A 57,671-nucleotide genomic window follows, 5' to 3' on the forward strand; every position below is an offset into this window, starting at 1 on the left:
AAAGATAAAGCTTAATAAGTATACAAACATATTATTTTTTTTGTGGACAAGGAATAGAAAAAGTATATTGGCTAATATATATAATAATAATTACTGAAAGTGTCGCATTTATATTAGTGTGGATATCATACTTCTTAAATGTAGTATTTTTATATAAAATATTAATTAATTTGTACATACGAATATATTTATCCGGAATGGTTATTCTTGGTATAATAATTTTAAAAAAAAGAATAAAAGATTTTATAAGTGGTAAGAGCAGATAAAGCTAAGGAGAATGTAGTAAAATACAGTATATCTCCATAAGGTATGTAATATCTATTGATATAATAAAAGAGTATTATTAATCGGACTTTGCAATTTAAAGGAAGGTGTAAAGCTTGAGAAGTATGCCTATGGTATTTTGGAAAATTGGGCATATGAATACGATAAAAGAGTAAATCTTATCGGAATAACAGATATAAGAATAGATAAATATATTTTAATTCCATATGATTAGGAAATCCATAATAGCAAAAACTGTACAACCGTAGATTAAGAGGTATAGTAATATGAAGAAAATAGCAATAACAATACTTATATGTTTGATATCCCTTGGTAGTATATGGTTTCTGTATAAAAGATATATTGATTATCATATGATACAAACAGTAGAAAAACAACCTGATATAGTATTTTCTGCAGAATTTCACAGTGGAGATAAGGGAACATATAAATATAGTATTGGAAGGAAAGACCTTGAAAAAATTTCAGAGGATATTTTGCAAGAACTGTCATATAGTGAGAACTATGAAACTATTATTGCTGTAAAATGGGAGGATGACTTTCAAGGCTTGGTAGAACTTAATATGAAAGATTATACATATAATCCTATTATAGATTTGGAAACTTTAAATAACTGTGCCAAGGATATAGGTTTAGAAGAGATTAAATATAGCTCCTTTGATACATCTAATCTGCATATGCCAAAATACTTTAAGGACGGGTATACTTTCTTTTGGGGAGATTGGAGAGATGAACTCTGTTATATTGTCAAAGAAGATGGTGTTTGGAATATGTATATATTATATAGTTCTGACGGTAGGAATTATTGTTATTTTATTGAAGGTAGAGATTCGGAAGATTTATTGTTTGTGGAATCAGAAAAAAGTATGTCAAAATATAAAATTGAAAGCACTGATTATAAAAAATGTAAAGTGGTTGATGTAGAGAATATATTGCCTACCGAGAATGTGGGAGTACTTGATTTTGATGGGAATATAGATATGACATCTAATAGGAAGAAAATAGTCTATTATGATGCTCCGGAAATATGCATATATGATTGGAATATGAAGGAAAGGATGCGTGTTGTTAATCAAAATCTGTTGGAGAAGGAACTTTTAGATATTAAGTTTTCGCAGGATGAGAAGTATGTATTATATACAGTAGGAGATATTCCATTTTTTTGGTCAAGCGGATATAGAATGAGTTTTTTTATAGTTGATTTAAATACAGGAAATAAGATAAGAACGGTAAAATGGGAAAATGAAGACAGATTTTATGGAATTGATTGGTAGGTATGGCTGATACAATAGTTAAAATATCATTATTAGCTAATCTGCCTTATGCAAATTTAATGGAAAACAGAGATATAATAAGACAAATTCAGAATGCTTAGAATTATATTGTTTTAGAGGAAAGAGCAAAAATATTAGTATATGAAATGCTACAAGGGTTACAAGATACAAAATAAATCTTATGGGAAATATAGTGTCTGTTATAAATGCACTTGGATATGAAGAAATATTTTCATATGATCTTTTAGGAAGAGTGACAGGAAAGAAAGATAGAGAAGGTTATAATACAGCCTATTCCTACACAGAAGCCGGAGATATCAAAAATATTATATATAATGACGGGAAAAGTGTGGAGTACACCTACAACAGCTTAAGACAGTTAAGTCAGGTAAAGGAGGCACTTCGTACTATAAATAGAGAGAGTGATAAGTTTGGTAGATCCACAAAGGTTGTAGATTATCAGGGTAAGGAAGTAAATTATACTTATGGAAAGAATGGAGAAAGATTAAAAATCGCATATCCTAACGGGAAAAGTGTATCATATGAATATGACAAATATTTAAGGCTTACAAGCCTCACATCAGGTAATAAAAAGGTAAATTACTACCATGATAAAGAGGGAAGACTCATCAGAAAAGATATGCCGGATGATGTAAGCAGTATATATGAATATAATGAAAGAGAACCCTTAAGCAAACTTTATCATTTAAAGAAGAATGTAAAGCTTGAAGAGTACGCCTATGATTATGATCTTTTATGGAATAAAACGAGGAGATATTTTTATTATCCATGGATAACCACAGGCACTACTTGTGAACGAAGCTACTAATTCCTTTTTGACGATATTTGATAATGAAAAAGTTTTAAGTGGGAATGAAGGTATATCTATAAATGATTTGAAAAGGCTGGAAATGAAAAATCTAAATATTATGAGCTGTAATACGGGACATTTGAATCACAAGGATAATGTAACAACTAAATTTTTAAAAACACAAAATGCTATGGAAGTATATAGTTGGTATGGAAGTGTTGTTTACAATAAAATGTTTGGTTTTAGAGACATAGGATTTGGTGGATATGTGCCGGGGTTGGCAGGTAGTCAGAGATATTTTGAAGCTTGGGAAAAGCCGTATGAAAAACGTAAACTGTTTGGAAGAATAGTATATACATGGAATAAAGATAAGACGGATATAGTTGTCTCAACAGCATATGTAGGAGATAGAATACAATTAAAATATCCTATGTGCGACGGAATAGATTAGGAATAGTTTATAGGGAGGTACAAGATTTTGATGAAATGGTATATAGGGTTAGGTGTTATATGTATTTTATTAGTTATATGTGCTTATAATATGTATAAGGGATATGAGCAGAAAGATATAGAAATAGAAACCAGACTAATCAAGGTTTTCAATGAAAGTAAGTTAGGAAGAGAAAAGCATGGTTATGACTACATAGAAATACTAATGAGAACCGAGGAGGAACTTATGAAATATAAGAACTCATTTGGTTTTCTGCAAGATTTAGGCTATATAGACTGGGAAAAGGAATGTATTATTTTAACTTCATACCCTATTGAAAGATGTACATATAAAAGAAAAAATAGACATAATAAATACTATTTATTAGATATATTATATAAAAACAAAAATAGGGATATATATGTGTATATAATTACCGGGAAAAAATACATTAGATATGAAACAGCCGGGATGTATAAAGAAATGGAATTTAAGTGATTCCCATAAAAACTCATTGGTGAGCTTGAGTAAATGAAAAGTTTACTGAATCAAATGTAGAATTGTTTAGATTTTAGTTATAAGTTGATAGAATGTTACTTTAGGGATTAAAACATTATGATAATTAAAATTCAAATTATATGATTACCAATATTGATATACAAGGTAATAAAACAGGTTTTCTTATAATGAGGGAAAATTATTTACAGATGTAAAGGCTGCGATGGGAAATGAAAAGGAGTACATATATGATAAGGTAGGAGGACATTACTACAGAGGAAATCAGAGAAGATAATTATAATAGAGCAATATATTTCCCTATAAATAACGAATCCGGCAAGGCAATGGCTCAGTCAGCAAAGGATACTATTTTAGATATTAATGGAATAGGACGTGATGAAAAGGACTATCATGTGTTATTAAATAATTGTGATATGAATGCAAGGACATGGATGCAAGCAGGAGGTACCAATAGAAACAGGGGGACATATAGCACCAAATAATATATACAAGCACATGATAGGTGAAATAGATAAATGGGGAGATTGCTATGCAAATGTAAAATATGGAGATTTAAAAGAAATTTGGGATGAGATTCATAAGAGCAAAAACTGTACTACAGTAGATTAAGATGGGGTATTTATGAAGAAAAGAACAATAAAATTATTTCTTTTTATTATGTTCATAATATGTGTAGTTTGTCTATACAAGGTATATATCAACTATAAGATGATAAAAGAAATAATAAAACAGCCACCTATAGTGTTTTCAGCACGATTTAAAGATGGAGATAAAGGCACTTTTAAATATGATATACAGACCGGAAAAGCTGAAAAAATTTCGGATTATGCTTTTCAAGAATTATCCTATAGTAATGATTATGAAAAGATTGTTGGAGTGGTATGGGAAGACAGATTTCAGGGGTTGGCGGAGTTGGATATGAAACACTATACATTCAAGCCAATTATGGATTTAGAAGAATTAAATAAATGTGCTAAAGAAATAGGATTAGATGAGATTAAATACAATATGCCGGGAATTTCCAATATACATATGCCGCAGTTTTATAAAGACGGATATACGTTTTTTTGGAAAAATACAAATGATATAATTTGTTATGCTAACAAACAAAATGATATTTGTAAAATGAATGTATTATATAAATCTGAGCATGGAAATTATAGTTATCATATTAAAGAAAAAGACGATAAAGATATACTATTTTTAGAATCACGATATGAAGTTTATAGCCAAAAGATTGATAGACTATACATTAATAAAAATAATTTAGAAACATTTGGAAAAGAAGAATTATTAATTACTCCAAGAAAGAGTTTCAGCAGTTCAACCGGTAATATGGATATATCTAATGATATAAATAGGATTTCCTATTATGAGGAACCCAATATATATATTTACGATTTTGATACAAAGAATAGGAACTATGTTAACAGTCAGCATTTATTATGGCAGGATGTTGTATATATTAAGTTTTCACCGAATGAGAGATATATATTTTATGCAGTCGGAGATATCCCCTTTTTTTGGACAGATGGATATAGATTGATTTTTTACATAGTAGATATCAAGACAGGAAATAAAATACGATTGGATAAGTGGAAAAAGGGTGATATGTTTTACGGGATTGATTGGTAGTTAGCTTTAAATAAAAATCTTATTTATATTGCAAATAAAAAATACAAGCACTATATATTCTTGTTTTTTATTTATTTTATAAGTAAAAGTTTGCAAGAGAATATAATTGACGGGGCAATCTCAAGTGTTGTTTGGGGTATTTCAGCTGTAGCAGGTGGAACAATGCAAAAAGAGGTAAAAGAAAAACTCTATAAAAAACAAGAAGACAAAATAACTGAAAAATTAAGAGAAAAATTTGATAGATATATAACCGGACCAACAAAGTTAGGAAGTTGTTTTGTAGAATAGAAAGGGGAGACAAGAATGCCAAGTTTAACTATTGTAATTTTGACTACATTTTTATGTTATACAATGCAGTATATTTTTTGCTTTGTAGTAGATAAGACGGATATAGAAAAACATGAAAAAAAGATAAAACTTAATAAATATACTGAAAAATTGTTTTTTCTGTGGAATAGGAATGAAAAATTATATTGGTTGGTGTATATTATAATTATAAGTGAAAGTATACTTTTTATTGTGGTTTGGGTTCTTTATTTCCTAGGTGATATAAATATTTTTAGAAAATTTTTAAATATGTATGTAGGAATATGTTCAATATGTGATACGATACTTGTAATAAAGATTTTGATAAAAAGAGTAAAAGATTATATTATAAGTAAGAATAGATAAATATATTTTAGTGCCATATGAAGTCAAAACCCATAAGATTAAAGATTGTACTACTAAGGGGGAGTGTTATGAAGAAAAAAGCAATAAAAGCACTTGTATTTTTGATAATAATTGGGAGTATATATTGCCTTTATAATAAATATAACAATTATCAGATGTTGAAAGGAATAGATGTTAGTACGCCAATAGTATTTGCAGCAGAATTTGAAGACGGGAATAAAGGAACTTTTAAGTACAATATAAAAACCGGAGAATATAAAAAAATTTCAGACTATATATTTCAGGAATTATCTTATAGTGATAATTATGAAAAGATTATAGGCGTGATATGGGAGGACAGATTTCAGGGGATTGCAGAATTAGATATGAGAGATTATACATTTAAACCTGTTATATCACTTGACGAACTGAATAAATGTGTCAAAGAACTGGGCTTGACTGAAATTAATTATAATTATCCCGGAGTGACACAACTGCGTATGCCAAGATACTATAAAGATGGATATACATTTTTTTGGGGATATTATTCAACAGTTATTTGTTATATACAAAGGGAAAATAATAGTTGGGATATAGAAGCAATTAGTAACAGTAGATTTCGTGGCTATACATATTTCATAAAAAAGGAAGCAGGATTAGATTTACTGCTTTTAGAAACAGAGGAGAAATTGATGAGTCAAGAGAGTGGAAGAGGTACAATTATTGAAAAAACAATAGGGATGAATAATGAAAAAGGGATATTAGATATATATTTAACAGATGCTATAGATGCAAGTGGACTTATGGATGTAACTGATGATATGAGTAAGATTGCATATTATGAGGAGCCGGAAATATATATTTATGATTTAAACACAAAGAAAAAAAAGCATGTTGCAAATCAATATTTATTTTATAAATATATTCTTGACCTTAAGTTTTCACCTAATGGGAGATACATGTTGTACACAGTAGGTGATATTCCATTTTTTTGGGACGGGTGGTATAGAACAAAATTTTTTATAGTAGATATGAAAACCGGAAATAAAATAGGATTAACTAAATGGAAAAACGGAGACACATTTTATGGAATTGATTGGTAGTTGTAAGGTAAATAAAAATTAAGAGCCTACGAATATGACACCATATGTAGACTTGACTTAAGTTACTCAAAAATAGGAAAAGCAAGAAGCTACAATTATGACGAGCTTGGAAACAGGATAGGAATAAAAGAGTATGAAGATGAGCTTGGAAGTACAATTCGTCTTCTTGGGCAGGGAGGAGAAAGTCAAACTATATATGGATATGACGAATTCGGAGAAGATACCTATTGCACGCAGGGACAGATATGATAATGTAGCCGATACATATTTTGACCAGGAAAGAGAGTATGTGGCAGGGGGATTGAGCAAATTTTATTTACCCCTAATTGTGCCGAATAAAAAAAGAAAGTATTAAATTATGAAAGAAAATTTATTAATAAAAGGATTAATTAAAATGCTTAAAGGTTTTATTATACTGTTGTTAATAGTAGTTTTAATTATAATAATTTACCTCATTCCGGCTTGGATACCCGTTAAATATGCTATAAAAGAATATAATTTTAATGAATATAAAAATTATATTTTGGTTAAGGAGAATATCTATACCGGAGCCCCTTGGTTGAAATTAGGGGATGATAAGGGATTTTATAATAAAAATAACATTTATGAAGTTTGGCTGGAGGGAGAAAAGATTCCAATAATAACTTCTCCTACAGAGTCTGATAATATTTATTTATGTGAAGTGGATGAAAAAGTTGGTGAAGTTATTATTTATAATATGTCTTATGAAAAATTTAAAGTAATAAATTGGTATCCTGTGTATCCAATAAAACGAGAAACAGTTATTTTGCCGGGATGGCTTTACCCGGCCGGATTTCTTAATAAATATGATTTTGAAGCAGGAATACCTTGGTAAATGTATGATGAAAGAAAACTACTCAAAAAAAGCACATAAGGATTTTACTATCTTTTTAACAAAGAAGAAAGACTTGTTTGTACGGAAAGAAAAGACAAAGTAAAAGTAGTATTTTCTTATGATACACAAGGAAGGCTTTTGACTGTATTGATATATACCCTTAGAAATAAAAAGAGGAGACAGACTTGTAAGCAAGTATACCTATGATGCCTATGGAAACAGGGAATCACTAAAAAGGTCTAATGATTTAGAGATAGGTTATACTTATGATGCTCTGGACAGACTTATAAAAGAGGGAGGATTACTATGAAGGAAAGGATGTGTGTTGTTAATCAAAATCTGTTGGAGAAGGAACTTTTAGATATTAAGTTTTCGCAGGATGAGAAGCATGTATTATATACGGTAGGAGATATTCCATTTTTTTGGTCAAACGGATATAGAATGAGTTTTTTATAGTTGATTTAAATACAGGAAATAAGATAAGAACAGTAAAATGGGAAAATGGAGACAGATTTTACGGAATTGATTGGTAGGTATGGATGATACAACAGTTAAAATATCATTATTAGTGAATCTGTCCTATGCAAATTTAATAGAAAACAGAGAAATAATAAGACAAATTCAGAATGTTTAGAATTATAGTGTTAGAGGGAAGAGCAAAACATTGTATATGTACGGATTTAATCTTTTAAAGGAGGACAGGCAAAATTCTAATCTTAATAAGATTTGAATATATTTTTTGCAAAATAAAACCATAAAAAGAGGCAGTCAGGCAATACAAAGCTATGTATGGGACTTTAATGTTGCATATATGGAAGTAGGGATAGCATCGGGTAATCAGAAGAATATTAACTGAAAGAATGTATTAGTAGATACAGCATCAGGACTTGCAGTAGGAGCAATAGCAGGTAAAAAAAACAAAACAGTAATCTTTCAGATGAAGAACTGAAAGATAAGTTTAAAAAACATATAAATTCAGCTACTAAAAAGAGCAAATGCTTTACAGAATGGGAGAAATTTATGCCGGATATATTGACTTTATTATTAGGGACTTTTGCATTGTATATATTACTTTATGGGGGTTGTTGGAGTATAGATAAAACAGATATAGAAAAACATAATAGAAAGATAAAGCTTAATAAGTATACAAATATATTATTTTTTTTGTGGTCAAGGAATGAGAAAGTATATTGGTTAGTATATATACTTATAATTAGTGAAAGTATAGTATTTATATTATTGTGGATATTATATATAACTAATATAGAGCATATTTTTAAAATATTATTCAAAATGTATATATATATTTTTTTAGTAGGAGGACTTATTCTTTTAATAAAGGTTTTAAAAAAAAGAGTGAAAGATTTTATAAGTGGTAAGAACAGATAAACCTAAGGATAATGTAGTAAAATGATGGAGTACTTATGAAGAAAAGAACAATGAAATTATTTTTTTTATTATTTTCATAATGTGCGTAGTTTGTCTGTACAAGGTATATATCAACTATAAGATGATAAAAGAAATAATAAAGCAGCCGCCTATAGTGTTTTCAGCACGATTTAAAGATGGAGATAAAGGCACTTTTAAATATGATATACAGACAAAAAAGCTGAAAAAATTTCGGATTATGCTTTTCAAGAATTATAATATAGTAATGATCATGAAAAGTAGGGATAAAAATATAAAACATTTATACATCACCGCTGTGATTATAATAATATATTTGACAAATAAAAAAAATGTGGTAGAGTAAAGATAATAACCTGCATGGAGAAAGTATGGACTTATTTGATTATATGAAAGAAGTTAATGAAAAGGACAGTGCCCCGTTAGCTTCAAGGTTAAGACCTGATTCTTTGGATATGGTAGTAGGGCAGGAACATATTTTAGGCAAAGATAAATTCTTATATAGAGCGATAAAGGCTGATAAACTGAGTTCAATTATATTCTTTGGTCCTCCGGGATGTGGAAAAACAACGATAGCAAAGGTCATTGCAAATACCACCAAGTCAAATTTTAAGCAAATCAATGCTACCACAGCCGGGAAAAAAGAGATGGAAGAGGCGATTTCAGAAGCCAAAATATCAATTTCAATGTATAAGAAAAAAACGATTTTGTTTATTGATGAAATTCATAGATTTAATAAATCTCAACAAGACTACTTGTTACCCTTTGTAGAAGACGGTACAATAATACTCATCGGTGCAACTACAGAAAATCCGTTTTTTGAAGTAAATAAGGCTCTGATTTCAAGGTCGAGAGTATTGGAACTAAAGCCGATTTCATATAATGACATAGAATCCATTTTAAATAAGGCAATAAAAGATAAAGAGAGAGGAATGGGAAAGTATGAGTTAGATATTTCCGAAGAAGCTATAGAATTTATTTCTAAAAATGCAGACGGTGATGCAAGAAATGCATTGAATGCTTTAGAATTAGCAATTCTTACGACTGATATTTCAGCAGACGGTAAAATTCATATAGATATAAATATTATCAGTGAATGTATTCAAAAAAAAGTATTAAAATATGATAAGGACGGAAACGGTCATTATGATATTGTTTCCGCTTTTATAAAGAGTATGAGAGGCTCGGATCCGGATGCGACAATGTACTATTTAGCAAAAATGCTCTATGCGGGGGAAGATATAAAGTTTATTGCCAGAAGAATAGTCATATGTGCTGCTGAGGATGTGGGATTGGCGGATGCAAATGCATTATGCGTTGCGACCAATGCTTTCTTGGCAGTAGAAAGAGTTGGAATGCCTGAGGCAAGAATTATTTTGGCAGAGGCGGCAAACTATATTGCCGGCGCACCGAAGTCAAATGCCTCCTACTTAGCTATAAATTCGGCACTAAAATTTGTAAAAGAAAATGTTGATTATGAGGTGCCGAAACATATAAGAAATGTAAACTATGAAGGTGAAAGAGATATAGGGATAGGAGTGGGGTACAAGTATGCCCATGACTATCAAAATCATTATGTAAAACAGCAATATTTACCGGATGAAATAAAAGATACTGTCTTTTTAAATCTGACAGATATAGGATTTGAAAAAAACATCAAAGAATATTTAGAAAAAATAAAAAAAGAAAGTTGACAATTATGAAGGAGAAGTTACAAACTTTATCATTAGTACAGTTAAAGGAAATTGCAAGAGAACAGGGATTTAAGGGTGTTAGCAATTTAAACAAGGCAAATATAATAGATTTATTAGTAGAGTTTTCTGAAAACCAGAATAAACCTGCAGCAAAAAACGAAGGAGGTTCATCTGAAGTGGTAAACAGGGAGAATTCTTATCAGAGAGATAATTATCAGAACCAGAACAATTACTCAAACCAAAACAACTATTCCGGCCAAAATAATTATTTAAATCAAAATAGTTATTCAAACCAGAACAGGAATACATACCACAGTATACAGAGAAATAATGTTATGAATCAGAACAGAGCAACAGGATATAACAATTCGTATCAGCAAAGATACAATAATCAGCCCGGTAATAATCAGGGAAATACACCTAATTATTACAACAATCAGAATCAGTATGGTAATCAGTATTCAAATCAATACCAAAATCAGTATAACGGCAATCAGTATCAGAATCAGTACTCAAACCAGCAGGGCTATAGAAATGATTACTATGATTCACAGTATGGCAGATATCAAAGAGACAGGGACTACAGTACAGACTTAAGAGATCTTGACTCAGGTGAGGTGGCAGAGGGAATACTTGAAATTATGCCTGACGGTTTCGGCTTTATCAGATGTGAAAACTTTTTACCGGGTGACAATGACGTATATGTTGCACCTACACAGATAAAGAAATTCGGGCTGAGAACCGGAGATGTCGTATCGGGAGTGAAGAAGATAAGAACCGCTACAGAGAAGTTTGCGGCATTGTTATATATCAATACAGTAAACTCGGTATCACCTGAGGAACTGGAAAACAGACCGAATTTTGAGGATTTCACACCTGTATTTCCTGATGAAAGAATACATCTTGCAACTAATGAAACGACCTCTAAGGCTATGAGAATAGTGGACTTACTCTCACCGATAGGTAAGGGACAAAGAGGTATGATAGTTGCACAGCCAAAGGCAGGAAAGACCACTCTTTTGAAGGAGATAGCAAAGTCTGTTATAGTCAATGAGAAGGATATGCATCTTATTATTCTGCTTATTGATGAGAGACCTGAAGAGGTTACAGATATTAAGGAAGCGATAGTAGGTGATAATGTGGAGGTTATATATTCTACATTTGATGAGGTACCTGAAAGACATAAGAGGGTATCTGAGATGGTTATAGAAAGAGCAAAGAGACTTGTAGAGCAGGGTAAAGATGTAATGATACTTCTTGATTCTATTACAAGACTTGCAAGAGCCTATAATCTTACGGTTGCACCGAGCGGAAGGACACTTTCAGGCGGTCTTGATCCTGCCGCGCTTCATATGCCGAAACGATTCTTTGGAGCTGCCAGAAATATCAGAGAGGGCGGAAGCCTTACAATACTTGCTACAGCGCTGGTTGATACAGGCAGCAGAATGGATGATGTAGTCTTTGAAGAGTTTAAGGGTACAGGAAATATGGAAATTGTACTTAACAGGAAGCTTTCTGAAAAGAGAATATTCCCGGCAATAGATGTACTTAAGAGTTCTACAAGAAGAGATGATTTACTTCTTAGTGAGAGAGAGGCTTTGGCTGTAAACGCAATGAGAAAAGCTACCGAAAATATGAAACCGGAAGACAGTACGGAGCGTATTATACAAAAGTTTGATTCCACAGAAAATAATGAAGAACTTGTTGAAGATGTTATTGCACATATGGAAGATTACGAAGGTTAAGATATAGATTTTATGTAACAGTTTAGCATTGCTAGACTGTTACATTTTTGTAAAAGAGAGGTTTTATGCAGGACTATAATGCAGGCAGTATTACAGTGCTTGAAGGGCTTGAAGCGGTTAGAGTAAGACCGGGAATGTATATTGGAGGTGTAGGTGTCAAGGGACTAAATCACCTTATATATGAAATCATGGACAACTCTATTGATGAACATTTGGCAGGATATTGCAAAAATATATGGGTGACTTTGAATGCGGACGGTTCTTGTACTGTAAGGGATGACGGTAGAGGAATACCTGTAGAAATGCATCAAAAGGGTGTTTCTGCGGAGAGAGTAGTGCTGTCTACACTACATGCGGGAGGAAAATTTGATAATGAATCATATAAGACCAGTGGCGGGCTACATGGGGTAGGCTCATCAGTGGTCAATGCATTGTCAAGCTTTTTGGATATAAAAATATATCGCGGCAGATATATACATCATGACAGATATGAAAGGGGTGTACCTGTAATTGAGTTGAAAAAGGGGCTTTTGCCTACTGTAGGAAAGACAAAAGAAAGCGGTACAGAGATAACATTTTTGCCGGATGATACTATATTTGAGGTAACTAAATTTAGAGCCGACTGGCTAAAGTCAAGAATGCATGAGAGTGCATATCTGAATCCGGGGTTGATACTGCATTTTATAAACAAAAGGGAAAATGAGTATGAAGAAAAGATATACCATGAGCCTGAGGGTATAGTGGCATATGTAAAGGAGTTAAACAAGGGAAAAGAGGTGATGCATGCGCCAATATCATACAAGGGCGTATGTGATAATATTGAGGTCGAGGCGGCTATACAGTTTGTGGATGCTTTTGAAGAAAACATACTTGGGTTTTGTAACAATATATTTACACAGGAGGGCGGAACACATATAGTCGGTTTTAAGACAAAGTTTACAGGGCTTATAAATACCTATGCCAGAGAACTTGGAATATTAAAGGATAAGGACAGTAATTTTACGGGAGCGGATACCAGAAACGGTATGACTGCAATAGTAAGTATAAAGCATCCGGATCCGATGTTTGAAGGCCAGACAAAAACCAAGCTGGCTTCGGCGGATGCTACAAGAGCCGTGCTTACTGTGACCGGAGATGAACTTACAAGATACTTTGACAGAAATGTGGATGTGGTAAAGTCCATTATTTCCTGTGCGGAAAAGTCTGCAAAGATAAGAAAGGCTGAAGAGAGAGCAAAGACAAATATGCTCACAAAATCAAAGTTTTCTTTTGAGTCAAACGGTAAGCTTGCAAACTGTGAATCAAAAGATCCGAGCAAATGTGAGATATTCATTGTGGAGGGTGATTCGGCAGGAGGTTCGGCAAAGACTGCAAGAAACAGAAACTTTCAAGCTATCTTACCTATAAGAGGTAAGATTTTAAATGTAGAGAAGGCATCTATTGATAAGGTGCTTGCAAATGCCGAAATTAAGACCATGATAAATACCTTCGGTTGTGGATTTTCTGAAGGCTATGGCAATGATTTTGATATATCAAAGCTTCGCTATGACAAGATAATACTGATGACTGATGCAGATGTGGACGGAAGTCATATTGATACACTGCTTTTGACCTTCTTATACAGGTTTATGCCCGAGCTTATATATGACGGTCATGTATATATTGCTATGCCGCCACTGTTTAAGGTAGTGCCGAAAAGAGGAGAGGGAGTGTATCTCTATGATGAAAAGGCACTTGAGGATTATAGAAAAAAGCATAAGGACAATTTTACTCTGCAAAGATATAAGGGTCTGGGCGAGATGGATGCGGAGCAACTCTGGGAGACTACACTTGACCCTGAAAGAAGAGTGCTGAAAAAAGTGGAGATAGAAGATGCAAGACTTGCAAGTGAGATAACCGAACTTCTGATGGGTTCTGATGTGACCCCAAGAAGGAATTTTATACATGAACATGCAAGAGAAGCTGTGATTGACGCATAGGAGGAGATATGGCTGAGAAAATATTGCGAACGGAATATTCGGAAGAGATGCAAAAGTCTTATTTGGATTATTCTATGAGTGTTATCACTGCAAGGGCAATACCTGATGCCAGAGACGGACTGAAGCCTGTACAAAGAAGAGTTCTATATGATATGAGTGAACTTAAGATATTTAGTGACAGGCCGCATCGTAAGTCCGCCAGAATAGTCGGAGATACAATGGGTAAATATCACCCACATGGGGACAGCTCTATATATGAAACATTGGTAGTACTTAGTCAGGATTTCAAAAAAAGTATGGCTTTAATTGACGGACATGGAAACTTCGGCTCTATTGAGGGAGACGGTGCGGCGGCTATGAGATATACTGAGGCAAAGCTTGCAAGGTTTGCTGAAGAAGTATACTTAAAGGATCTTGATAAGACTGTAGAGTTTGTTTCAAACTATGATGAGACTGAAAAAGAGCCGGAGGTATTGCCTGTTAGAGTGCCGAATCTTTTAATAAACGGTGCGGAGGGTATTGCTGTCGGAATGTCCACATCCATACCTACTCACAATCTGTCTGAAGTATGTGACACATGTATTGCCTATATAAAAAACAGGGATATTGACACCGAAAAGTTGCTTGAGATCTTGCATGGGCCTGATTTTCCTACAGGAGGTATCATTGCCAATAAAAGGGATTTATTAGATATTTACAGTACCGGCAACGGTAAGCTAAAACTTAGAGGTAAAATAGAAGTAGAACTTGGAAGAAGAAAGAGTGACAAGGATAAGCTCATAATTTCCGAGATTCCATATACAATGATTGGCACAGGAATAAATAAACTTTTGGTAGATGTAGCAAATCTTGTGGAGACTAAGAAGCTTAGTGATGTGGTGGATATCAGCAATCAATCGGATAAGAACGGTACCAGAATAGTTCTGGAGTTGAAAAAGGATGCCGATATTGAAAAAATAAAAAATATTCTTTATAAAAAGACTAAACTTGAAGATACATTCGGTGTAAATATGCTGGCTATAGTTGAGGGCAGACCTGAGATACTCTCGTTGAGAGATATTTTAAAGAATTATATTGAATTCCAGTATAAGATTACTACAAAGAAGTACAATATACTTCTTAATAAGGAGCTTGAAAAAAAGGAAATTCAAGAAGGACTTATCCGGGCGGTAGATGTAATAGATCTGATAATTGCGATACTGCGCGGTTCAAAGAATCTTGCTCAGGCAAAAAAATGTCTTACATCAGGTGATACTACAGGAATCACTTTTAAAGTAAAGTCACTTGAAAAAGATGCAAAGAAGCTCTCATTTACTGACAAACAGGCACAGGCCGTCCTTGATATGAGACTTTATAAGCTTATAGGTCTGGAGATAGAAGCACTGTTAAAAGATAATGAGATTACTCTAAAGAATATAGCGGAATATAAGAATATCCTAAAAAATCACAAAAACATGGACAAACTCTTTATAAAGGATCTTGAAAAAATCAAAAAAGAGTTTGCCGTTCCAAGAAAGACTTATATAGAGGACGCAAAGGAAGCGGTATATGAGGAAGAAGTACTACCAAGTGAAGAAGTAATATTTGTGATGGACAGGTTCGGATACTGTAAGATTTTAGACAGGAATACTTTTGATAAGAATGCGGAGAATATAGAGACTGAGAATAAGTATGTATTTCCGGTAATGAATACCGACAGAATATGTATTTTTTCAAACAAGGGTATTTTATACAAACTTAAAGTAACAGACCTTCAGATTTCAAAACTTAAGGATAAAGGAACGCCTGTTGACAATCTGACAAAGTTTGACAGCAGTAACGAGAATATACTTTTGGCTGTGAGTGAGGACAATATACAAGGCTCATATATTTTGATGATTACAAAAAAAGGGTATGTAAAGAAAGTATCATTTGAGGAGTTTAAGACAAATAATAAACAGGTTGTATCAACGAAGTTGACAAATGATGATGTACTTGTCGGTGTAAATCTTTTGAGTGCAGGAATCAATACAGATATATTTGTTGTAAGTGATGCAAACTATATACTTAGATTCGATATTTCAGAGGTGAATGAGTTTAAAAAGAACACCAGAGGTGAGAAGGCAATGACTCTTGGTTACAATGAGTTTGTAGAAAATATGTATCTCTTATCTGATACAGGTATTGCAGAGGTTAACGGAAAAGAAGTAAATCTTTTGAAAGTAAGGCAAAGTCACAAAGGATATAAAGGACAAAAAATCAAGTAGACAATACATTATATGGCATATGTCTTTGAGAGGAGTACAAATGTGCGTGTATTGCGAAAAAGTGCTTGAAATATTATTCATGTTGTAATATGATTGCTTGCAGTTAAAAAAGTTGTTCAAAAGCCTTGAATTACTGTTATACAAAATAGATATGGAGAATTTTTATGGATAGAAAATTAAAAGTAGGAGTCCTTGGTGCTACAGGTATGGTAGGACAGAGATTTTTATCATTGCTTGAAAATCACCCATGGTATGAGGTGGTTGTAGTTGCAGCCAGCCCAAACAGTGCCGGCAAGAGGTATGAGGATGCTGTAGGCGGTCGCTGGAAAATGACTACACCGATGCCGAATGCATACAAGGATCTTATTGTAATGAATGTAAATGAGGTAGAGGCGGTGGCCGAGAAGGTGGATTTTGTATTTTCAGCAGTGGATATGACTAAGGATGAGATAAAGGCTATTGAGGAGGCATATGCCAAGACTGAGACTCCTGTAGTTTCAAACAACTCAGCACATCGCTGGACAAAGGATGTACCTATGGTAGTGCCTGAGATTAATCCGCAGCATTTTGCCGTAATTGAATCACAGAAGAAGAGACTTGGAACAAAGAGAGGCTTTATTGCTGTTAAGCCGAACTGTTCTATACAAAGCTATGCTCCTGTACTTAATGCATGGAAGGAGTTTGAACCGGAGGAGGTTGTTGTTACAACATATCAGGCTATTTCAGGTGCCGGAAAGACTTTTAAAGACTGGCCGGAGATGGAGGGAAATATCATTCCTTTTATCGGAGGTGAAGAAGAAAAAAGTGAGAAAGAGCCGCTTAGAATCTGGGGACATATTGAAGGTGACGAGATTGTGCCTGCAACTTCACCGAAGATTACTTGCCAATGTGTCAGAGTACCTGTACTTAACGGACATACGGCAGCAGTATTTGTAAGATTTAAAAATAAACCGTCTAAGGAAGAACTTATAAAGAAGCTTGTTGAGTACAAAGGTGAGCCTCAAGAACTTAATCTTCCGTCTGCACCGAAGCAGTTTATTCAGTATCTTACTGAGGATAACAGACCTCAGGTTTTGCTTGATGTGGATTTTGAGAACGGTATGGGAATTTCTGTAGGTAGACTTAGAGAGGATACGGTCTATGATTACAAGTTTATCGGACTTTCACACAATACTCTAAGAGGTGCGGCAGGCGGTGCTCTTCTATGTGCAGAGTATTTGACGGCAAAGAACTTTATAACAGCAAAATAAATTTTAAAATAATTTTATCAAAGGCATTTGCATGGCAGATGCCTTTTTTAGTGGACATAGTAATATTTACACTAAGTATTGCAAGAGATTAGAAAAATTTGTATAATATATTATAATGGCTGTCATCTAAGGCTGTGATGGCTTTTTCTTTGTAAAGAGAGGAAAATTATGGGTATTAAGACAACTGAATTTGGAAAAACAAAAGATGGTAAGATAGTGAATCTGTATACTCTTACAAATAAAAACGGGGTAAGTGCATCATTTAGCGATTTAGGAGGTACATGGGTTAGTATGTCGGTGCCTGATAAGGATGGAAACTTTAAGGATGTCTGCCTTGGATTTGACAGTGTTGCAGGCTATGAAAATAATAAACCGCATTTCGGTGCGATAATAGGCAGATATGCCAATCGCATAGAAAAAGGCAGGTTTGTCCTTGACGGTAAAGAATTCCGATTATCTCTAAATAACGGCACAAATTCATTACACTCGGGACCGAATTATTGGCATGACAGGATATGGGAAGCCGGGACATTTGAAGATGAAGACAGAGATATGGTTACGTTTATGATGATAAGTCCGGACGGGGATCAAGGCTTTGACGGAGAAGCAAGAATAAGTGTAAGTTATGTGCTTTCAGATGACAATGCACTTACAATAGGTTACAGCTTTGTATGTGATAAAAAGACTGCCGTAAATTTGACTAACCATAACTACTTTAATCTGGCAGGTGAAGACAGTGGGAATATTTACGACCAGGAGGTGGAGATATATGCAGACAGTTTTCTGCCATGTGATAAGAACTCCATACCTACCGGTGAGATAAGGAAAGTGGAAAATACTCCTATGGACTTTAGAAAGTATAGAAGGATAGGTGACGGTATAGACTCCGACTATGAGGCGACAGTTCAAGGCGGCGGCTATGACCATAACTGGATTGTCAATAATTATGACGGCAATTTGCGATTGATAGCAAAGGCAAGGGATAATATAAGTAAGAGAGTGATGGAAGTGTATACAGACCTGCCGGGAGTGCAGTTCTATACCGGAAATTTTTTGAACGGTGATTTGACGGGGAAAAACGGTGTACATTATAAAAAGAGAAACGGGTACTGCTTTGAGACACAGTTTTTTCCAAATGCTGTAAATATGCCTGAGTTTGTGCAACCGGTAGTAGACGAACTTGAGGAGTTTATCAGTGAAACCGTATACAAATTTAGTGTAGAAAAAAATTAGTAGAAAAATATTGGAAAACACCGGAAAATATTGGAAAAATATTAATGAAGAAACTTTTTATTACAGAAAAACCAAGTGTTGCAGCCGAGTTTGCAAAGGCACTTAAGGTACCTACAGGCAGGAAAAACGGATATTTGGAGGGGGACAGTGTAATAGTTACATGGTGTGTGGGGCATCTTATTACTATGAGCTATCCTGAAAAGTATGATGAGAAGTTTAGACGCTGGTCACTTGATACCCTGCCTTTTTTACCTAAAGAGTTTAAGTATGAAGTGATTGACGGGGTGAAAAAACAGTTTGAAACGGTATCAAGTCTTTTAAATAGAGAAGATATAGACACAATATATATCTGTACCGACTCGGGAAGAGAGGGTGAGTATATATACAGACTTGTAGATATGATGGCAAATGTCAAAGGTAAGGTGAGAAAGAGAGTTTGGATTGATTCTCAGACTGAAGAGGAGATACGCAGAGGTATAAAAGAGGCTAAGGATTGGTCATACTATGACAATCTTTCGGCAGCAGCCTTTCTTAGAGCTAAGGAAGACTATTTGATGGGTATCAATTTTTCAAGAATTCTTACACTCAAGTACAGTAGAAATGTGGCAAACTTTCTAAAGCTTGACAGAGCGGTCTTAAGTGTGGGAAGAGTGATGACCTGTGTTGTAGGAATGGTAGTCAACAGGGAAAGAGAGATAAGAAACTTTGTAAAGACACCTTTTTACAAGGTATCGGCAAGATGTAAAAATCAGGGTACGTTCATAGACGGCGAGTGGAAAGTGAATGAAAGGTCCAAGTACTTCAATTCCCCCATGCTTTATAAGGACAATGGTTTTAGGGAAAGAATATATGCACAAAAGCTGACAGAACATGTGGAGGAAGTTGCAAATACAAACGGCAGAGAGGCCATAGTGCTGTCAAATGATAAAAAGAAGGAAGTGAAGAATCCGCCGCTTTTATTTAATCTGGCTGAAGTGCAGAATGAATGTTCAAAGAGATTTAAGATAAGTCCTGATGAGACCTTGAAGATTATACAGGAGCTGTATGAAAAAAAGCTTGTTACTTATCCGAGAACCGATGCCAGAGTATTATCCGGTGCTGTAGCAAAGGAAATAGATAAAAATATCAAAGGACTTTGTAAATTTCCTTTGCTTGTAGATTTTGCAAATGATATACTTAACAAAGGTACATATAAGAATATATCTAAAACAAAGTATGTTAATGATAGTCAAATCACTGACCATTATGCTATAATACCTACCGGGTTTGGAAATATAAACTCATTAGGCAGATTACAGGCTTTGATATATGAGTTGATATGTAGAAGATTTCTTGCTATATTTTATCCGCCTGCCGTTTATCAAAAATTTGCAATCAAGTTTGGTATAGGGGATGAGATATTTATCACTAATATAAAGTTTTGTATTGAAAGAGGTTTTTTGGATGTAGTGAATCAGTTAAAGGAAGATGATGACGGCGTTGAAAATCAAAACTTTGAATATGTAAATATGGTTTCATCATTACGAAAGGGTTCAAAACTGATACTTGATTCTCTCAGTATAAAAGAAGGAGAGACGGTACCGCCAAAGAGATATTCTTCCGGATCCATTATACTTGCAATGGAAAATGCAGGTCAGCTTATAGAAGATGAAGACCTTAGAAGTCAGATAAAAGGAAACGGTATAGGTACTTCCGCTACAAGAGCGGATATTTTAAAAAAATTATTTGCAATAAAATATCTTGCTCTCAATAAAAAAACACAGATAATCACACCTACACTTTTCGGTGAAATCGTATATGAGGTAGTGAACTGCTCTATTTCACAGTTGCTAAACCCGGAACTTACAGCCAGCTGGGAAAAGGGACTGACGATGGTGTCAAACGGAGATATATCATCTGAGGAATATATGGTTAAGCTTGAAAGATTTGTAGGGATTAGATGTCTCAATGTGAAGCAGCTTAATAATCAATATAGTTTAAATGCCTTGTTTGAAAAGATTTCAAAAGAATATAAGGGCATGAAAGGATAGAAAATGAAGAAAATCGATGTAAAGACAAAAAAACTTTTGGATCTTGAGGAAACTGTTGCAAAGGAACTCTTTGAGAGATATACATATCCTTGGGAAGTCTTTAAGGATCTTGGAAGCTTCATAGAGGAAGTCGGTGCCACATTGCCTGATACGGAGTACTTAAAGATTGGAAAGAACATATGGGTACATCGTTCTGTAAAGATAATGCCGACTATAGCACTTGGAGGTCCTCTTATAATCTGCAAAGATGCAAGTATTCGTTCATGTGCATTTTTTAGAGGTAATGTAATTATCGGTGAGGGGGCTGTAGCAGGAAACTCATGTGAGTTTAAGAATGCTATACTTTTCAACAAGGCACAGGTTCCGCATTTCAGCTATGTTGGTGATTCTATAATCGGATACAAGGCACATCTGGGTGCTTCCGCCGTCACATCAAATCTTAAGAGTGATAAGTCGGATGTAGTGCTTCACTTGGAGGATGCCGAGTTTGAGACCGGGCTTAGAAAGCTTGGAGCAATAGTGGGCGATGAGGCTGAAGTAGGTTGCGGTTCTATCTTAAACCCTGGAACCGTTATCGGTAAGAATACTACAATCTATCCACTTTCAAGTGTAAGAGGTTGTGTGAACAAGGCATCTATCTATAAGAGTGCGGATGATATAGTTGCAAAGGCAAAGAAAAAACCTGTTGTAAATAAACTATAACAGAATTAATTATAAGATGTCTGAAATCTGCTACAGTATATTTGCAGCAGGTTTCAGACTTTTGGTATTTAGTATTTGTTTTGAGATAAAATATCTTCAAGTATTGTATAAGGAACTTTCAAATCACCATATCCGGTGCCTATATTCAGTCCGGGTTTGTGTGCACCATGAAAGTCACTTCCACCGGTTGGAAACAGATTATATTTTTTTGCAAGAAAGTTAAGCTTTTTCTTATCTTCATCTGAATGTGTGGAGTGATAAACCTCTATACCGTTTAGACCTGAATTTATTAAATGTGACAGCAGACTTTCCAGTTGTGTATCTGAAAATTTGTACTGAAACGGATGTGCCAGTGAAATAAAGAAATGATGTTTAGTCAAAAACTCCATACATCTTTTGGTTGTAATCTTTTTTACAGGAATATACTTTCCGCCATATTCAAGGTATTTTAAAAAGGCCTCCGAGGTATCGGCTACAATTCCCATCTTTATAAGAGCATCGGCAAAATGAGCTCTTGTTATCTGAGTATGCGGATTGCTGCCAATCAAATCATCCATAGAGATTATGATACCGTCTTTTTTGAATCTGTTTATTATTTCAGCATTTCTGTCAGCCCTTTCTCTTGCAAAAAATTCCAAGTCGGCCAATACCTCATCCTTAATATGAAGATTTTTTGCCGGAAAATTGTCAGGCAGCAGATAGCCCAAAATATGTATTTCTTTTGAGTTGTAGACACAACTCATCTCCACACCTGCAATTACAGGTAAATCAAGTTGAAGCCCCATTTTGAAACATTCCTCCACTCCGGCCATAGTGTCATGGTCGGTAAGTGCTATAGCTTTCATGTCGGCTGACTTTGCCAGCATTGCCACCTTTGAGGGAGAAAAGCTGCCGTCAGAAGCAGTTGAGTGTGTATGTAAATCAATATATTTCATAATTATCCTTTAAAATTTATTGTGGTTTAACATTTGTTACTGAAAGACCACAATCAGTCTAGCATAATAAAGCGTTTAAAGCAAATCTTGATTATTGTACCGGAATCGGTTTCTTGGTATAATTTAACTCAAGAACATAGCTTTTATTATAAAATAAAATATTATTGAGTGTAATTTTAACATTACATTCATAAGGAAATGAAATGTTTGAAAGACGAAAAAAAGAAAAAATGTCCGGTTCGGAGAGAGTGAGGGCGGCAAGGAAACGCTCACAGAGCGGCAGATATATAGCAGACATAAATATAAAAGGATTGGTTTTACTGATAGCGGTATTTATTATTTTGCTTGCAATTATACTGTTTTGCCTTCAAAAGGCGGTAAAAATAGTAAGTACATTCAGTGAAACAGGTACAGAAACGGTTACAGATATTGGAAGTGAGAAATTAAAAAAACAGATAAGCATTGATGAAGTAGATATAACGGGAATGAAGATTGCAGAGGCAAAAGGTGCTATAGAGAGATTCTATCCATGGAAAATGAAGTTGCATATAGATGAGAGTGACAGCCTGGAATTAAGTAATATACTGGATAAGAAGCTTGATAAGCTTTTGAATGAGATATATTCGGATATTGACAGTGCAAATACACATTATGATATAAGCTTTGATGAAAGTGACATAGAAGAGATGGTAAACGAGGCAAAGAAAAAGTGGGATATTCCTCCAATAAACGGATCTATATCAGGATTTAACAAGGATACAAAGAACTTTACCTATGCCGATGAAAGTGACGGCTTTTTAATAGATGAAAACAGGTTGAAAGAGGATTTGAAATCATTTGTAGACAGAAAGAATTTTCAGGCAGATATTACTGTTATAAGAAATAAAGTAAAACCGACTATAAGCGTTGATATGGCTAAGGAGAAATATAAGGTAATCGGTACATTTACAACAAAGACTACAGACAATAAGGACAGAAATATAAATATTTCACTTGCAGGTGAAGCATTGGACGGACTTATAATAAAGCCGGGCGAGGAGTTTTCATTCAATAATACTACAGGAAACAGAACGGAGGAGAGGGGATATAGACCTGCCGGTGCTTATGTGAACGGTGTTTTGGTGGAAGAACCCGGAGGCGGAGTATGTCAGGTCTCATCTACACTTTATAATGCAGTGATCTTTGCAGGACTTACAACCACAGAAAGACATGCACATTCCTATGAACCTACATATGTAACTCCGGGAGAAGATGCAATGGTCAGCTATGACGGATATGCGGGACCTGATATGAAATTTGTAAACACTTCCGATACTGCTATAGCAATACGTGCAGTACTTACAGGACAGACACTGACTTGCTCAATTATCGGAATTCCCATCTTAGAGGACGGTGTGAGTATAGAGATGAGATCAAAAAAAATTGCAGATCTTGACCCGCCTATGCCTGAATATATTGAGGACAAGAATTTAAAAGAAGGTAAAGAAGTGGTAATAAGTGAAGCAAAAAAAGGATCCAAGTGGGCTACTACTTATATTGTGAAAAAGAATGGAGCTGTAGTAAAGGAGGAGCCTTTTCATAATTCTACATATAAGGGCAAGCCGGCAAAAATAAAAGTAAATTCCGGAAGTGGTGAGACTGCAAAGAGTGATAAAGAGAGTGTTAAAACTGAAGAGAGTATTGAAACAAATTCAGGTGGAAGTTCTGTAACGGAGAGCTCAAGCCAAAAAGATGCTGAAAGTTCCAATAAGAAAAATACAGATACTGCAATAGAGAGTACAGTAGAGAAGGTACCTACAGAGGAAGAATCAAAATCTGAAAAAAGTATAAGGTCAAAAGAAAGTACTGAAGGAACTGTTGAGAAACTGACAACTGAGGCGGCTACTTATGAAGAGACAGTGCCTAAGTTGGAAAATTAAATATTATTGGGGGTATTATGCATAGAGAGAATGTAAAGTATCTAAAGCTACTTAAACAAAATTACGGGTCAAGTCAGGCAGTGATCAGAGAGATTATCAATCTGTCCGCCATCACAAATCTGCCAAAGGGAACAGAGTTTTTTTTGAGTGATATACATGGTGAATATGAAGCTTTTTTACATATAATGAATAATTGTTCAGGTGTAATAAAAGAAAAGGTTGATTTGATATTCACTGATACTTTGTCGGAGTTTGACAGACAGGAACTTTGTACTCTTATATACTATCCAAGTGAGAAGATGACTATGCTTGCTGAAACAGGTAAGATAGATGCCGACTGGTACTCTATGACATTGAATCATCTGATAATGCTTGCCAGGTTACTTTCACAAAAGTATACAAGATCAAAGGTTCGAAAAGCATTGCCGAAGGATTATGCATATATTATTGATGAGCTTTTGCATGCACAAAAGAATGAAGATACAAATAAAGTAAGTTATCATAGACATATTTTACAGACTATCATTGACTTGGAGGATGCGGATGAGTTCATTATAGCACTTTCAGCACTGATAAAGAGACTTGCAGTAGATCATTTGCATTTGGTGGGAGATGTCTTTGACAGAGGCGGACAGGCGGACAGGATAATGGATTTGCTTATGAAGTATCATTCCATGGATATTGAATGGGGCAATCACGATATTCTTTGGATGGGTGCGGCATGCGGTAATGACGCTTGTATCTGTAATGTTATCAGAAACAATCTGAAGTATGGAAATGTGGAAATTTTAGAGAACGGATATGGTATAAGCCTTAGACCGCTTATTACTTTTGGAATGAGTAAGTATGGGATAGAGGACGGTATACAAGCGGCACTTGCAGCTGTTAAGGTGATTCTTTTTAAAGTGGAAGGTCAGCTTATAAAAAGACATCCGGAGTATGAGATGGACAGCAGACTGCTTTTGGAACATATAAATATTGATAAGGGTACTGTGGCTATAGACGGTGTAGAGACAAAACTAAAGACAAATCTGTTTCCTACACTTGATATAAATGACCCGTATAAGTTGACTGATGAAGAAAATGATATTATACTGAAATTACATAGAAGTTTTGTTTCAGGTCAAAGATTGAACAAGCATATACAGTTTTTGTATGATAAGGGAAGTATGTACAATGTTTACAACAGAAACTTGATTTATCATGGTTGTGTGCCTGTGGATGAAAACGGTACATTTGATATGCTTTTTATAGACGGTAATTACTATCATGGCAAGTCTTTGTTTGATATATGTGATAAAAAGGCCAGAGCGGCTTATGCAGACAATCCAAGTATGGATGATGTAGACTTTATGTGGTTTCTGTGGGGTGGAGAAAAGTCACCGCTTTGCGGCAGAATGGTAAAGACTTTTGAGAGAGATTATGTGGCGGATAAGAGCTTTTGGAAAGAACCTTCCAATCCATATTACAGCAGATACTATGATGAAAGCTTCTGTTGTCAGATTCTACATGAATTCGGTCTATATGATGCACATTCTCATATAATAAATGGTCATACACCTGTTCATGCCATTGACGGTGAAGATCCTGTCAGAGCAAACGGAAGGCTGTTTGTAATAGATGGCGGATTTTGTCGTGCTATGAACAAGACTACAGGTATTGCAGGCTATACACTGATATTTAATTCACATGGACTTAGGCTGAAGGCACATACTCCTTTCACCTCCGTAGAGGATGCCCTGATAAACAATACAGATATAAAATCGGAGTCTGAGGTAATAGAAAAAGATACATATCGTATGTTTGTAAAGGATACGGATATCGGAAAACAGATGCTTGAGGATATAGCGGATCTTAAGATGCTGCTTGAGAATTATAGGAAGCTGTAAAGTGAAGTATTCAGTTAACAGTTACAGAGCATGAAATAATATGTTAATTTAAGAAAGGATCAATCATATGAAAGAAAGTATAGTAAAGGCGGTAAAGGAAATGATAGAGGCACCAAGCTGCTGTCCTGAACTGGAAACAGCAGGTGAGGTTTGGCTTGAATCACTTGGTACAGATGCTGAAATTTCCGCTACAAAGGCATTGATAGCAGAGGCAAAGGCTGATATATGCACTATTGATAATGTGTATGAGCTGTTTGTATCTGATGAAGGCAAGAAGATGTTTGGTGAGGATAAGGCAAGGGAGCTTGCAGAGCATGCCAAAGAAGTAAAGGCGGCGGGAAAAGAGTACTGTGACTGTGGTGCCTGTACCGGTGCAAAGTTTGTGATAGATCATGAGAGTGAGATGTTATAATTAATTTAAAAAGTGAAAAAAGCCGCTAAAATTGATGAAAATATTGATTTTAGCGGCGTATAAAAATGGACTTACCATCCTGTATAAATTTTTATTACATGGTGTTAAGTCTTTTTTGTATTTAAAAATATGCAATAAATATAGTAGTTTGAGGCCATCTTAGATTTGATATTTAAAAAAAAACATGATATAATTTCTTTGTATACAGTGATAATAATTTATCAATGTTAATATTGATGTTTGTTATTACAATTCTTTACTAAAATAGGAAAGAATTGTAATACAAGTTGGCTCAGAATGAAGGAGAAAGTATGGGGAAAAGGGGTTTTATATTTTCACCCGGTGGATTCAATAGTGTAATTAAAGAGTTATCAAAGAAATACCTTATATACGCACCTGTGCTCAAGGTGGGTGAAGGCAGGTTTACAGATACTGATGTTGTCAGATACGATTTCGTAAATGAAGTTGCAGATATTGAACTTGAGAAGAAGTCTGATTATTCATTTAAGGAGATTCTAACTCCACTTTCACAGACATTATTTTTCTTTACGGAAAATGATGTGAAGGAAGCAAATATAGATGAGAGAGAGACCTTAGTATTCTTAAGAAGCTGTGACCTTAATGCGCTAAAAAGACTTGATCAGATTTATCTTAAAAACGGCAGAGAAGAAGACTATTTCTATGCCCGTATCAGAGATAAAGTAAAGTTTGTTCTTATGGGATGTGAGCATTCATATGAGGATTGTTTTTGCGTAGATATGGGTACTAATAGAGCAGATGACCTTGATTTCAGTTTTTCGGTTGACTACATTGATAATAAGTTCAAATGTCGACTTAAGGATGAGAATCTTAGTTTGGTATTTGCAAATAATGCTCTAAAAGAAGAGGAGGTTATTCCGGGATTTGTAACTGAGAATGATACGAAAGTGAAGTTACCGAAAGATGTACCGCTTTCAATATTTACATCCGATATGTGGGATGAATATACTGCAAGATGTATAGGATGCGGAAGATGTAATTATGTCTGTCCTACCTGTACCTGCTATACAATGCAGGATGTATATTATACAGACAACGGTAAGGTGGGTGAGAGAAGAAGAGTCAATGCTTCATGTATGGTAGACGGCTATACAAATGTAGCAGGCGGCGGAGAATACAGAAAGAAACATGGAGATCGTATGAGATTTAAGACTATGCACAAGATCTATGACTTTAGAAAGCGATTCGGCTACAATATGTGTGTAGGTTGCGGCAGATGCGATACCGTATGTCCGGAGTATATTTCATTCTCAAATATTATTAATAAAGTAACGGCAGAGATAGCTAAGACAGATGAATTAAAAGAGGTGCAAAGTGAGAACTAATCCTTATATTCCGTTTCCATCAAAGATTTTAGATGTTATTAAGCATACAAAAAAAGAATATACCTTCAAAATGGAGTTTTATGGCGATGTAAAGCCGGGACAGTTCTTTGAGGTGTCAATCCCAAAGTTCGGTGAGGCTCCTATATCTGTAAGCGGTATTACAGATAACAGTGTAGATTTGACTATCCGTAAAGTGGGTAGGGTTACAGATGAGGTATTTGAAAATTATATAGGAGATACTTTATTTCTTCGCGGACCTTACGGTAACGGCTTTGATATAGGCAAGTATACATACGGTGAGTGTGTGGTGGTAGCCGGAGGCACAGGTGTTTCTCCTGTTCGCGGTGTTATCAATGCACTTGCTGCAAGTGCCGATTCTAAAGATAAACATGTAATACTTGGATTTAGAAGTCCTTCAGATATGCTCTTTAGAGATGATATTGCTGATTGGGAAAATAATATTGATCTTATTTTGACAATGGATAAAGAAGCCGAGGGATATACAGGAAATGTAGGTCTTGTAACCAAGTTTATTCCGGAACTTAAGCTGAAAGATATTGAATCTGCACAGGCTGTAGTGGTCGGACCGCCTCCAATGATGAAGTTTTCCGTAATAGAGCTTTTAAAGCTTGGATTTAAAGAGGAGAACATCTGGGTTTCTTATGAAAGAAAGATGTGTTGCGGTATCGGAAAATGTGGACATTGTAAGGTAAATGACACTTACATCTGTTTAGACGGTCCTGTATTTAACTATGTGGACAGTAAGACTTTGATTGATTAGAGAGGTGAATAATGGATATAAATGTAAAAAAACTGAAGAAAAACGCCTTTCGTGTATCCAAAGTGCGTGGTGAGACGGCATCAAGAATAAGAATGCCCGGTGGGTATATAGATGCTGAAAGTATGAAAAGAATATCTGAAATTGCAGATAAATACGGCAATGGAAGTATCTTTATCACAAACCGACAGGGTGTGGAGATTCCGGGTATTAAGATTACAGATATGGATGCTGTAAATAAGGAAATTCAGCTTATCATTGATCATGAGAGTACAAATCAGGAAAGGAGAGACACAGGTTATGCCGCTTCAGGAACCAGAAATGTGGTAGCCTGTCCGGGAAAGAGACTTTGTCCTTACGGTAACTATGACACTACCGAATTTGCAAGGAAGATGGAAAAGCAAATTTTCCCAAACAATCTGCACTTTAAGGTGGCTTTTACAGGTTGCTCAAATGACTGTGCAAAAGTTCGTATGAATGACTTCGGAATAATGGGAATGACAATGCCGCAGTATAATCCTGACAGATGTGTAACTTGTGAGGCCTGTGTGAAAGGTTGTAAGCAAAAGAGTGTTGAAGCTCTTAGAGTGGTAAACGGCAAGATTGAAAGAAATACTGAAAAATGTATCGGTTGCGGTGTATGTATCACCGTCTGCCCTACCAGAGCATGGACCAGAAGTAAGGAGAAATATTTTCGTCTTGTATTACTTGGAAGAACAGGAAAAAAGAACCCAAGGCTTGCAGAGGACTTTATTAAATGGGTGGATGAGGACAGTATTCTAAAAATTGTAAAGAATGCCTATGCCTATGTTGAGAGATATATTGATACAAATGCACCTGACGGAAAAGAACATGTTGGCTACATAGTAGATAGGACCGGTTTTGAAGAGTTTTATAAATGGATTATGGAAGGTGTGATTTTAGGACCTGATGCGGAAGTTGCAAAAACTATGTATTGGGGCGGAAAACATTACGACCATGAATAGGCTTTTTGTTTAAAAACAAAAACAAGGCTTATTGTATGAAGAATAGTACACAAAATACAATGTTTATCATTTGCATTTATTTTTTAAATTGGTATAATGATGAATGAAAAATAATGATAAATTATTATAAATAATTACTTAGTAGGAGGAATAAAATGGCTAAGAGACAAATGAAAACCATGGATGGTAATCAGGCAGCCGCTCATGCATCATATGCTTATACTGATGTTGCTGCAATTTACCCAATAACACCATCATCTGTCATGGCAGAGCACACCGATGAGTGGGCAACAGATGGTAGAAAGAATATTTTCGGCCAAACTGTTCAGGTAACAGAAATGCAATCAGAGGCAGGTGCTGCGGGTGCAGTTCATGGTTCTCTTTCAGCCGGAGCTTTAACAACAACTTATACAGCTTCACAGGGCCTTCTTCTTATGATCCCTAATATCTATAAGATGGCAGGAGAGCAGCTTCCGGGAGTTATCAATGTTTCCGCTCGTGCTATTGCAACACATGCGCTCAGCATCTTTGGAGATCATTCAGATGTTTACGCTTGTCGTCAGACAGGTGCTGCGATGCTTTGCTCATCATCGGTTCAGGAGGTTATGGACTTAACACCTGTTGCTCACCTTGCGGCATTAAAAGGAAAAGTTCCGTTTATCAACTTCTTTGACGGTTTCAGAACATCACATGAAATTCAGAAAATTGAAACTTGGGATTATGCAGATCTTAAGGATATGGCCGATATGGATGCAATCAATGCTTTCAGAAAGCATGCACTTAATCCGAATCGTCCTGTAGAGAGAGGTTCGGCACAGAACCCTGACATCTTCTTCCAGGTAAGAGAAGCCAGCAATCCTTACTATGATGCATTGCCTGCAATTGTTCAGGAGTATATGGACAAGGTTAATGCTAAGATCGGTACAGATTATAAACTGTTTAACTACTATGGTGATCCTAATGCTGAGGTAATCATTATCGCTATGGGTTCGGTTAATGATACAATAGAAGAGACAATTGACTATCTTGAAAAGAAAGGTGAGAAAGTCGGAGTTGTCAAGGTAAGACTTTACAGACCGTTCAGTGCAGAGGCACTTGTAAATGCTATACCTGACAGTGTTAAGAGAATTGAAGTACTTGACAGAACAAAGGAGCCGGGATCACTTGGCGAGCCGCTTTGGCTTGATGTTGTTGCAGCACTTAAGGGAACTAAATTTGATGCCGTTCCTGTATTCAGCGGCAGATACGGCCTTGGTTCAAAGGATACAACACCTGCACAGATCGTTGCAACATTCCATAATACAGAGAAGAAGAGATTTACTATCGGTATAAATGATGATGTTACACATCTTTCACTTGAACAGGGTCCTGCCATTGTTACTACGCCTGAGGGAACTACAAACTGTAAGTTCTGGGGTCTTGGTGCAGACGGTACGGTAGGTGCCAACAAGAATTCTATCAAGATTATAGGTGATAATACAGATATGTATGCACAGGCATACTTTGACTATGATTCAAAGAAGTCGGGCGGTATTACAATGAGCCACCTGCGTTTCGGTAAGAAGCCGATTAAATCAACATATCTTATTCATAAGGCAAACTTTGTAGCTTGTCATAATCCTGCATATATAAGAAAGTACAATATGGTACAGGAGCTTGTTGACGGAGGTACATTCTTACTTAACTGTGCATGGAGTGATGCCGAGCTTGAAGAGCATATCCCGGGACAGGTTAAGAAGTATATCCATGATCACAAGATTAACTTCTATACAATTGACGGTGTAAAGATCGGTATTGCTACAGGTATGGGACCTACAAGAATTAATACAATTCTTCAGTCGGCATTCTTTAAGCTTTCAGCAATCATTCCTGAGGAGCAGGCAATTGACCTTATGAAGAAGGCTGCCGAGAAGACCTACGGAAGAAAAGGTGAGGATGTAGTTAAGAAGAACTGGGCAGCTATAGAAGAAGGTGCCAAGAACGTTCATAAGGTGGAGGTTCCTGCAAGCTGGGCTGATGCAAAGGATGAAGGACTTGACTATAAGGTGCATACAGAGGGTAGAGAGGATGCAATTAAGTTTGCCAACACAATTCAAACAGCTGTAAGCGCACAAGAGGGTAACAATCTTCCGGTATCTGCATTTACTGATTATGTTGACGGCACAACACCGTCAGGAACATCCGCATATGAGAAACGTGGTATTGCCGTAAATATGCCTATCTGGAACAGTGAAAACTGTATTCAATGTGGATTCTGTTCATATGTATGTCCACATGCCGTTATCAGAACAATTGCTCTTACAGAGGATGAGGCTGATAATGCACCTGAGGGTATGAGTGTACTTCCTATGACAGGAATGCCGAACTACAAGTTTACAGTAGCCGTATCTGCACTTGACTGTACAGGTTGCGGTTCTTGTGCTAATGTATGTCCGGGTAAGAAGGGAAATAAGGCTCTTACAATGCAGAGTATGCCTGAGAATGTTCACAGACAGGAATGGTTTGATTATGCAAATGCAACACCTGAAAAGCCTGAAGTTATTGCCAAGTTTAAAGAAACAACAGTTAAGGGTTCACAGTACAAGAAGCCTTTACTTGAGTTCTCGGGAGCTTGTGCAGGTTGTGGTGAGACACCTTATGCCAGACTTATTACACAGTTATTCGGTGACAGAATGTATATTGCAAATGCTACAGGATGTACATCAATTTGGGGTAACTCTTCACCTTCAACACCTTATACAGTAAACGCCAAGGGACATGGTCCTGTTTGGTCAAACTCATTATTTGAGGACAATGCAGAGTTCGGTTACGGTATGTTCCTTGCAAATGAGGCGATCAGAAAGGGTCTTAAAGAAAAGGTGGAGGCTGTTGCCGATAACGGATCAGATGAGCTTAAGGCGGCAGCTAAAGACTATCTTGACACCTTTACAGTCGGTGCTCTCAATGGAAGTGCAACAGACAGACTTGTAGCTGAACTTGAGAAGCTTGATACACCTGAGGCTAAGGAGATACTTGACAACAAGGAGTTCTTATCAAAGAAGAGCCAGTGGATATTCGGTGGTGACGGTTGGGCTTACGATATCGGTTTCGGCGGTCTTGACCATGTAATCGCAAGCGGTAAGGATGTAAACATCATGGTATTTGATACAGAGGTTTACTCAAATACAGGCGGACAGAGCTCAAAGTCAACAAAGACAGGTGCTGTAGCACAGTTTGCCGCCGGCGGTAAGGATACAAAGAAGAAGGATCTTGCAAGTATTGCAATGAGCTACGGATATGTATATGTGGCACAGATAGCTATGGGTGCCGATTACAATCAGACTGTTAAGGCACTTGCCGAGGCTGAAGCTTATCCGGGTCCGTCACTTATTATCGCATATTCTCCATGTATCAACCATGGTATCAAGAAGGGTATGAGCAAGGCTATGACTGAGGAGAAACTTGCAGTTGAGGCAGGTTACTGGAACAACTTCAGATTCAATCCTGCCGCAGAGAACAAGTTTACTTTGGACTCTAAGGCACCTACAGGTGACTACCAAGAGTTCCTTAAGGGTGAGGTTCGTTATGCATCTCTTGCACTTAAGGATCCTGAGAGAGCAACTAAACTCTTTGAAAAGAATGAGGAAGATGCTAAGGAAAGATTTACATACTTAGAGAAGCTTGTAACTCTTTATTCAAAATAATATAAATTAAAAATTAAGCCGGCATTAAGGTGCCGGCTCTTTTTGTGTTAAAATTTTTTATTTACTTGTTATAATTGTGAACTTGGGATAGAATAGAAGTATAAAGTTAGGCTAGGAGACGGTATGTATAAAGATAATGAAATATGGGTGGCAAGCGACAAAGAGATAAAGCTATGTATAAAAACAAATTTTGCAAATAGACATGGTCTTATAGCAGGCGCAACCGGAACAGGTAAGACTGTGACTCTAAAGGTGATGGCGGAGTCATTTTCCGATGCGGGAGTACCGGTATTTTTCTCTGATATTAAGGGAGATTTGTCAGGTATGTGTAAGCCGGGTGAAGATAAAGAGAGTATTACAAAGAGAGTATCCGAGCTTGGACTCGGTTCCGAATTTTCTTTCAAAGCATACCCTACCTGTTTTTGGGATATTTTCGGTAAGAGAGGGCTTCCTCTCAGGACAACTATATCTGAGTTTGGTCCCATGCTTTTATCAAAGTTACTTGAACTCAACCAAATACAGAGTGATATTTTGAATATAGTATTTAAGATTGCAGATGATGAAGGACTTTTACTGTTGGATCTTAAGGATCTTAAGAGTATGTTGAACTATGTCAGTGAGAATGCGGCAAGCTATAAAGCGGACTATGGCAATATGGCACCTCAAAGTGTCAATGCGATTATGAGGGGGCTTGTATCACTTGGCGATAAAGGAGGAGATATATTCTTCGGTGAGCCTGCCGTAGATATAAGAGACTGGTTTGTAAATAAAGACGGTAGGGGTATGATAAATATTTTGGATGCTTCAACTATTATTAATGATCCGAGCATATATGCCACATTTATGCTTTGGATGCTTGCGGAGCTTTTTGAGATAATGCCTGAGGTGGGAGATCTTGATAAGCCGAAGATGGTATTTTTCTTTGATGAGGCGCATCTTTTGTTTAAGGATATGCCCAAAGCCCTGCTTCAAAAGATAGAACAGGTAGTAAAACTTATCAGATCAAAAGGTATCGGGGTGTATTTTATTACACAGAGTCCAAGTGATATACCAAATGAAGTGCTTTCACAGCTTGGAAATAAAGTTCAGCATGCACTTAGAGCATATACACCGGCAGATCAAAAGGCTATTAAGGCGGCGGCACAATCCTACAGGGCAAATCCTGATTTTGATACGGAAGAGGCTATTACAAATCTGGGTATAGGAGAGGCGGTAGTGTCATTTATCGGTGATGACGGTGCGCCTACTGTGGTCAGAAAAGCAAAAGTACTCCCGCCGCAGTCATATCTTGGTGCAATTGACGATATGCTTAGAGCTACAGTGATTTCCATGTCCGATCTTGCAAACAAATATAGAGATATGATTGACAGGGACTCCGCATATGAGTTTTTACAAAGATTGCAAATAGAAAATACCAAAAAATTGGAGGAAGAACAAAGGGCAAAGGAAGAACAAAAAGAAGCACAGAGGCAGGAAAAACAGGCGGAAAAACAAGCGGAAAGAGAGGCGAAATCAGCTGAGAAAGAAGCACAGAGGCAGGCAAAGGAAGCCCAAAAAGATGCCAAGAAGAAAAAAGATGCTATAAAAAAAGGAGTGGCAAGTGTAGCAGGAGCTGCCGCAGGCACTATCGGAAGACAATTAGGTAAAACAATTGGAAAATCAGGTGGAAAGTTCGGACAAAGCCTTGGCGGAAATCTTGGGGCAAGTCTTGGAAGAGGCATTCTTTCAACACTGTTTAAATTATAAATATGAATATACGAGAAGATGTGGAACTTAGAGAGGAGTTGACTCTAAGTAAGTATGCCGCTTTCAGTAAAAATTCTTTGGGAAGAGACAGGTATGAGGAGGCCTGTGATATAAGGACAGTATATCAAAGGGATAGAGACAGGATACTTCATTCAAAAGCTTTTAGAAGACTTAAACATAAGACACAGGTATTTTTAGCTCCTGAGGGAGATCACTATCGTACCAGACTTACACATACACTTGAAGTGGCACAGATTGCAAGAACTATAGCAAAGTCACTTAGACTGAATGAAGATTTGACAGAAGCCATTGCATTGGGACATGATCTTGGGCATACACCTTTTGGACACTCGGGAGAGGATGTATTAAATGAAGTCTGTTCTTATGGTTTTGCACACTATGAACAGAGTGTAAGAATAGTTGAATTTTTAGAAAAATACGGGATGGGACTCAATCTCACAAAAGAGGTAAGAGACGGTATATTAAATCACAGAACCTGTGGAAATCCGTCCACACTTGAGGGTCATGTAGTCAGGTTGTCTGATAAAATAGCCTATATAAATCATGATATAGACGACTCCATCAGAGCGAAGATATTGGAAGAAAGTGATATACCAAGTGAATACAGTGATGTACTCGGTCACTCCGTAAGAGAGCGACTGAACAATCTGATACATGGAGTTATAGAAGAAAGTATTGATAAACCGAAAATCTCCATGAATAAAGAAAAGTACAGGGCGATGATGGGGCTTAGAACATGGCTTTTTAAAAAGGTATATCATAATGAGGTGCCGAAGTCACAGGAAGGCAAGGCAAAGGCTATGATAAAGTCACTTTTTGACTACTATATGATTCATAGTGACAAGCTACCGGATGAGTATATATATTTTATAAAAGAACTGGGTCAAGATAGGGAACTGGTAGTATGTGATTATATCGCCGGTATGACCGACTTGTATGCAATAGAAAAGTTTAAAGATCTGTTTGTTCCAAAGTCTTGGGATGTGTATTAGGGAGGCGAGGCTTGTATTATTCAAATGATATAATAGATGAGGTCAGGTCTGCAAATGATATAGTGGATGTGATTTCAAGTTATGTGAAAATACAAAAAAAGGGTGCAAATTATATAGGGCTTTGCCCGTTTCATTCAGAAAAGTCTCCTTCATTTTCAGTATCGCCGAGTAAGCAGCTTTTTCATTGTTTTGGCTGTGGTGTAGGAGGAGATGTGATAACATTTATAAGACAGTATGAAAATTATTCATTTAGTGAGGCACTGAATCTGCTTGCCAAAAGAGTGAATATTGAATTGCCGCAACAAAGTGACAGTGATAAAATACAAAATGATGAAAAAATGATCATACTTGAGATAAATAAGACGGCAGCGAAGTATTTCTATGAGACACTTTTTTCAGAAGGCGGCAGTAAAGGGCTTGAATATTTTAAAGCCAGAGGGCTTGATGCAAGAGATATTACACATTTCGGACTTGGTTTTTCAAAAAAAACACCGAATGATTTGTATCAATATTTAAAAGGTATGGGCTATGATGATAATATACTTAAAAAAAGCGGTCTTATAAATATTGATGAAAGAGGTGCAAGAGACAGATTTTGGAATAGAGTAATGTTTCCTATAATAGACGCCAATTCAAGAGTGATAGGCTTTGGAGGCAGAGTAATCGGAGACGGATTGCCGAAGTATGTCAATTCACCTGAAACAATTGCATTTGATAAAAGCAGAAACCTCTATGGACTAAACTTTGCTAAAAGGACAAAAAGAGACTTTTTTTTACTTTGTGAGGGATATATGGATGTAATTGCACTTCATAAAGGCGGATTTGAAAACTCCGTTGCAAGTCTTGGAACTGCGCTGACAGCATTTCATGCAAAACTTTTATCAAGGTATACCAAGAAGGTAGTACTTACATATGATTCGGACGGGGCGGGAATAAATGCAGCGATAAGAGCAATTCCGCTTTTGAAAGAAGAAAATATAAATGTTAAAGTACTGTCAATGGCTCCATACAAGGATCCTGATGAGTTCATCAAAAATCTTGGCAGTGAGGAATTTCAAAAAAGAATTGACACTGCCGATAACGCCTTTCTTTGGGAAGTGGAAATAATAAAAAAAGGCTACAATCTGAATGAACCTGATGAGAGAACAAACTTTTATAGAGAAGTCTCAAGGATGTTAAGTACATTCAGTGAGAAACTTGAAAGAGAAAATTATACTCATGCAGTAGCAAACAGGCTGATGATTGACTATAAATCACTTTTTGATATGGTAAATTCCTATGGATTTGCTTCAAATACATTAAAAAAAGAAGAACAAAAAGAGAAGAAGAAATTAGATGACGGATATACAAAGGCACAGGGGCTGCTGCTTACATGGATAGTTGAAGAGGTGGAACTTTTTGACAAGATAAGTAAATATATTTCACCGGTTCATTTTAGTGATGGATTTTACAGGAATGTGGCAACAAGGATATTTGAAAAGATAAAACTGGGGGATTTTAAATTTTCAAATATCTGTGATGACTATAAAGAAGATATAGAAAAGCAGAAATTGCTTTCAAAAATACTTAATACCGACTTAGGGACTAACCTCAGTGATGATGATAAGAAAAAGGCAATCACTGAAAGTATACTCAAAATCAGACAGGCAAGCTTAGACGAGGAAAGTAAGAATGCAAAGGGGATTGAAGAATTTCAAAAAATCATTGAAGAACAGTCGATTTTGCGAAAACTTCGTGTTGATTTAAGTTAGTGGAGGAAGTATGAGGGGGAAGAATATAAAAAATGAGTTTGAAAAAATATTTAAAAAAGATATTGATGGAAAACTTACTGCTTTAAAGATTAAAAAAATCTTCTCTGAAAATGATATACCGAAAGAGTATCTTTCGGAGTTTATAGATTTCCTTGAAAAGAGGGATATTATAGTGGAAGAAGAGGATGATAATGAACCGCAGGATTTTGATTCCGGTTCAGATCCGGAAGAATATATCCTTTTAAAAGATGCTGAATTTGATGATGAGTTCAATGAAGATGATATAAAGGATTTAAAAGATATAAACCTGAATATTTTAGAGGATCTGGATGATTATATTGCAATTGAAGATTCGATTAAGATGTACCTGAAAGAAATAGGTAAGATACCGCTTCTAAGTGTGGATGAGGAGATGAATCTGGCAAAAAAAATATGTGATCCTGATGAGGCGGTCAGAAAAGAAGCAAGAAAGCAGATGGCCGAGTCCAACCTTAGACTTGTAGTAAGTATTGCAAAGAGATATATGGGACGAGGAATGCAATTTTTAGACCTTATACAGGAGGGGAATTTAGGATTACTTCGTGCTGTTGAAAAGTTTGACTATCAAAAAGGCTTTAAGTTTTCTACATATGCCACATGGTGGATAAGGCAGGCAATAACCAGATCTATTGCAGATCAGGCAAGAACTATAAGAATTCCGGTACATATGGTAGAAACTATCAACAGGTTGATAAAGATACAAAGAAAGCTTGTACAGGAGTTTGGAAGAGAGCCAAGGCCTGACGAGGTTGCAAAGGTTATGGGTATTCCTGTATCTAAGGTAAGAGAAATAATGAGCTTTGCACTTGAGCCTGTATCTATGGAAACCCCAATAGGAGATGAAGATGATTCACACCTGGGAGATTTTTTACAGGATTCCAATGCTAAGATTCCTGTAAATTTTGCAATGGATGTGCTTTTACATGACCAGTTGATGGAGGTTATAAAGTCACTGACTGAAAGAGAACAAAAGGTAATATTGCTTCGCTTCGGATTAGAGGACGGTAAGCCGAGAACTTTGGAAGAGGTAGGAAAGGTCTTCGGTATCACAAGAGAGAGAATCAGACAGATAGAGGCCAAATCACTCAGAAAGCTTCGCAATCCGTCAAAAGTAAGGAGATTAAAGGATTTTTTGGAATAGAGGATAAAATGAGGTTATCAAAGAGATTGCAAACTATTGCGGATTTTGTAAAAAAAGGTGCAGTAGTGGCAGATATAGGTACCGACCATGCACATATACCTATTTATCTTATAAAAAATAATATAATATCTAAAGCTTATGCCTGTGATATAAATATAGGACCGTTGGAAAAAGCCGGAGAAAATATAAAGTACTTCGGAGTACAAAATATTGAACTCAGGCTTTCAAACGGTCTTGAAAAGCTTAAAACAGATGAGGCGGATACTGTCATTATAGCCGGTATGGGCGGAGAACTTATAATAAATATTTTAGAAAAGGACAGAAGGTTTTTTGATACTGAAATACGGTTTATATTATCTCCGCATACTAAGATAGATGAGGTCAGAAGGTATCTCTTTGAAAACGGATTCAAAATCATAAAAGAAGATATGTGTATTGACGAAGGTAAGTTCTATACTGTGATGGAAGCAAAATATATTGGTGAGCCTGTTTCCTATACAGAAAAGGAATTATTGTTCGGCAAGTATCTGATTGATAATAAAAATCCTATACTCTATAAATATCTTGAAAAAGAAAAGAAAAAATATACAGATATCATTGCAAATGAGCGATTGAACGGTATAAGAAGAAATGAGCTGAAACAAAGGCTGGATATAATTGAGGAGACTATAAATGAAATGCAGTGAGATTTTAAAATATTTAACAGAGCTGTATCCTTTAGAACTTGCTATGGACTGGGATAATTCAGGATTTTTAATCGGAAGAAAAGAAAAGGAAGTAAAAAATGTTCTGGTAGTACTTGATATCACAAATGATGTACTTGACTATGCAAAAGCAAACGGCATTGATTTGATTGTATCACACCACCCAATCATCTTCTCTGCCGTAAAGAAGGTTACAGATGAAACACTTCTTGGAAACTATATTTTAAAGATATTAAGGAATGATACTTCTGTTATTGCAATGCATACAAACTTTGATATTGCAGGTGGAGGAATGGCTGATATTTGCAGTGAAAGACTGGGGCTAAGCAATACTTCCGTGCTTGAAATAACAAATGAAATTGAGGAAGAAAAACTTGGTATAGGTAAGATAGGTGACTTGGAAAGAGAAGTTTCATTGGATGAACTGATTGAACTGGTAAAGAGTAAGTTCGGTCTGAAAAAGTTGGCGGTATTTGGCAGGACAAATGTACCATCTAAGATAAAAAGAGTTGCAATAAGCCCGGGTTCAGGTAAGGGAATGTATAAATATGCACTTAAAAGAGCGGATGTTCTTATCACAGGAGATATCACACATCATGACGGACTTGATGCCGTAAATGACGGAATCTGTGTCATAGATGCTACACATTACGGACTTGAGCATCTGTTTATAGATAAGATAAAATCGGATTTGGACAAATGTGAGAGTATAAAGGTCTTTGAATTCAAAAATACAAATCCTGTGGAGATAATTTAGAGAATGGTAAAAGTTTTTTTGGTAGAGGATGAGAAATTTGTAAGAGAAGGTATTAAAAATCAAATAGACTGGAATGCATATGGTTTTGATTTTGTAGGGGAAGCTACCGACGGAGAGTTGGCACTTCCTTTAATTGAATCGTTAAAACCCGATATTTTAATTACCGATATTAAAATGCCTTTTATGGACGGACTGGAACTTGGCAGAATAGTTAAGGATAAGTTTCCGGATACAGCTATTATTTTTTTAAGCGGATATGATGATTTTGATTATGCACAAAGAGCGATACATATAGGTGCATCTGAATATATTTTAAAGCCTATATCAAAAGAAAAGCTTCTGTCGGTTCTTCAAAAAGTTAAATCCGTAATTACATCAAAATATAACAACACAGACAATTTAAAGATTAAAAGTGTTGAACTTGATATTAAAAAATTTGATACGTCAAGTTTTGATAAGGGAAAATTAAGAGAGTTTATTATAAATGGCGGTATATCGGATGTAGAGGATTTTGTAAAATCATATATTGATAATATGGGAGGCCAACTAAAGTCTTTGATTTTCAGGCAGTATATTGTAATGGATGCATTTATAGAGGCAAATAATTTTTTTGATGATAAAAGCAGTGATAAAGAAGAGCTTGGAAACAAATTCGGCAGTGTGGAGGTTATTGATTTGGCAGTTACGGATATCTATATGATGAAAGAGTATTTGTTGAATTTATTGATATATATGATTGAAAAAAAGGATAAGCTTACAGGAAGGCAATATAGCTTTTTATTAAATAAAGCTAAGGATTTTGTAGCCAAAAACTATATGAATTGTGATATATCCCTAAATACTGTTGCGGAATATATAGGTCTGAGTCCTGCATATTTCAGTACTATATTTAAGCAGGAATCAGGTATAAATTTTATAGATTATCTGACAAAAATCAGAATAAATGAAGCAAAGAGGCTTTTAAGAAGCAGTGATAAGAGGATATCAGATATTGCATTAGAGGTGGGGTACAGAGATCAACATTACTTCAGTTCATTATTCAAAAGATATCAGAAAGATACCCCAAAGGCATATAGAGAAAAGAAAAATGAAAAGTAGTATACAAAATTATGTTATGAAAAGATTGCTCATAACATTTATTCCTGTATCAATTATTATCGTTTATTTATTACTGGTGTTAAAGTGGCAAAATGATGAATATACCGATATAGTCAAAAACTTAAGTATTGCTACTGAATTTAATTTCAAATTTAAAGAAAATATCGACCATAAGATGTATCGTGTAGTAATAGGTGCAGATACGATTGAAAACCAAAATCCATATGAAGATCTTGAATATGCTAAAAAAATATTTGAAAGGCTTTTGGATTCAAGTAATTCAAAAGTGGAGACAAACAGACCGAGAGGTCTTATAATCCTTGTAAATATATTGAAAGATCAAATAGATAATATTGCAAAGAGTGATATATATAAGGATTACAATAAAAATATGGGCAGTCTTGAATATGATATAAGAATTACAACTGAACTTATAGAAGATACTGTGAATGACTATATTTATGAAGAAACCAAAGAACTTAATGTAGTGAGTATCAGGCTTAGAAAACAGATGACAGTTATTTTCACTTTAAGCATTGTAAGTATAGTATGTATATTATATTTTACCGTTTATATGTACAAGCGTGTATCAAGACATATTGCAGACCCGATAAAAAAACTTTGTAATTATACAAAGAGAAGTGAAAACGATTTGCTTAAGAATAATTTGGAAAGTCAAATTTTAGAAATTGATGAGCTTTCCAAAAACTTTAATGATAAAATAATCAGAATAAAAGAATTGATAGAGAATATAAAAACAGAACAAAAAAATAAGAAAAATGCAGAACTTTGGCTGTTGCAATCACAAATAAATCCACATTTTTTATACAATACTTTGGATACGGTAGTATGGATGGCGGAAGCAGGAGATTCAAAAAAAGTAGTGGATATGATTACAACATTGTCAAGCTTTTTAAGGATAGGACTTAATAACGGAAGAAGATTTATACAGATAAGAGAGGAAGTCAAACATATAGAAAGTTATTTAAAGATACAAAAATTCAGATATGAAGATATACTGGAATATGATATTGAGATTGAAGACAGCCTGTATGATATGAAAATACTGAAACTTTTATTACAGCCTATTGTAGAGAATGCACTTTATCATGGCATAAAGTATAAAAGAGGTGGTGGAAATATCTGTATCAGCGGATATAAAAAAGATAATACTATAGTTTTAAAAGTAACGGATAACGGCATAGGTATGAATGATGTTAAGCTTAAAAGTATTAAGGATATGTTGGAGAATATTTCTGTATTTGAAAATATCGCTATGAAAGATACTTTAAAGACAAAATATCCTGACAAAGGGTTCGGGCTTTGTAATGTAGCTGAGAGAATAAAGCTTTATTATGGCAATGAATATGGTTTAACTATTGAAAGTAAAGAAAATGCAGGTACAACCGTTACTATAGTTTTGCCTGTTGAATAGATTTATTATAATGTTCAGATATCGAAATATATTAAACTTTCAGCATAAAAAATTCTACTTATATATAAGATTTGAAAAAATAATATAAAGTTTACACAATAAATTCTATATTTATATAGTCTTTTTTGAAGTATAATAGAGGTGAAAAGTAAATGTTTTCGTAATCATAAAATTTAAAAGGAGGAGTTTATGAGTAAAAAAGGTTTAGGTTTGGCATTGTCGGCAATTATGATTGCTATGTTGGCACTTACAGGCTGTGGAGGTTCTAAAGCAACCGGTGAGTCAAAGTCTGTTGAATCGTCAGAGACTTCAGGCGAGAGTAAGAGCGAGGAGGCAAAGAGTGAGGAGTCAAAGGATTCATCAAAGCTTATTGTAGTGGGTTATGCACAGGTAGGAGCGGAGTCTGATTGGAGAACGGCAAATACGGAGTCATTTAAGACCACATTTGTTCCTGAAAACGGTTATAAGCTTATCTTCAATGATGCACAGCAAAAGCAGGAAAATCAGATAAAGGCTATCAGAGATTTTATACAGCAGGAGGTTGACTATATTGTTCTTGCACCGGTTGTGGAGACAGGATGGGATACGGTGTTGCAGGAAGCAAAGGATGCAGGTATACCGGTAATACTTTCAGACCGTATGATAAAGACATCAGATGATTCACTCTACACTGCACTTGTATGCGGTAACTTTGTAAAAGAAGGAGAAACAGCAGGACAGTGGCTTGAGGACTATCTTAAATTAAAAGGAAGAAATCATGATGAAAGTATAAATATAGTTACACTGCAAGGTACAATAGGAGCATCCGCTCAAGTGGGCAGAACTGACGGATTTGGCAACATTTTGAGCCAACATCCAAACTGGAAGATGCTTGCAAAGCAGACGGGTGAATTTACACAGTCAAAGGGTCAGGAAGTTATGGAATCTTTCCTAAAGCAGTTTGATAATATAGATGTTGTAGTGGCTGAAAATGACAACATGGCTTTCGGTGCAATAGATGCAATAAAGGCTGCCGGAAAAACTTGCGGGCCGAACGGTGATATAACAGTTATATCCTTTGATGCCGTAAAGGCTGCATTTGATGCAATGATTGCAGGTGATTTGAATGTAAGTGTTGAGTGTAATCCTCTTCACGGTCCCAGAGTGGCGGAGATTATTCAAAAACTTGAAAAAGGTGAAACTGTAGATAAGATTCAGTATGTTGATGAAACTTATTTTGATACAAGCATGGATCTTGAGAAAATCAAGGCTGAAAGAGCTTATTAAACTGTCAAAAGACTTTATAAAAGAGGGGAGTGAGGAGTATATTACTCCTTGCTCCTTTTGAGGTTATTATGGATAATTTATTGGAAATGAAGGGGATATATAAAAATTTTCCCGGTGTAAAGGCACTTGATAATGTGGATTTTTATTTGAAAAAGGGTGAAATTCATGCATTGATGGGAGAAAACGGTGCCGGAAAATCCACTCTTATAAAAGTACTTACAGGTGTGGAAGAATTTGAAACAGGACAGATTATACTTGAAGGTAAAAAAAGCATAATCAATAAAAGCCCGAAAGAAGCACAGGCAAACGGAATAAGTACAGTATATCAGGAAGTAAACCTCTGCCCGAATATATCGGTTGCGGAAAATCTTTTTTTAGACAGAGAACCGAGAAAATTCGGACTTATCGATTGGAAAAAGATGAATAAGACGGCAAAGGAGCTTTTAAATAAACTTGATATAAATATAGATGTAACAAAACCTACAGAACATTATTCCATTGCCGTTCAGCAGATGGTTGCGATAGCAAGAGCTGTAGATATGTCTGCAAAGGTACTTATACTTGATGAACCTACTTCATCACTTGATGATATTGAAGTGGAGAAATTGTTTGCACTTATGAGAAAACTGAAATCAGACGGGATAGGTATTATATTTGTAACTCATTTTTTGGAGCAGGTATATGCGGTATGTGACAAGATTACAGTTTTACGAAACGGCTGTTTGGTGGGAGAATTTGAAGTGGAAAACCTGCCGAGAGTGCAACTTGTAGCCAAAATGATGGGTAAAGACTTCAGTGATCTTGAAAATATTAAAGGAGAAAATAAGGAATTAAAAAATAAAGAGATTCTTTTAAAAGCCTGTTCAATCGGTTCAAGAGGTAATGTAAAACCTTTTGATTTGCAAATAAATAAAGGCGAAGTGATAGGCATTACAGGTCTGCTCGGTTCAGGACGCTCAGAGCTGGTAAGAGCTATATACGGTGCCGACAAGGCTGACAGCGGAAAACTTGAGTTTAAGAATGAAGAAGTTAAGATAAAGGCACCTATAGATGCTATGAAACTTGGTATGGCATATCTGCCTGAGAACAGGAAGGATGAGGGAATCATAGCGGATCTGTCTGTAAGGGAAAATATGATAATTGCTTTGCAGGCAAAAAGAGGTCTGTTTAAGCTCCTTCCGGATAAAATGCAGGAAGAGTTTGTAGATAAATATATTGAGATACTTCAGATAAAAACCGCAAGCAAAGAGACACCTATAAAGCAACTTTCAGGCGGTAATCAGCAAAAAGTTATACTTGGCAGATGGCTGCTTACAAATCCTGATTTACTTATCCTTGATGAGCCGACAAGAGGTATCGATGTGGGTACAAAAACAGAAATACAAAAACTTGTACTCAGACTGGCGGATGAAGGTATGAGTGTGATATTTATCTCTTCAGAAATAGAAGAAATGATCAGAACCTGTCAAAGGATGGTAGTAATGAGGGATAAGAAAAAGGTGGGAGAACTTGATGCAAATGAAATATCTCAAAAGAATATAATGAGTGCTATAGCAGGAGGTGCAGATAATGAATAATATAAATATAAAAAAGATAACTTCTGCCGGACTGTTTCTTCCCATACTCAGTCTGATCTTGGTTTTGATTATAAATGTAATAAAGACTCCGAACTTTTTCTATATTACAGTGCAAAACGGAGTGCTTTACGGATATATAATTGATGTAATAAACCGTGCAAGTGAACTTGTCATATTGGCGGTAGGTATGACTTTGGTTGTGGCTTCATCAGGAGGCACCGATATATCTGTAGGTGCCGTATGTGCATTGGCAGGTGCAGTTGCCTGCTTTATTTTAGCAGGAGGTCAGGTCTCTACAGATATATACCGTGCACCGTATATAATTGCTTTTTTAGCTGCAATACTGGTAGGACTTTTATGCGGTTCGTTTAATGCATTTCTTGTAGCTAAGATGAATATACAACCTATGGTTGCCACTTTGATACTCTTTACTGCCGGAAGAGGTATGGCACAACTTGTAACAAACGGACAGATAACATATATAAGAGTGGATTCGTTTAAGATGCTTGGCAATTCAATTAAGGGTATACCGCTTCCCACACCTGTATTTGTAGCAATAGCTGTAGTGGCAGTGACTTTTGTGATACTTAAAAAAACCGCACTTGGACTGTATATTGAAACTGTAGGTATTAATAATAAGGCGGCAAGACTTGTAGGACTTAATCCTGTGCTTATACAATTTATAGCTTATGCATTTTGTGGACTTTTGGCAGGTCTTTCCGGTATGTTAGTATCTTCAAGAGTATATTCCGCCGATGCCAATAATGCAGGGCTTAATATAGAACTTGATGCAATACTTGCGGTTGCACTTGGCGGAAACAGTTTAGGAGGAGGCAGATTCTCACTTCTTGGAAGTGTAATAGGAGCTTATACAATTCAGGCACTTACTACAACATTGTATGCTATGAGTGTGTCTGCCGATCAGCTGCCTGTATACAAGGCGATAGTGGTCGTAATAATTGTCTCTTTACAGTCAAAAGAGTTACAAAGAATAATAAGAGATATAAGACATAGCAAAAAGAAAGTGGAGATTGCATATGAGAAATAAGATTAAAAATATAGAGAATAAAACTTTTTTATTGTATATGACTGTGGTTCTTTTCATTGTAATGTATGTGATCGGAATTGTGATGTTCCATGACAAAGGATTTCAAAAGCCTCAGGTTTTTTTAAATCTGTTTATATCAAATGCCGGACTTATAGTGATAGCTACAAGTATGACAATGGTAATAATATCAGGAGGAATAGATATTTCAGTAGGATCATTTGTAGCACTTACCTGTATGATGCTTGCATATATGATGGAAAAAGGGAAAATGAGTGCAATAAGTTCTATCGTAATTGTAATGGTGATGGGGCTTGTCTTCGGACTTGTACAAGGTGTGCTTATAGCTTATTTGAATATCCAGCCTTTTATAGTTACTCTTGCCGGAATGTTTTTTGCCAGAGGAATGACTGCCATTATATCACAGGAGATGATCAGTATAAAAAATGAGGCATTTTTATCATGGGCAAATAATAAGATTACAATTCCGATATTTGGGATTGTAAATAAAAAGGGAGCTACCATATATCCGTATATTTATCCTACAGTAATAGTTGCTATGGTAATATTGGTACTGATGTTTGTATTGCTAAGGTATACAAAGTTTGGAAGAAGCATATATGCTGTAGGTGGAAATGAACAGTCAGCACTGCTTTTAGGCTTAAATGTAAAAAAGATAAAATTGCAGGTGTATATACTTAACGGAATACTTTGTTCAATAGGGGGATTTTTATTCTGCCTAAACACTTGTGCAGGCTTTGTAGAGCAGGCAAAAGGTTTTGAGATGGAAGCAATAGCTGGTTCGGTTATAGGAGGTACACTGCTTACAGGCGGAGTCGGAAATGTATTCGGAAGTCTTTTCGGAGTGCTTATAAAAGGAACCATCGAGGCATTTGTAAGTTTTCAGGGAACTCTATCCTCCTGGTGGACAAAGATTATAATTGCCGTTATACTGGCATTCTTTATAATATTGCAAAGTATACTTGCAATGTCAAAGAGAGGACAAAAGTAGGAGTAGTATCTAAAACGGAATTTATTATATAAAGAGAACTGTCACGTTTAATTTACAAGGTTGAAATGCCTTATATTTGTAGGGACGGTTCTTTTTTGTGTTGTTAAATACATTTATTTTTAAACATTTCAAAATCTTATAATTTTTTTATTTTTATATATTAAGCTTTTGAACATAAACAAGGTTTGATATATAAGGAGAAAGTTATGAATAACTTTATTTTGGAAACAAAAAATTTAACAAAGAGATTTGGTAATCAGACAGCTGTTGATAATATTTCACTGAAAATAAAATATAACAGCATATATGGATTGCTTGGACAAAACGGTGCAGGCAAAACAACGACATTAAAAATGATTATGGAATTGCTTAGACCTACTGACGGAAAGATTATTTTTGAAGGTGAAACCCTAAAACATGAACACCTTACAAAAATGGGTTCACTTATTGAAAGCCCTGCATTATATGGGAATCTTACCGCTATGGAGAATTTATTGGTACATACAAAGTTGATGGGTATAAAAAAGGAAAGAATTTATGAAGTTTTGGATTTGGTTGATTTGGCTGATACAGGTAAAAAGCCGGTTTCACATTTTTCTATGGGCATGAAACAAAGACTTGGTATTGCAACAGCTCTCTTGGGAAATCCGAAACTGTTGATTTTAGATGAACCAACTAACGGACTTGATCCGGTAGGAATTCAAAAATTGCGTGATTTTATTATATCTCTTCCGCAAAAAAATATGACAGTGATTTTATCAAGCCATATTTTATCTGAAGTGGAACAGGTTGTTGATGATATAGGCATCATTGATAAAGGAAAACTTTTATTTCAGGGTAAGCCAAGTAAAAAGATTAGCCTTGAAAAGTTTTATTTGGATATCATAAAAGGAGGGAAAGATTAATGAATACTATAGGTTGTGAACTTCTTAAGTATAAAAGAACATTTACAAGAAAGTTGATTGTAAGCTTCCCTTTATTCTTTGCAGTACAGGCGATGGCAGGTGTCAAATTGATGCCGAAAGATATTGTCAGAAATTGGGATTTGGTGACTTCTATGGTTTTCAATATATGGACTGTAGTATTTTTGCCTTTCGGTATGGCATTATTTGCCTTTTTGGTTGACGCTCAGGAGAGAAAGGCCGGGAATTATCGTTCTTTACGTACACATCAGACTTCAGCTATAAATATATGGGTAGGCAAGATAACAGTTATGGCATTTCATACACTGCTGTCCTGCATTGTATTATCCTTTTCGATACTTATATCGGGGATTATTACGGCAAAGGGTACGATTCCTTATATTCAAATTTTTGAAGCAGCTTTTGTTTCGTGGTTGGTATCACTTGCATTGATACCGATTCAGCTGTTTGCGGCAACTTATAAAGGATTATTTTTAAGTATGGTGGTAGGGTTTATAGGATTTATTGCAGGTATTGTATCAGCAGCGGGTTCATATTGGGTTTTTATACCTTGGGCTTGGGGAATTAGGCTTATGTGTGCAATTATAGGCGTACATCCAAACGGAACTTTATTGGAGCAGGGTTCAAATTTAAGAGATATGTCTGTAATTCCTACAGGTATTGTCATATCATTGTCGGTTTTTATAATAATCACAATAATTACCGCATTTTGGTTTAAGAGGAGAGAAGTAAAATGATTAAATTAATATTATCTGAATGGCTTAAAATAAAAAGAACTTCAATCAAAAGGATTACTTTTTTATTACCTTTTTTGATGTCAGGATGTATAATGGGATATATTGCTTTACATAAAAGGGGCGATCACTTTGAAGTGGATATTTTTGAAACTTTTTTTGAAGTATGGGCGATATTTATTATTCCGATAATTATAAGTGTTTTTGCAGGTCAGATTGTATATGAAGAAGAGCTTGCAGGAAGTTTTAACGGCTTTTTAAGTGAAAGATTTTCAAGGTACAGACTGTATCTTGGTAAATTTTTTATAATAAGTATTGTTTGTACAATTACACTTATTTTAGGCACATCAGTGTTTTGTATAGGAACGGCAATCTTCTTTCCGGGTACAGTCCATATAGAGATATTTTTTATAGCCGGAATGCTTCTTCTTTTAGTAGGAATACTACCTCTTATTGCGATACATCTGTGGATAGGCTTTGTATACGGCATAGGTGCTTCTATAGGTATGGGAATTATAGGTCTTTTGATGACTACAATGATCGGTGGAAGTGAACTTGGCAACAATATATGGCAATTTGTACCATGGGCATTGCCTATAAGACTTGTAAAAGCTATAGGGCCTTATCTGGAGTTTGCGGGCGGCATGGCTAAACCTCCACAGTTAATTTCTTCAGGGTGGGCAACAACACAACTTTTAAGCGGGATAATATCTGTTATAATTTATTTGATTATAATGTTAGGTTGCGGTATAGTCTGGTTTTATAGGTGGGAAGGCAGAAAACATTATGAGTAGATATAAGATAGAGGCTTAGGGAGGATATGATTTGAGCAGGATACTTATTATAGATGATGAAAAAGAACTTGTAATGCTGCTTGCTGATGAATTAAAAGCCGTGGGACATGAAGTATTATCGGCTTATGACGGAGAAACGGGAATCAAACTTGCAAGAAAGCAACCTGATCTGATAATACTTGATATTATGATGCCGAAAGCGGACGGTTTTGAGGTGTGCAATGCAATAAGGGATGATGTACTTTGCCCGATTATATTTTTAAGTGCCAGGCAGTCGGAAGCAGATAAAATTAAGGGCCTGAATATCGGCGGAGATGACTATATTGTCAAACCCTTCGGACTGAAAGAATTGATGGCTAAGATAGAGGCTAATTTGAGAAGAGAAAAAAGATCTCAATATATAAATGCGGAACATAAAAGAAATAAATTATATTTCGGGGAATTAAGTATAAATATAAAAGAGTGTACTGTTAAAATAGGTAGTAATGATTTGTTATTAACCAGACTTGAGTACAATATTGTAGAGTTTTTGGCATTACATGCCGGACAGATCTTTTCAAGAGAGCAGATATATGAAAAAATCTGGGGTTATGATTCCGATGGAGATTCAAGTACTGTAGTTGAACATATAAAAAAGATTCGTGCCAAATTTATAGAGGGAGGATCCGATACGGAATATATATCTACAGTATGGGGAATAGGCTACAAATGGAATAGAATTTAAGAAAGTTGGGATATGCTATGAAAGATCGTTCGCTTGTAAAGAGTTTTAGACGAACCTTTGTAATGATTTTAATTTCCGGTATTCTTGCAACATTGATTACATATATAATTGCAATACTGTTATATTTCGGAATTCAAAATATCGGTAAATATCCTGAAAATTTTTATGAAAAACAAATCCCCAAAATTGAAGCATATATTCATGAAAAAAATACGGATTTGCTTTATGTAAGGGGAGAAAGCGGATTAAATAATATTATAAGAGGAAACGGAATAATGTATCAGGTCTTAAACAGCGACTGTGAGGTATTGTACGGAACATACAAAGAGAGGGTATTTGCAGACACTGATAAACTTATTGATAAGATTAATACAACATTTGTATTAAAAGGAAGGTTTGCTTATATTGTTCCGATTGGCAATGGCACAAAGATAGAAGGTGCCGTAATACTTTTGTATAAGCTTGGAAATCCATATAAAAATATTAGAATAATAATAGCGGTTATTGCCATGCTTTCACCGTTTTTGTACTTTATCATTTTTACAAGACTGTTTTCAACATCATTGGTAAAGAAGATAAATTTTCCTCTACAGCTGTTGATAGAAGCTTCACAAAAGATAAAGGAAAAAGATTTGGATTTTGAGGTCAATTATCAATCTGACAATGAGCTTGGAAAACTCTGCACCGCTTTTATGGAAATGAAAGATGAACTTAAAAAGTCGTTATTTTCTCAATGGAAAGCGGAACAGGAACGTATAGAGATGATTGAAGCACTGGCGCATGATTTGAAGACTCCATTGTCTGTTATAATGGCATATTCAGAGGCTTTGACAGAGGCGGATTTGACAGATGATGAAAAGTTGAAAACATATCTTAATGTTATAAACGGAAATGCAAAAAAAAGTTCCAATCTTGTTATGCAGATGCAGTACACTTCAGATTTGGAAAATGCAAATACAAATTCAGTGTTAAGAAATGTAAATTTGACTGAGTTTTTGAAAAAAAAGATAAGCCAATATAGATTTCAAGCAAAGCAAAAAGAAATTGATATTGTTTTAAATATAAACAGTGATTTGGGATATGTGATGTCTGATACCGACAGACTTGAACGTATCTTGGACAATATATTTTCAAACAGCTTACAATACACTCCACATAAAGGAAGCATAAAATTTTTTGTAAATAAAGAAAATAATAAAATAGTTTATGAGATCTGTGATACAGGAAGCGGCTTTACTCAAAAAGATATGGATAAAGCATTTGACAGGTTTTATAGGGGAGATAAAGCCAGAAGCAGTGAAGGCGGTCATTTGGGACTGGGGCTTTATATTGTAAAAAAATTGGTCGAACAACTTCATGGTTCCGTCATTATAAAAAATACAGAACTTAAAGGTGCCGATATAATATTTTGGCATCCGGTTTAAAGAGAATATAAGTAAATATTTACAGCAAACGACAAGATAAATTTATGTCGTTTGCTGTAACAAGGACTATAAATTCTGTTTTAAACTTTCTTCACTTGGAGGATATCCGAACTTTGCCTTATATCTTTTGCTGAAGTAAAAGATATCTGAATAGCCGCATTCAGCCGCTATATCTATAATCTTTAAATTACTTCGTCTTAGAAGTTTTTGAGCCTCTTTGAGTCTGTAATCTGACAGAGTTTGTTTTATTGTATTGCCATATACCTTTTTAAATACGGTGTTTATATATGACGGATTTTTGCCAAGTTTTTTTGCAATTTCTGTTACGGTATAATCACAGTCACAGAAATTACATTCTATATCGTCAAGAATTTGCTTACCGATCAGTTGCTCCTTTGTAGATACAATATTCAGGCTCATACAATCTATACCTGTTTCAATAAGTATATTTTCCAACTGCTCCAAATTTTTGATATCTTTTTTAAAAATATTACTGTGCATATATTGAGTCAAAGTCAGGTCTTTAAGAATATGATACTTTACATCAAGGCTGTTAAGTATTTCATAAATAAACTTATAAAGAGTGTAGGCATTATAATTTTCTATAATATCTTTTACATTTTCTTTTATAAAATTTATATAAGATTCTTTATCTGAATTTGACATATACTTTATTACAAGCGGGCGTATATCATGTATATCCTTTGACTTTATAAATCTGTTTTCTTTTTTGAAAAATGCAGATAAAAGTAATATGCTTCTGTCTTTTGGAAGACTTTTTGATGCCTCTATGATATCTATACATTTGTCCAGACTCTCAAGTAACGCATCCTCACTTATAGGTTTTGTAAGATAATCAAAAACTCCATATCTCATTGCCTCCACTGCAAAGTTAAAATCATTGTATCCGGATAAAAGTATAATCTTTATATTTAATTTGTTTTCAAATATATATTTTGATACTTCAAGACCGCTTATTGAAATCATTTTTATATCCATCAGTAATATATCAACATCTGAATTACAAAGGCATTTGATTATATCTTCACCGTCTTCACAGATAGAAACAATATCAATATTTTGCCTTTTTTCAGAAATTATTTTTGATAATCTTGCACGTATGAAATACTCGTCATCTGCAATAATAAGTTTAATCATCCAATCTCCTTTTTATATTAAATGATACACTACAGCCACAATCTTTGTTTTTAAAATACAGTCTGTACTCATTGCCATAATATAAGTTCAAAATTCTGTTTATATGTTGTAGAGCGAAATGATGGTTATTGTCAGTTTTATCCTTCAATATTTTCCACAGTTTGTCCATATCTATACCAAAGCCGTTGTCAGATACATCAAATGCAATCATATTTTCACACAGTTCTACACTGATATCTATTTTACCTTTATATTTTAACCCTTTTATACCATGGTAGATGCTGTTTTCAACCAGTGGAAGCAGGATAAGCTTAGGGCATTTAAAATCTTTTACATCATCTGAACACAAAATGTTGTATTCAAATTTATCATGATACCTTATAGCCATGATATCTAAATATGCCTTGCAGGTATTAAGCTCTTCTTTGATTGTAACAAAGCTTTTTCCAAGACTTAAGCTGCCGCGATAAAATCTTGAAAGATTCATTACAAGGTCCATCAAAGTTTTTTTCTCATCAAGACTTGCCAATGAATATATATTATCAAGTGTATTGTATAAGAAATGCGGCTTTATTTGCTCGTTTACTTTATCTATTTCAAGTCTGTTTTTCTCCTTTTGAATATCAAGCAGTCTGTTTTTCAGCTCATTTTGTGATTTTATCATTATATTAAAATCATTTATAAGTTCTTTCATTTCGGCAGAATCCGCACTGTACGGAAACTCTTTCCAGTTTCCAAGACTGACGAAATGTGTGTGTTCCACTAATGCGTAAATAGGCTTACTTAAATTCTTTGCAATACTCTTTGATAAAAATAATGCCAGCCCAAGTGAAAACAAAGTTGTGAGAAGGAAAGCAGGCACAATAGTAAGTGAAGGCTTAATAAAGTAAAACAGAGGTATAAAATGTACAAGTTTCCAAGAGCCTGACTTTAATGACATGGTATTTATAAAACCATATCGTATAAACATATGCCCTGATTTACCTGACTTTAACATTTTTAATATAATATTGATAAGTCGGGTATTCTTATCAAGCTTATCAGACTTACTTATTATATTAAACTCGTCATCTAAAATTATATACAGGGAATTTTTAGTGTCAGATACACTATAAATATCGTATATGCTTTTTTCAGATAAAATAATCTCTACATAACCGTACAGATCACCGCTTCTATAATTATATATAGGGTGAATATATGAAAATGTATCAATCAGGTTATCACTTGAACTGTCATATTTTTTTGTAACAAGCCATTTTCCTCCGGTTACCTTTACAGTTTTGAAATCACTTGGATATTGTTTTCTTTCAGAACTGACAATGATATTGTAATCTTTGTCATAAATACTGATACCGAAAATATACGGAGCCGGATAAATAAGCTTATAAATTTCAAGACTCATATTTATCTTTTGTACTGAAAAATCATCAGCACTATTATAGTAGGTATTAAGACTGTTCTGTATTACATCACTGTTTAACAAAAGTCTGGAATAATGTGTAGTGGATGTAAAGTAATGGTCAAGTCGATTCTCTATATGACTTAACTGTATATCTGAAGCATCTATCCTTTCGTCTGTATAATAAAATATAAATACAATACCTGTAATAAAAAAAAGTATACTTACAGGAAGCAGTATCATAAGTTTAAGCCCGTTAAACAATTGTAAATATATGCTCTTACTTTTCAAATTAAACTCCTAAAAAAATATTATGCATATTGCTTAAAATCCATACAAATAATTATACATTGACGGATTGAAAATAACAAGAAATCTATAAAAATTCCATAGGAGTACATGAATTAAATTGTTATAATCAAAGCATAAATTTTGTATCGTGTTTTGAAGGAGGATTTATGAAATTAAAGAAAATTGCGATGCTCGGTATGGCTTTGGCTTTATCAATCGGAGCGCTTGCAGCTTGCGGTTCGGGAAACAAGGCGGGAGGAGATACACAAAGCAGTGTAGACTCTTCTAAAGGAGTTAAAGGAGTTTCTGATTCAAATGAAAAAATAAAGATCAGATTGCTTACTCGTATGGCAGGAACTTCAGATATAGTAAAAATTTACAACAGTATCTTGGACGAGTTTAAGGCAAAGCATCCTGAAGTGGAGATTATTGATGATTCACAGGGTGATGAGAGTGCTTTTAACAATATTTTATCTACAGATATGGCATCCGGAAAGATGGCAAATATATACCGTGTGCAGGGTGTAGCCAATCTTCAAAAATATATTGATAACGGATTTTTGCTTGATGTCAAGCCATATCTTGATGCCGACCCTGAGTGGGGTAAGAGTTTTGCACCGGGAGCATTGTCATACTACAGTGTACCGGGAAAAGAAGGAACATATGCAGTTCCGATGGAGTCGGGTCTTATAGGAGTTTATTATCATGAAAATATATTAAAAGATGCAGGAATAGATACATTCCCACAGACATGGGATGATTTATTGGTTGCCATTGAGAAATTAAATGCAAAGGGTGTTACACCTATAGCTCTCGGAGAAAGCTCAAACTATATGGGAGGACATTTACATGATCAAATCTTCTACAAATGGCTTGGAACAGAGGCTGCAAAGGAACTTGGAAACAGAAGTAAAAAGTGGACAGACCCTGATGTTGTACAGACACTTCAGTATATAAAGGACTTAATTGATGCAAAAGCATTTGATCCTAATGCGGTAGGTATGCAGGATGATATTGCAATGACAGCTTTCCAAAACGGTGAGGCTGCAATGGTGGTTACAGGACCTTGGATGATAGGAAGATTCGTTGATCCTGAAAAGACACCGGTACATGATGATATCAAACTTGCCAAGTTCCCATATTTTAAGGACAAGCCGGAATTTAAGAACAATGATATGCAGGTAATCAGCCCATATATGATCAATGGTAAGCTTGAAGGAAAAGAGCTTGAACTTACAATAGAGCTTGTAAAAATGCTGACAAGCAAGGAAGCTGCAAAGAGATATGCCGAAGAGGCTCAGTTTATTATGCCTATAGAGGGTGTTGATATTGATGAGAGCAAGGTTAGTCCTTTGTTTATCGAAAGCATGAAACTTGGTGCTACAAGTGAAGGTATCGGTGTGGATGTATTTGACTTTGATGAACTTACATCTATGCAGGACAGAACAAGAAACTCAATAATGAGCTTGTTTACAGGAGCAAGTGCAGAGGAAGCTGCAGCAGAGATTCAGGCTGAAATAGATAATGCAAAATAAGAATAGCTTAGAATATGATTAAACTAAGCTTGTAGAGTTATTAGGGCTGTTTGTTATTTCAAACAGCCCTGTTTTAATAAAGATTGAGGAGGTAAAAATGATAAAGCTAAAAACTGCCAAAGCAAAATTTACTATTTTTTTATTTATCCTGCCGGCATTACTTTTATATACAATTTTTCAACTTATACCAATTATAGGGGGTATTTATTTTTCCTTTGTGGAATGGGACGGTTTGGCAGGTACCAAGCTGACATTTGTAGGTTTTGAAAACTATGTGAGCGCATTT

General features: G+C 35.2%; 50 protein-coding genes (1 of these 50 cut by a window edge). 47 read left to right on the forward strand and 3 right to left on the reverse strand.

Features of this window, described 5'->3' with window-relative positions:
• Nucleotides 1-551 precede the first annotated feature (551 nt).
• From HMPREF0381_RS06910 to HMPREF0381_RS07005, 21 genes are all read left to right on the forward strand, one after another.
• On the forward strand, nucleotides 552-1,559 hold the full coding sequence (locus HMPREF0381_RS06910) for a hypothetical protein (protein ID WP_008751217.1): 1,008 nt from the start codon (nucleotides 552-554) through the stop codon (nucleotides 1,557-1,559).
• 181 nt (nucleotides 1,560-1,740) lie between these two features.
• On the forward strand, nucleotides 1,741-2,388 hold the full coding sequence (locus HMPREF0381_RS06915; RefSeq protein WP_008751218.1) for an RHS repeat domain-containing protein: 648 nt from the start codon (nucleotides 1,741-1,743) through the stop codon (nucleotides 2,386-2,388).
• Nucleotides 2,389-2,395: 7 nt separating this feature from the next.
• The gene (locus HMPREF0381_RS06920) at nucleotides 2,396-2,821 is read left to right on the forward strand and encodes a hypothetical protein (protein WP_154647084.1); all 426 of its coding nucleotides are present in this window, start codon (nucleotides 2,396-2,398) and stop codon (nucleotides 2,819-2,821) included.
• A 30-nt stretch (nucleotides 2,822-2,851) separates the two neighbouring features.
• A complete protein-coding gene (locus HMPREF0381_RS06925; RefSeq protein ID WP_008751220.1) occupies nucleotides 2,852-3,298 on the forward strand; it encodes a hypothetical protein in 447 nt (148 codons plus the stop codon).
• Nucleotides 3,299-3,642: 344 nt separating this feature from the next.
• Entirely contained in the window at nucleotides 3,643-3,801 is a 159-nt protein-coding gene (locus tag HMPREF0381_RS14825) for a hypothetical protein (RefSeq protein ID WP_154647085.1), read from the forward strand.
• A 139-nt stretch (nucleotides 3,802-3,940) separates the two neighbouring features.
• Nucleotides 3,941-4,954 (forward strand): hypothetical protein, encoded by a 1,014-nt coding sequence (locus HMPREF0381_RS06930; protein ID WP_008751222.1) that lies wholly within the window; start codon nucleotides 3,941-3,943, stop codon nucleotides 4,952-4,954.
• A gap of 90 nt (nucleotides 4,955-5,044) precedes the next feature.
• Nucleotides 5,045-5,242, forward strand: coding sequence for a hypothetical protein (locus tag HMPREF0381_RS06935; protein WP_154647086.1), 198 nt, complete (start codon nucleotides 5,045-5,047; stop codon nucleotides 5,240-5,242).
• 15 nt (nucleotides 5,243-5,257) lie between these two features.
• Nucleotides 5,258-5,626, forward strand: a complete 369-nt coding sequence (locus HMPREF0381_RS06940; RefSeq protein ID WP_040461251.1) for a hypothetical protein — start codon at nucleotides 5,258-5,260, stop codon at nucleotides 5,624-5,626.
• A gap of 68 nt (nucleotides 5,627-5,694) precedes the next feature.
• Nucleotides 5,695-6,708, forward strand: coding sequence for a hypothetical protein (locus HMPREF0381_RS06945; protein WP_040461252.1), 1,014 nt, complete (start codon nucleotides 5,695-5,697; stop codon nucleotides 6,706-6,708).
• A 196-nt stretch (nucleotides 6,709-6,904) separates the two neighbouring features.
• Complete coding sequence (locus tag HMPREF0381_RS15370) at nucleotides 6,905-7,063, forward strand: hypothetical protein (protein ID WP_242824403.1); 159 nt, start codon at nucleotides 6,905-6,907, stop codon at nucleotides 7,061-7,063.
• Nucleotides 7,064-7,066: 3 nt separating this feature from the next.
• Nucleotides 7,067-7,564, forward strand: coding sequence for a hypothetical protein (locus tag HMPREF0381_RS06955; protein WP_008751227.1), 498 nt, complete (start codon nucleotides 7,067-7,069; stop codon nucleotides 7,562-7,564).
• Nucleotides 7,565-7,870: 306 nt separating this feature from the next.
• Nucleotides 7,871-8,020 (forward strand): hypothetical protein, encoded by a 150-nt coding sequence (locus tag HMPREF0381_RS15010; protein ID WP_008751228.1) that lies wholly within the window; start codon nucleotides 7,871-7,873, stop codon nucleotides 8,018-8,020.
• A 1,322-nt stretch (nucleotides 8,021-9,342) separates the two neighbouring features.
• Entirely contained in the window at nucleotides 9,343-10,665 is a 1,323-nt protein-coding gene (locus tag HMPREF0381_RS06970) for a replication-associated recombination protein A (protein ID WP_008751231.1), read from the forward strand.
• Between the two features lie 5 nt (nucleotides 10,666-10,670).
• Nucleotides 10,671-12,410, forward strand: a complete 1,740-nt coding sequence (rho, locus tag HMPREF0381_RS06975) for a transcription termination factor Rho (protein WP_008751232.1) — start codon at nucleotides 10,671-10,673, stop codon at nucleotides 12,408-12,410.
• Nucleotides 12,411-12,475: 65 nt separating this feature from the next.
• Nucleotides 12,476-14,389: a DNA gyrase/topoisomerase IV subunit B gene (locus HMPREF0381_RS06980; protein WP_008751233.1), complete on the forward strand. Its 1,914-nt coding sequence runs from the start codon at nucleotides 12,476-12,478 to the stop codon at nucleotides 14,387-14,389.
• 8 nt (nucleotides 14,390-14,397) lie between these two features.
• On the forward strand, nucleotides 14,398-16,635 hold the full coding sequence (locus tag HMPREF0381_RS06985; RefSeq protein WP_008751234.1) for a DNA gyrase/topoisomerase IV subunit A: 2,238 nt from the start codon (nucleotides 14,398-14,400) through the stop codon (nucleotides 16,633-16,635).
• A gap of 164 nt (nucleotides 16,636-16,799) precedes the next feature.
• Nucleotides 16,800-17,885 (forward strand): aspartate-semialdehyde dehydrogenase, encoded by a 1,086-nt coding sequence (asd, locus tag HMPREF0381_RS06990; protein ID WP_008751235.1) that lies wholly within the window; start codon nucleotides 16,800-16,802, stop codon nucleotides 17,883-17,885.
• The gene (locus tag HMPREF0381_RS14830) at nucleotides 17,840-17,977 is read left to right on the forward strand and encodes a hypothetical protein (protein ID WP_154647087.1); all 138 of its coding nucleotides are present in this window, start codon (nucleotides 17,840-17,842) and stop codon (nucleotides 17,975-17,977) included. The genes asd and HMPREF0381_RS14830 overlap by 46 nt, the downstream gene beginning before the upstream one ends.
• A 76-nt stretch (nucleotides 17,978-18,053) precedes the next feature.
• Nucleotides 18,054-19,118, forward strand: a complete 1,065-nt coding sequence (locus HMPREF0381_RS06995; RefSeq protein ID WP_008751236.1) for an aldose epimerase family protein — start codon at nucleotides 18,054-18,056, stop codon at nucleotides 19,116-19,118.
• 44 nt (nucleotides 19,119-19,162) lie between these two features.
• Complete coding sequence (locus HMPREF0381_RS07000; RefSeq protein ID WP_008751237.1) at nucleotides 19,163-21,148, forward strand: DNA topoisomerase; 1,986 nt, start codon at nucleotides 19,163-19,165, stop codon at nucleotides 21,146-21,148.
• Between the two features lie 3 nt (nucleotides 21,149-21,151).
• Nucleotides 21,152-21,850 (forward strand): LbetaH domain-containing protein, encoded by a 699-nt coding sequence (locus HMPREF0381_RS07005; protein ID WP_008751238.1) that lies wholly within the window; start codon nucleotides 21,152-21,154, stop codon nucleotides 21,848-21,850.
• Nucleotides 21,851-21,918: 68 nt separating this feature from the next.
• On the opposite strand, the gene HMPREF0381_RS07010 is transcribed toward HMPREF0381_RS07005, so the two are convergent.
• Nucleotides 21,919-22,785, reverse strand: coding sequence for a PHP domain-containing protein (locus HMPREF0381_RS07010; RefSeq protein WP_008751239.1), 867 nt, complete (start codon nucleotides 22,783-22,785; stop codon nucleotides 21,919-21,921).
• Nucleotides 22,786-22,988: 203 nt separating this feature from the next.
• On the opposite strand from HMPREF0381_RS07010, the gene HMPREF0381_RS07015 reads away from it, so the two are divergent.
• The 24 genes from HMPREF0381_RS07015 (at nucleotide 22,989) to HMPREF0381_RS07130 (ending at nucleotide 52,999) form a co-directional block, all read left to right on the forward strand.
• The gene (locus HMPREF0381_RS07015) at nucleotides 22,989-24,704 is read left to right on the forward strand and encodes a VanW family protein (RefSeq protein ID WP_008751240.1); all 1,716 of its coding nucleotides are present in this window, start codon (nucleotides 22,989-22,991) and stop codon (nucleotides 24,702-24,704) included.
• Between the two features lie 17 nt (nucleotides 24,705-24,721).
• Entirely contained in the window at nucleotides 24,722-26,593 is a 1,872-nt protein-coding gene (locus HMPREF0381_RS07020) for a fructose-1,6-bisphosphatase (protein ID WP_008751241.1), read from the forward strand.
• Between the two features lie 67 nt (nucleotides 26,594-26,660).
• Entirely contained in the window at nucleotides 26,661-27,005 is a 345-nt protein-coding gene (locus tag HMPREF0381_RS15375; protein ID WP_008751242.1) for a hypothetical protein, read from the forward strand.
• Nucleotides 27,006-27,316: 311 nt separating this feature from the next.
• On the forward strand, nucleotides 27,317-28,369 hold the full coding sequence (gene asrA / locus HMPREF0381_RS07030) for an anaerobic sulfite reductase subunit AsrA (protein ID WP_040461260.1): 1,053 nt from the start codon (nucleotides 27,317-27,319) through the stop codon (nucleotides 28,367-28,369).
• Complete coding sequence (asrB, locus tag HMPREF0381_RS07035) at nucleotides 28,359-29,150, forward strand: anaerobic sulfite reductase subunit AsrB (RefSeq protein ID WP_008751244.1); 792 nt, start codon at nucleotides 28,359-28,361, stop codon at nucleotides 29,148-29,150. The genes asrA and asrB overlap by 11 nt, the downstream gene beginning before the upstream one ends.
• 11 nt (nucleotides 29,151-29,161) lie before the next feature.
• Nucleotides 29,162-30,133: a sulfite reductase subunit C gene (gene asrC, locus HMPREF0381_RS07040; RefSeq protein ID WP_008751245.1), complete on the forward strand. Its 972-nt coding sequence runs from the start codon at nucleotides 29,162-29,164 to the stop codon at nucleotides 30,131-30,133.
• Nucleotides 30,134-30,288: 155 nt separating this feature from the next.
• Complete coding sequence (nifJ, locus tag HMPREF0381_RS07045; protein WP_008751246.1) at nucleotides 30,289-33,816, forward strand: pyruvate:ferredoxin (flavodoxin) oxidoreductase; 3,528 nt, start codon at nucleotides 30,289-30,291, stop codon at nucleotides 33,814-33,816.
• Nucleotides 33,817-33,939: 123 nt separating this feature from the next.
• On the forward strand, nucleotides 33,940-35,562 hold the full coding sequence (locus tag HMPREF0381_RS07050) for a helicase HerA-like domain-containing protein (protein ID WP_008751247.1): 1,623 nt from the start codon (nucleotides 33,940-33,942) through the stop codon (nucleotides 35,560-35,562).
• A gap of 2 nt (nucleotides 35,563-35,564) precedes the next feature.
• Nucleotides 35,565-36,575, forward strand: a complete 1,011-nt coding sequence (locus HMPREF0381_RS07055; RefSeq protein WP_008751248.1) for a deoxyguanosinetriphosphate triphosphohydrolase — start codon at nucleotides 35,565-35,567, stop codon at nucleotides 36,573-36,575.
• Between the two features lie 11 nt (nucleotides 36,576-36,586).
• Complete coding sequence (gene dnaG / locus HMPREF0381_RS07060; protein WP_040461262.1) at nucleotides 36,587-38,326, forward strand: DNA primase; 1,740 nt, start codon at nucleotides 36,587-36,589, stop codon at nucleotides 38,324-38,326.
• Nucleotides 38,327-38,336: 10 nt separating this feature from the next.
• Nucleotides 38,337-39,506, forward strand: coding sequence for an RNA polymerase sigma factor RpoD (rpoD, locus tag HMPREF0381_RS07065; protein ID WP_008751250.1), 1,170 nt, complete (start codon nucleotides 38,337-38,339; stop codon nucleotides 39,504-39,506).
• A gap of 8 nt (nucleotides 39,507-39,514) precedes the next feature.
• Entirely contained in the window at nucleotides 39,515-40,192 is a 678-nt protein-coding gene (locus tag HMPREF0381_RS07070; RefSeq protein WP_008751251.1) for a tRNA (adenine(22)-N(1))-methyltransferase, read from the forward strand.
• Entirely contained in the window at nucleotides 40,179-40,967 is a 789-nt protein-coding gene (locus HMPREF0381_RS07075) for a Nif3-like dinuclear metal center hexameric protein (protein WP_008751252.1), read from the forward strand. Before HMPREF0381_RS07070 ends, HMPREF0381_RS07075 begins: the two co-directional genes overlap by 14 nt.
• A 3-nt stretch (nucleotides 40,968-40,970) precedes the next feature.
• Nucleotides 40,971-42,065 carry a response regulator transcription factor gene (locus HMPREF0381_RS07080; RefSeq protein ID WP_008751253.1) on the forward strand — a complete coding sequence of 365 codons (1,095 nt, stop codon included), beginning with the start codon at nucleotides 40,971-40,973 and terminating at the stop codon, nucleotides 42,063-42,065.
• Nucleotides 42,055-43,500 (forward strand): sensor histidine kinase, encoded by a 1,446-nt coding sequence (locus tag HMPREF0381_RS07085; RefSeq protein WP_008751254.1) that lies wholly within the window; start codon nucleotides 42,055-42,057, stop codon nucleotides 43,498-43,500. Before HMPREF0381_RS07080 ends, HMPREF0381_RS07085 begins: the two co-directional genes overlap by 11 nt.
• Before the next feature lie 189 nt (nucleotides 43,501-43,689).
• On the forward strand, nucleotides 43,690-44,766 hold the full coding sequence (locus tag HMPREF0381_RS07090) for an ABC transporter substrate-binding protein (protein ID WP_008751255.1): 1,077 nt from the start codon (nucleotides 43,690-43,692) through the stop codon (nucleotides 44,764-44,766).
• A gap of 68 nt (nucleotides 44,767-44,834) precedes the next feature.
• Nucleotides 44,835-46,343: a sugar ABC transporter ATP-binding protein gene (locus tag HMPREF0381_RS07095; RefSeq protein ID WP_008751256.1), complete on the forward strand. Its 1,509-nt coding sequence runs from the start codon at nucleotides 44,835-44,837 to the stop codon at nucleotides 46,341-46,343.
• A complete protein-coding gene (locus HMPREF0381_RS07100; RefSeq protein WP_008751257.1) occupies nucleotides 46,336-47,391 on the forward strand; it encodes an ABC transporter permease in 1,056 nt (351 codons plus the stop codon). The genes HMPREF0381_RS07095 and HMPREF0381_RS07100 overlap by 8 nt, the downstream gene beginning before the upstream one ends.
• Entirely contained in the window at nucleotides 47,381-48,400 is a 1,020-nt protein-coding gene (locus HMPREF0381_RS07105; RefSeq protein ID WP_008751258.1) for an ABC transporter permease subunit, read from the forward strand. The genes HMPREF0381_RS07100 and HMPREF0381_RS07105 overlap by 11 nt, the downstream gene beginning before the upstream one ends.
• A 206-nt stretch (nucleotides 48,401-48,606) precedes the next feature.
• Complete coding sequence (locus HMPREF0381_RS07110; protein ID WP_008751259.1) at nucleotides 48,607-49,305, forward strand: lantibiotic protection ABC transporter ATP-binding subunit; 699 nt, start codon at nucleotides 48,607-48,609, stop codon at nucleotides 49,303-49,305.
• Nucleotides 49,305-50,060, forward strand: a complete 756-nt coding sequence (locus tag HMPREF0381_RS07115; RefSeq protein ID WP_008751260.1) for a lantibiotic immunity ABC transporter MutE/EpiE family permease subunit — start codon at nucleotides 49,305-49,307, stop codon at nucleotides 50,058-50,060. The genes HMPREF0381_RS07110 and HMPREF0381_RS07115 overlap by 1 nt, the downstream gene beginning before the upstream one ends.
• Nucleotides 50,057-50,851, forward strand: coding sequence for a lantibiotic immunity ABC transporter MutG family permease subunit (locus HMPREF0381_RS07120; RefSeq protein WP_008751261.1), 795 nt, complete (start codon nucleotides 50,057-50,059; stop codon nucleotides 50,849-50,851). The genes HMPREF0381_RS07115 and HMPREF0381_RS07120 overlap by 4 nt, the downstream gene beginning before the upstream one ends.
• 31 nt (nucleotides 50,852-50,882) lie before the next feature.
• The gene (locus tag HMPREF0381_RS07125) at nucleotides 50,883-51,575 is read left to right on the forward strand and encodes a response regulator transcription factor (RefSeq protein ID WP_008751262.1); all 693 of its coding nucleotides are present in this window, start codon (nucleotides 50,883-50,885) and stop codon (nucleotides 51,573-51,575) included.
• A 17-nt stretch (nucleotides 51,576-51,592) separates the two neighbouring features.
• Nucleotides 51,593-52,999 (forward strand): HAMP domain-containing sensor histidine kinase, encoded by a 1,407-nt coding sequence (locus HMPREF0381_RS07130; RefSeq protein ID WP_008751263.1) that lies wholly within the window; start codon nucleotides 51,593-51,595, stop codon nucleotides 52,997-52,999.
• 66 nt (nucleotides 53,000-53,065) lie between these two features.
• On the opposite strand, the gene HMPREF0381_RS07135 is transcribed toward HMPREF0381_RS07130, so the two are convergent.
• Nucleotides 53,066-54,157: a response regulator transcription factor gene (locus HMPREF0381_RS07135; protein WP_008751264.1), complete on the reverse strand. Its 1,092-nt coding sequence runs from the start codon at nucleotides 54,155-54,157 to the stop codon at nucleotides 53,066-53,068.
• Nucleotides 54,150-55,850, reverse strand: a complete 1,701-nt coding sequence (locus tag HMPREF0381_RS07140) for a sensor histidine kinase (protein WP_040461263.1) — start codon at nucleotides 55,848-55,850, stop codon at nucleotides 54,150-54,152. The genes HMPREF0381_RS07135 and HMPREF0381_RS07140 overlap by 8 nt, the downstream gene beginning before the upstream one ends.
• Nucleotides 55,851-56,017: 167 nt before the next feature.
• Between HMPREF0381_RS07140 and HMPREF0381_RS07145 the strand changes: the two genes are divergently transcribed.
• Together HMPREF0381_RS07145 and HMPREF0381_RS07150 are read left to right on the forward strand one after the other, a co-directional pair.
• A complete protein-coding gene (locus HMPREF0381_RS07145) occupies nucleotides 56,018-57,385 on the forward strand; it encodes an ABC transporter substrate-binding protein (protein ID WP_008751266.1) in 1,368 nt (455 codons plus the stop codon).
• A gap of 97 nt (nucleotides 57,386-57,482) precedes the next feature.
• Nucleotides 57,483-57,671: the beginning of a carbohydrate ABC transporter permease gene (locus HMPREF0381_RS07150; protein WP_008751267.1), read on the forward strand. 702 nt of this gene lie beyond the right edge of the window; the window shows 189 of its 891 coding nt (coding positions 1-189); its start codon is at nucleotides 57,483-57,485; its stop codon lies off the right edge, out of view.

Origin of the sequence: Lachnoanaerobaculum saburreum DSM 3986 (assembly GCF_000185385.1) — a bacterium.
GTDB classification, from domain to species: domain Bacteria; phylum Bacillota; class Clostridia; order Lachnospirales; family Lachnospiraceae; genus Lachnoanaerobaculum; species Lachnoanaerobaculum saburreum.

Coding starts and splice junctions, on each gene's coding strand:
- HMPREF0381_RS07020 (WP_008751241.1), top strand. CDS start 24,722: ATGCATAGAGAGAATGTAAAGTATCTAAAGCTACTTAAACAAAATTAC.
- HMPREF0381_RS07110 (WP_008751259.1), top strand. CDS start 48,607: ATGAATAACTTTATTTTGGAAACAAAAAATTTAACAAAGAGATTTGGT.
- HMPREF0381_RS07055 (WP_008751248.1), top strand. CDS start 35,565: ATGAATATACGAGAAGATGTGGAACTTAGAGAGGAGTTGACTCTAAGT.
- asd (WP_008751235.1), top strand. CDS start 16,800: ATGGATAGAAAATTAAAAGTAGGAGTCCTTGGTGCTACAGGTATGGTA.
- HMPREF0381_RS06980 (WP_008751233.1), top strand. CDS start 12,476: ATGCAGGACTATAATGCAGGCAGTATTACAGTGCTTGAAGGGCTTGAA.
- HMPREF0381_RS14825 (WP_154647085.1), top strand. CDS start 3,643: ATGGCTCAGTCAGCAAAGGATACTATTTTAGATATTAATGGAATAGGA.
- HMPREF0381_RS06995 (WP_008751236.1), top strand. CDS start 18,054: ATGGGTATTAAGACAACTGAATTTGGAAAAACAAAAGATGGTAAGATA.
- HMPREF0381_RS15370 (WP_242824403.1), top strand. CDS start 6,905: ATGGATATGACGAATTCGGAGAAGATACCTATTGCACGCAGGGACAGA.
- rho (WP_008751232.1), top strand. CDS start 10,671: ATGAAGGAGAAGTTACAAACTTTATCATTAGTACAGTTAAAGGAAATT.
- HMPREF0381_RS07000 (WP_008751237.1), top strand. CDS start 19,163: ATGAAGAAACTTTTTATTACAGAAAAACCAAGTGTTGCAGCCGAGTTT.
- HMPREF0381_RS07010 (WP_008751239.1), bottom strand. CDS start 22,785: ATGAAATATATTGATTTACATACACACTCAACTGCTTCTGACGGCAGC.
- rpoD (WP_008751250.1), top strand. CDS start 38,337: ATGAGGGGGAAGAATATAAAAAATGAGTTTGAAAAAATATTTAAAAAA.
- asrA (WP_040461260.1), top strand. CDS start 27,317: ATGGGGAAAAGGGGTTTTATATTTTCACCCGGTGGATTCAATAGTGTA.
- HMPREF0381_RS07120 (WP_008751261.1), top strand. CDS start 50,057: ATGATTAAATTAATATTATCTGAATGGCTTAAAATAAAAAGAACTTCA.
- HMPREF0381_RS07095 (WP_008751256.1), top strand. CDS start 44,835: ATGGATAATTTATTGGAAATGAAGGGGATATATAAAAATTTTCCCGGT.
- HMPREF0381_RS06925 (WP_008751220.1), top strand. CDS start 2,852: ATGAAATGGTATATAGGGTTAGGTGTTATATGTATTTTATTAGTTATA.
- HMPREF0381_RS07090 (WP_008751255.1), top strand. CDS start 43,690: ATGAGTAAAAAAGGTTTAGGTTTGGCATTGTCGGCAATTATGATTGCT.
- HMPREF0381_RS07085 (WP_008751254.1), top strand. CDS start 42,055: ATGAAAAGTAGTATACAAAATTATGTTATGAAAAGATTGCTCATAACA.
- HMPREF0381_RS07105 (WP_008751258.1), top strand. CDS start 47,381: ATGAGAAATAAGATTAAAAATATAGAGAATAAAACTTTTTTATTGTAT.
- HMPREF0381_RS07145 (WP_008751266.1), top strand. CDS start 56,018: ATGAAATTAAAGAAAATTGCGATGCTCGGTATGGCTTTGGCTTTATCA.
- HMPREF0381_RS07050 (WP_008751247.1), top strand. CDS start 33,940: ATGTATAAAGATAATGAAATATGGGTGGCAAGCGACAAAGAGATAAAG.
- HMPREF0381_RS07005 (WP_008751238.1), top strand. CDS start 21,152: ATGAAGAAAATCGATGTAAAGACAAAAAAACTTTTGGATCTTGAGGAA.
- HMPREF0381_RS06955 (WP_008751227.1), top strand. CDS start 7,067: ATGAAAGAAAATTTATTAATAAAAGGATTAATTAAAATGCTTAAAGGT.
- HMPREF0381_RS06910 (WP_008751217.1), top strand. CDS start 552: ATGAAGAAAATAGCAATAACAATACTTATATGTTTGATATCCCTTGGT.
- HMPREF0381_RS07075 (WP_008751252.1), top strand. CDS start 40,179: ATGAAATGCAGTGAGATTTTAAAATATTTAACAGAGCTGTATCCTTTA.
- nifJ (WP_008751246.1), top strand. CDS start 30,289: ATGGCTAAGAGACAAATGAAAACCATGGATGGTAATCAGGCAGCCGCT.
- HMPREF0381_RS06915 (WP_008751218.1), top strand. CDS start 1,741: ATGGGAAATATAGTGTCTGTTATAAATGCACTTGGATATGAAGAAATA.
- HMPREF0381_RS07080 (WP_008751253.1), top strand. CDS start 40,971: ATGGTAAAAGTTTTTTTGGTAGAGGATGAGAAATTTGTAAGAGAAGGT.
- HMPREF0381_RS07100 (WP_008751257.1), top strand. CDS start 46,336: ATGAATAATATAAATATAAAAAAGATAACTTCTGCCGGACTGTTTCTT.
- HMPREF0381_RS07015 (WP_008751240.1), top strand. CDS start 22,989: ATGTTTGAAAGACGAAAAAAAGAAAAAATGTCCGGTTCGGAGAGAGTG.
- HMPREF0381_RS06930 (WP_008751222.1), top strand. CDS start 3,941: ATGAAGAAAAGAACAATAAAATTATTTCTTTTTATTATGTTCATAATA.
- HMPREF0381_RS14830 (WP_154647087.1), top strand. CDS start 17,840: ATGTGCAGAGTATTTGACGGCAAAGAACTTTATAACAGCAAAATAAAT.
- HMPREF0381_RS06970 (WP_008751231.1), top strand. CDS start 9,343: ATGGACTTATTTGATTATATGAAAGAAGTTAATGAAAAGGACAGTGCC.
- HMPREF0381_RS07115 (WP_008751260.1), top strand. CDS start 49,305: ATGAATACTATAGGTTGTGAACTTCTTAAGTATAAAAGAACATTTACA.
- asrC (WP_008751245.1), top strand. CDS start 29,162: ATGGATATAAATGTAAAAAAACTGAAGAAAAACGCCTTTCGTGTATCC.
- HMPREF0381_RS06945 (WP_040461252.1), top strand. CDS start 5,695: ATGAAGAAAAAAGCAATAAAAGCACTTGTATTTTTGATAATAATTGGG.
- HMPREF0381_RS07070 (WP_008751251.1), top strand. CDS start 39,515: ATGAGGTTATCAAAGAGATTGCAAACTATTGCGGATTTTGTAAAAAAA.
- HMPREF0381_RS06985 (WP_008751234.1), top strand. CDS start 14,398: ATGGCTGAGAAAATATTGCGAACGGAATATTCGGAAGAGATGCAAAAG.
- HMPREF0381_RS07135 (WP_008751264.1), bottom strand. CDS start 54,157: ATGATTAAACTTATTATTGCAGATGACGAGTATTTCATACGTGCAAGA.
- HMPREF0381_RS15375 (WP_008751242.1), top strand. CDS start 26,661: ATGAAAGAAAGTATAGTAAAGGCGGTAAAGGAAATGATAGAGGCACCA.
- HMPREF0381_RS06940 (WP_040461251.1), top strand. CDS start 5,258: ATGCCAAGTTTAACTATTGTAATTTTGACTACATTTTTATGTTATACA.
- HMPREF0381_RS07130 (WP_008751263.1), top strand. CDS start 51,593: ATGAAAGATCGTTCGCTTGTAAAGAGTTTTAGACGAACCTTTGTAATG.
- HMPREF0381_RS15010 (WP_008751228.1), top strand. CDS start 7,871: ATGAAGGAAAGGATGTGTGTTGTTAATCAAAATCTGTTGGAGAAGGAA.